Raw genomic sequence first — 55,463 nt, forward strand, 5'->3', positions numbered from 1 at the left:
GTCGAGGAGGGCCGGGGCCCGTCCTCGACGGCGGTGTACCGGTCGTCGCCGCTGCCGCCTACCGTCCGGTGCGCGCCGGACGGCGGGGCGTCACTTCAGGTGCCGGTCCAAGAAGCGGCACCCGTCCTCCAGTTCGAACCAGGGGGTGCCGGTGTGCCCGCCCAGGTTGGCGTGCAGCGTCTTCTCCTTGCTGCCGAAGGCGTCGAACAGGTCCAGCGCCCGCTGCCGGGGGTTCCCCTCGTCGTCCCACTGCAGCAGGAACAGCAGCGGGACGGTGACCTGCCGGGCCTCCTCGCGCTGGGCCCGGGGCACGTACCCCCCGGCGAAGAAGCCCGCGGCGACGATGCGCGGCTCGGTCACCGCAAGGCGGATGCCGAGGGCGGTCCACCCACCGGAGTACCCGACCGGGCCGCCGATCCCGGGCAGTTCGAGGAGGGCGTCCAGCGTGGCCCGCCATTCCGGGACCGCGTTCTCGACCAGCGGGCCGATGAAGGACTCGAAGATCTCGTCGACCGGCTCACCGGCCTGCATCGCCCGCCGGAGGTCGGCGCGGGCCCGCTCGTCGGCGGCGGAACGGGGGCGGTCACCGCAGCCGGCGGCGTCGATGGTGGCCACCGCGTAGCCGCGCGCCGCGGTGTGACGGGCCCGGGCCACCAGCCGGGGATCGGCCTTGGGCAGGCCGTTGTTGTGGGACATCAGGACCAGCGGTGCGGGTGCGGGTCCGGGCGTCCACAGGGTGCCGGGGGTCTCGCCGAGGAGGAATTCGCGCTCGAGGACGCCGTCGTCGAGGCGCTGTTCTGAAGTGAATCGCACGGTCGTGCCTTTCGGGAGGGCTGTTGAACGGCGCTCCCGGACGACCTATCGCCCGACCGTGACCCCGGAGGGGAGCACCCACGTCGACATGATGTTCACGGGTACCACCTCCTGGTTCTCTCGCACGGCCTCGGGGAGAGTAGCAACGCCCGGCCCGTCCCGCCAACGGGTTTTCGGGCCCGGCCCGACCCGTCAGCGGCACGCGTCCTCCGGGCGACGGCCGCGACCGGCTACGCGTCCCTGCGCCGGTCCCTGACCTCGGGGCGCGGCCGGAAGCCCGCCGCGGTGTAGGTCGCGACGGCGGCGGCATTCGAGCTCGGCGTGCAGACGATCGCGCTCGACGAGCCGAGCTCCCGCAGCGCGGCCGCGGCGGCGACACTGATCGCCGTGCCGTAGCCGTTCCCCCGGTGTTCCCGGTGGACGCCCATCGGCTCGAGCAGCCCGGGCCGCCCCGGGCCGGCCGACCACACCGTCACCGCCGCCACCGCGTCACCCCGGTGGTCGTGAGCGACCAGGCACCGGGCGCCGGCGTACGGCAGCCCGCCCGCCATCGCGTGCCAGCGCTCCTCCGTGAACGTCGACGCCTCGAACGCGGCCCGTTGTACGGCGGCCCGCACGCCGGCCCGCCCCGGCCCGGTCACCTCGATCCGCACGCCCGGGTCCTCCACCGGCTGCGTGAGCTCACGGCGCAACGGCGTCCACGGCTCGTCGGTGTCCCAGCCGGCCTCGGCGAGCAGATCCTGGACCAGCGCGCCCGCCGGCGCCTCGACGTACGCCTCGCCCGCCTTCAGCACGCCGCGTCCGGGGTCGGTCACGTCCGCGACGACCTGCCGTGCCAGCTCCTCGTCCCGCTGCAGGTCCGGCGCGAAGGTCAGCCGCAACAGGCCGACGCCGTCCAGCAGTCCGACGGCGAGGATCCGTCCGCCCCGGCTCCAGGTCCGTACCGCCGCGGCCGTCGCCTCCGCGCCGAACCGCCAGAACCAGCCCACGTCCCCCGGGTGCAGCTGCATCGGCGCCCCCTCGTACTGCCACTCCCCCAGCGCGCCCACGGCCGCGCCCAGCCCGTCGGCTCCCGGCCTGCCCACCACGATCGCCATGCCCCGATCCCACACCACCGCACCACCGTCCCGCACCCCGGTTTCGCGGGGCGCGGCCCCATCGGTCGCGGCGGGGCCCGGCCCCGGTGGACGGCGAACTCTGCGCTGCCCTGCGCTCCGTCACACGTCCTTCGGGCGCGCGATGAGGAGGGCCACGTCGTCACGGTCGGCGGGGTGGCGCAGGGCCGCGAGGAGGCGGTCGCAGGTCTCCTCGACCGGCTCGTCGGGGGCGTCGAGGAGGCGGAGCAGGTCGTCGAGGCGTTCGTCGATGGCGCGGTCGCGGGTCTCGACCAGGCCGTCGGTGTAGAGGACGAGGCGGTCGCCCGGGACGAGGTCGACGGTGGTGCTCTCGAAGGGCACGCCGCCGACCACCCCCAGCGGGGTGCCGGTGGGCAGGTCGAGCAGTTCGGGGCGCTTGCCCGCGCGGACGACGACCGGGGGCAGGTGGCCGGCGTTGGCGAGGTGGCAGACCCCGCGCGCGGGGTCGTGGACCGCGTAGACGCAGGTCGCGATGTAGGGGTCGAGCCCGTGGGTGATCCGGTCGAGGTGCCCGAGGACCTGGGCGGGGTCGAGGTCGAGGCCGGCGAGGGTGGAGGTGGCGGTGCGGAGCCGTCCCATGGTGGTCGCCGCGGGGACGCCGCTGCCCATGACGTCGCCGACGACGAGGGCGACCCGGCCGTCGTCGAAGGGGATGACGTCGTACCAGTCGCCCCCCACCTCGCTGCTGGCCTGGGCAGCGCAGTAGCGGGCGGCGAGTTCGAGGCGGGGGTGGGCGGGCGGGAGCTGCGGCAGGAGGCTGCGCTGCAGGGTCTCGGCGGTGCTGCGCAGTTGCTGGTGGAGGCGGGCGTTGTCGATGGACACCGCGGCGCGGGAGGCCAGTTCGCCGGCGAGGGTCTGGTCGTCCTCGTCGAAGGGCTGGGGGGTGCCGGCGCGGGCCAGGCCGAGGACGCCCAGGATCGCGCCCCGGGCGATGAGCGGGACCGCCATGGCCGTGTGGACGCCGGCGCGGGCCAGCAGCGATGCGGCGTCGGGGTCACGGGCGACGCGTACCAGGCTCCGCTCGTCGGCGTGGGTGATCAGGCCCGGGCGGCCGGTGTCCAGGCACCGCGCGGCGAGGTGGTCGGGGGCGTAGCTGACGAGCCGGCCGGCCCTGCCGAAGGCGCCCGCCGCGTCACCGGCGTCGACGCACTTGGAGGAGAGCGCGCGGAAGCGGGGGCGGTCGAGGCCGGGCTCGCCGCCGTCGTCGCGCAGCGCGGAGTCGAGGACGTCGACCGCGGCGAAGTCGGCCAGCTCGGGGACGACGACGTCGACGAGTTCGCGGGCGGTGTCCTCCACCTCCAGGGAGGTGCCGATGCGGGCGGAGCTGTCGGCGATCACGGCGAGCCGCCGCCGGGCCCGGTCGGCCTCCTGGGCGGTACGGTGCCGGTCGGTGACGTCCACCACGGAGGTCGCGATGCCCAGGACGTTCCCGTTGCGGTCCTCCAGCCGGAAGTAGGACACCGACCAGGCCCGGTCCGCGGTGGGGTCGGCGGACGTGCGGCCGACGACGTACCGGTCGACGATCGGGGTGCCGGTGCGCAGGACCTGCCGGAGCGCGTCCTCGGCCATCCGGAACCTGGGCCCGGGGAGCACCTCGCGGAAGCGGCGCCCGATGTGGTCGCCCTCCGTCATGCCGTGCATCCTCGCGAGGGCGGGGTTGACGGTCAGGTAGCGCAGGGAGGTGTCGAGCACCGCGAGCCCGATCGGGGACTGGGCGACCAGCTGGAGCGAGAGGGCGAGGCCGCGTTCCAGCCGTTGCAGCACGGGGCGGTCGGTGGCTATCCCCAGGGCGTAGACGCGGCCGCGGCTGTCCGTCAGGCGGACGTTGCGGAACTCCGCCAGCCGGGTCGAACCGTCCTTGTGGCGCACCGGAAACGCCCCCGACCAGCTGCGGCCGGTCTCGAGCACCTCGGTGAACAACTTCATGGCGTCGTCGCGGTGCTCGGGCCGGACGAGCAGCGGCGCCGCGTAGCGGCCGACCGCCTCACCCGCGGAGTAGCCGAACAGTTGCTCCGCCTGCGGGCTCCACATGTCGATGCGCCCGTCCGACTCGAGCAGGACCGCGGCCACTCCCAGCAGGTCCATGAGTCCGCTGGGGCCGAGTGCCCTGGCCTCGAGCTGATCGGCGCCGAGCGGCTGCCGCGCTTCGCTCATCGCAGGCTCCCTCTTCGCCCGCCCCTTCGCCGATCCCTTCCTCGCTTTCCGACCGTCCGCCTACCCCGGCTGCGGCGAGTGAGTCCTGCTCGTCGCCGGCCGGGCGGCCCGTGCGGCCACGTTTCCCCGGCCGACTCCCGGGCAGGTGCCCATTTCGTACGAGAAGCGCGCAGAATGTACAGAAGGTACGAAAGAGGGAAAATCCATGGCTGCAGAGTTTCCGGGCGGCCGCCGCGTCCTGGCGGTCGTCAGCAATTACGGGGTCGAGCAGGACGAACTGGTCGTCCCCGTCGAACACCTCCGCGAGAAGGGCGCCGACGTGACCGTCGCGGCGACGCGGCGGGACGTCGTGCAGACGCTGGTCGGCGACAAGGACCCGGGCAAGGTCGTGGAACCGGACACCACCCTCGACGAGGTGGACCCCGCCGGTTTCGACCTGCTGCTCATCCCGGGCGGCACGATCAACGCCGACAACCTGCGGCTGCAGGGCAGGGCGATGGACGTGGTGCGGGCGTTCGCCTCGTCGGGGCGTCCGATCGCGGCTATCTGCCACGGCCCGTGGGCGCTGGTCGAGGCGGGCGTGGCGCAGGGCAAGACGCTCACCTCGTACGCCTCGGTGCGGACGGACCTGCTCAACGCGGGCGCCGCTTCCTGGGTCGACGAGCCGGTGGTGAGCGACGCCTCCGCCGGGTACCCGCTGGTCACCTCGCGCACGCCGAAGGACCTGGACGCCTTCCTGGGTGAGGTCGACAAGGTCCTCGCCGGGGCGTGAGGCAGCCCGGCGGCCGGAGTCGGGGCGGGATCAGGGCTCGATGAGTCCGGCCCGGATCGCGTAGCGGGTGAGTTGGAGGCGGTCGCGCAGACCGAGCTTCTGCAGGAGGTTGGCGCGGTGCCGCTCGACCGTCTTGACGCTGATGAAGAGCAGGCCGGCGATCTCCTGGGACGTGTGGCCCTCGGCGACGAGCTTGAGGATCTCCTCCTCGCGTTCGGTGATGGCGCGGGCGGGCAGGGGCTCGCCCTGGCGGGCGCGTTCGAGGTAGCTGCGGATCAGGGTGGTGACGGCGCCCGGGTAGATGAACGGCTCGTCGCGCACGGCGGCCCGGCAGGCCTCGACGAGGTCGCGGTCGGCGACGGACTTCAGGACGTATCCGCTGGCCCCGGCCTTGAGGGCCTCGAAGAAGTACTGCTCGTTGTCGTACATCGTCAGGATGAGGATGCGCAGGCCGGGGCGGAGCCTGCTCAGTTCCCTGGCGGCCTGCAGGCCGGTCATGCGGGGCATGGCAATGTCCAGGACGGCCAGGTCGACGGGCTCCGCGCGGGCCTTGGCGACGGCTTCGGCGCCGTCGCCGGCCTCGGCGACGACGGTCAGGTCGGGTTCGCCGTCGAGGATCAGCCGGACCCCCCGCCGCACCAGCGCGTGGTCGTCGGCGAGGAGGATGCGGGTGGGGGGCGGGGCGGTCATCGGGGGCCGTCCGCCGGCGGCGCGGGTACGTCGAGACGGACGTCGGTGCCGCCGCCGGGGGCGGCGCCCACGGTCAGCGCGGCGCCGATGAGCAGGGCCCGTTCGCGCATGCCGCGCATCCCGGCACCTTCGGGGACCTGGCCGAGGCCCTTGCCGTTGTCCCGGACGAGCAGCTCGGCGCCGCCCCCCGGGACGGCGCCCAGGTGGATCTCCACCCGGTCCGCGCCCGAGTGCCGGGCCGCGTTGGTGACGGCCTCCTGGGCCACCCGGTAGAGCACCAGCTCGGTCTCGTGGTCGAGCGCCGGGAGGGCGGGCGCCGAATGGTCCACGTCGACGACCGTGAGCCCGGGGGTGGTGAACTCGCCGGCCAGGGCGCGCAGGGCGCTGCGCAGGCCGAGTTCCTCCAGGACGCCGGGGCGCAGCCGCCGCGCGATGCGGCGGATCTCGTCGAGCCCGGCGCGGGTGGTCTCCTGCACCTGCCGCAGGTCGTCGCCCAGAGGTCCGGGGGCCAGGTCCGCACTGCGTCCCAGCTGCAGGACGACGGCGGTGAGGGTCTGGCCGACCTCGTCGTGGAGTTCCCGGGCGATGCGCTGCCGTTCGGCCTCCTGCGCGGACAGCACGCGGGCGCTGGTGGTGGCGCGTTCGGTCTCCAGACGGTCGAGCATGGTGTTGAACGTCGTGATGAGCGCGGACACCTCCCCGGACCCGGTGACGGCGGGGCGGCCGCCGGGGCGGAGCAGGTCGGCGGAGTTCATCGCCCGGCTCAGCCGCTGCAGCGGCGCGAGGCCGACCCGCAGCAGCAGGGCGTTGGCGCCGAGCATCGCGGCCAGTCCCACGCCGATCACCAGCGCCTCGCCCAGCAGGACGGGGGTGGAGACCGTGACGGGCCCGAGCAGCAGGACCGTGGCGACGACCAGCACCGCGCCGTTCAGCAGGAAGATCCGCCAGTACAGCGACATGGTCCCGCCTTCCTCCGGGGCCCACCCCCACCGTCCGCCGGCACCGCGGTGACGCCCGGGCGGGGACGCCGCGCCCCTCCTGCCGCGGGTGGTGGGCACCCGGGTCCCGCTTCCAGCCTGCCCCGGCCCGGGGGGTGGCCGCCATCGGGGCCGGCACCCATTTCCGGACCGCGGGATTGGGTGCCGGACCCGATGGTTCCGCGGGCGGGCGCGGGCGACGGTGGACGTGACGGGGCCCACCGTCTCCGGGAGGAGGACACCATGCCGCACCCGCACAAGGCCATCGAGGACATCGCGGCCGAGACCAGGCGCACGGACCCCCGCTTCGCCGAGGGGTTGCGGACCGGCCGCCCCTGCGCGCCGCGTGAGTACCGGCGGCGGACGGGCTGGTTCCTGCTGACCGTCGCGCTCGCCTGGATCCTGATCGGCATCGTGCTGCCACAAGGGTTGCTGCTGGCGGCCGGGCTGGTCCTGGCCGGCGTCGGCGCGGCGGTGCTCGACCCGCGGCACGACGTCGTGGGACGGGGCCGCCGACGTCCCTGATCCGGGCGCCGGGCGGCGGGCCCGACGGCGGGACGGCGGGACGGACAGGCGCCGGGCCGGTCCGAAGGTTGTTCGCGGGGCCCGCGTGTGGCGCCGTTGCGCACGGCTCGGGCGGGCTATTGTGTCGCCGACCGTAAAATTGCGCAAATCGTCACATTTGGGAGCCCTACGTGATCGAAGGCATCGGCAGGCGCCGTTTTCTCGCCGCGGGGGCGGCCGTCGTAGGGGCGGGCGCGACGAGCAGGGCATGGGCGGGCACACCGCTTGCCGATGTACCACCGGGCGGGGTCCTGCGGAGCAAGGCCCGGCTCCCCCGCCCGTACCAGGTACCCCTGCCGATCCCGCCGGTCCTCCAGCCCACGCTGCGGACCCCGACGACCGACTACTACAACATGACCCAGCGCGTGGCGAAGCTGGAGATCCTCCCGGGACTGCGCACCAGCTGCTGGACGTACGACGGCTACTTCCCCGGGCCCACGATCCTCTCCCGCTCGGGGCGCACCACGGTCGTCACGCACCGCAACGAGCTGCCCCAGCCGACCGTCGTGCACCTGCACGGCGGCCACACGCCCGAGGAGAGCGACGGCTACCCGATCGACCTGACGATGCCGGTCGGCAGCCGCATGTCGTACGACGACGCGATGGCGGGCATGCCCGAGATGCACGGCTCGTCCGGCCGCATGAGCCACGGCCAGCGCAGCTACACCTACCCGATGCTGCAGCGCGCCGCGACGCTCTGGTACCACGACCACCGCATGGGCTACACGGGCCCGGCGGTGTACCGCGGCCTGGCCGGGTTCCACCTGCTGACGGACGACGAGGAGGACGCGCTCGACCTGCCGCGCGGCTCCCGCGACATCCCGCTGCTGCTCGCCGACCGGGCGTTCGGCGAGAACGGGTCGCTGCTCTACCCCGCGGTCGACTCGGGCATGCACAAGCCGGGCGTCGTGCACGCGCACCACTTCGGCATGATGGGCGACGTCATCCTGGTCAACGGCGCCCCGTGGCCGGTGCACCGGGTCAAGCGGCAGCGCTACCGGCTGCGGTTCCTCAACGGCTGCAACGTCCGGGACTTCCGCCTGGAGCTGGACCCCCCGCCGCCCGGCGGCAAGGGCCTGCTGCAGATCGGCAGCGACGGCGGACTGCTGGGCCGCCCGCTGGCGCACGACAGCCTGCGCATCGCCCCCGCCGAACGCTTCGACATCGTCGTGGACTTCGCCCGCTACCGGCCCGGCACCAAGGTGCGCCTGGTCAACCGCTACGGCAGCGGCAGCACCGCGCAGGTCATGCGCTTCGACGTCTCGCCGTCGTCCCGGAAGCCGCACGACGACAGCCACATCCCCAACCGGCTGTCGCGCCACCCGGCGACCGTGCTCGACCCCAGCAAGGCGGTGGCGCACCGCACCTTCGCCTTCCGGCACTCGCGTGACGGCTGGACGATCAACAACCTGCCGTACAAGCCGGGCCGTTCACTGGCCAACGTGAAGCTCGGCTCGGTCGAGATCTGGAAGTTCACCTCGGTGTTCTTCCACTCGGTGCACGTGCACCTCGACGCGTTCCGGGTGCTGTCCCGCAACGGCAAGAAGCCGGGGGCGTTCGACGCGGGGTGGAAGGACACGGTGGCGACGGGCCCGGGCGAGACCGTCGAGGTGGCAGTCCGTTTCACGGACTACACGGGCAAGTTCATGATCCACTGCCACAACCTCGAGCACGAGGACATGGCGATGATGGCGGACTTCACCACGTACTGAGACCGGGGCACCGGTCCCGGCCCCCGGCCCGGCACGCGTCAGCTGGACGCGGCCGGGCCGGACGGCTGTCCGGGGCCCGTACCGCCGGGCGGGGGACCCTCCCCTCCCGGAGGTGCGGGCGTTCCGGGCCCGGGGGTGCGCGGGGCGGGGCCCGTACCGGGCGGCGGGGACTGCGGGGCGGTCCCGCCCCGTTCCCCCGTCGGCGTGGCGGAGGCCGCCGCCGAACCCCCGGGGGAACCCGGCGGGCTGCCGGACGGCACGCTCTGCGGCGCCGTCGTCCGCTCGTCGCCGGTGGCCTTGCCGTCGCCGCTGTCCCGGGTGAACCACTGGCCGCCGGCGGGGTCGCGCACCACGAACTCCTTCACCGGCCGGGACGCCGGCGCCACCACCACCGTCCTGGACGGCTGGTAGCCGGGCCACGCCTGGCCGACGGTGTCGGCGCCGTCCTTCTGCTCGACCGGCCGGGTCAGCGGATTGCCGCAGGCGCAGCGCACCCGGGGCAGGCCCCGGTCGTCCACCAGGACCGCGGTCCCGGCCTGCAGCACCGACTGGAAGGCGGTGGGCCGGCCGCCGCGGTAGCCGTGGTTGGTCACCCGGGTGTCGGCGCGGAGCTGGAGCGGGGTCAGGTCCCGCAGGTAGGCCGGCACCTCGGACGGCGTGAGGCCCAGCACCCTGGCGAACGCCTTGTTCTTCGACGGGTCCGCGGACAGGGCGCTGACCTGCTTCTCCACGTCGCAGCTCGCGACGTCGCGCGTGCCGCCGTACAGGCCCGGCGTGTTGCCGCTGTAGACCTGCCGCACGGTGCCCCCCGTGGCCGACGAGGTCGGCACTGCCGGCGGCTCCGAAGGGGCGGCGGTCCCCTCGGCCGTCGACCGCGTGAACGGGTCGGGTCCCGCGCTGCCCGCGGTCTGCAGGAACAGCTCGCCGGGCTTGCCGCCCGACACCCCGCCGGGCCGGGTGTACACCACGGCGAGGGCCACCGCGGCCACCACGGCCGCGGTGAGCAGCGCCACCTTGGGCACCGAACGCCACCACGGACGTCCGGGACCACCGCCGTCGCCGTCGCCGCCACCGCCGCCTCCGCCGTCGTCCGGCGGTTCGCCCGGTGGCGGGGGCGGCTCCCCCACGACGACCGTCGGGGTCCGGCGCCGCCGCCCGGGCGGGTCCTGGCCGGGGGGCCTGCCCTCGTCCGTTCCGTCCGGGCCGGACAGCGGACCGGCGGGCGGGCCCTCGGGGCGGGCGAGCGAGGGCGGTAGAACGCTCACAGGGCTTTCCTCCACTGGTCCCGGACCGGCACGCAGGACGGACGGTGCCGCCGGCCGCGTCAGAAGCCCCACCTGCTGACCATTGTGTGCGTCTTCCTCGCGGTCCCCGCAAGCCGACGTGTGCCGTGACGGGGCGCGCCGCGGGCCCCGTGCCGGGCCGCCGCGAGGGGTGCGCCGCCGCGGTTGCGGGGGGACCATGGAATCCCACCGGCAAGGGCGGCGGGGGACGGCGGACCGACCGGCCGGAACGGCAGGCGGAAGAGGCCCCCACCATGGACGACGCGGATCGGCGCACGACCGGCCCGGAGGGGCAGGACGGGGTCTCCACGGGCCCGAGCGGACTGATGGACCTCCTGGGCGTGGCCGCGGTGCTCCTGCAGGGTGACGGCCGGGTCGACATGTGGAGCCCGCAGGCCGAGGAGCTGTTCGGCTACACGGCGCAGGAGGCGGTCGGCCGCCACGCCGCCCACCTGCTGGTGCACGACGCGCACCGCACCCTCGTCGACCGGCTGTTCTCCGAGATCATGAAGACCGGCGAGAGCTGGGCGGGGTCCTTCCCGGTGCGCCGCAAGGACGGCAGCCGGCGGCTGGTGGAGTTCCGCAACATGCGCCTGATGGACAGCCTGGGCGACCACTACATCCTCGGCCTCGCCACCGACCGCTCCACCATGCGCGAGGTGGAGCAGGAGGTCGCCCTGTCCACCCGACTGATCTCGCAGTCGCCGATCGGCATCGCGGTGCTGGACACCGGGTTGCGGTACCTCTCCCTGAACCCCGCGCTCGCGCGGTTCCACGGCATCCCGGTCCGGGACCACCTCGGCCGCACCTTCCGCGGCGTCCTGCCCGGGCCCGAGTTCCGGGCGGTGGAGGCCGAGATGCGGCAGGTGCTGGCGTCGGGCGTACCGATGGTCGACCGCTACATCGTCGGCCACGCGCCGTCGGGGCCGCGCGAGGAGCACGCGTGGGCGGTGTCGCTGTACCGGCTGGAGGACCACCGCGGGCACGTGCTGGGCGTCGCCGAGGTCGTCGTCGACATCACCGACCGGCACCGCGCTGCCGCGGAAGCCGACCGCGCCCGGCGCCGGCTGGCGATGATCGCCGAGGGTTCCGCCCGGATCGGCACCGCCCTGGAGGTGGAGCGGACGGTGCGGGAACTCGTCGAGGTCGTCGTGCCCGACCTGGCGGACCTCGCGGCGGTCGACATCCTCGACGCCGTCCTGGACCGGCGCGGCACCGCCCCGCACCGGGACCCGCCGGTGTTCCGCTCCCTCGCGGTCCGGAGCGCCTACCCGACGGACGCGACCCGGGCCGTCCCGGCCCCGGGCGAGGCCGTCACCTACCACGCCGACCACCTCTCGGCCGGTTGCGTGCGCACGCTGCGTCCGCACATGATCGCCCGTGCCGGCAGGCAGGACCTCGAACGCATCAGTCCCGACCCCGGGTCGGCACGGCTGCTCGCCGAGGCGGGTGTCCACTCGTGCATGGCGGTCCCGCTCATCGCCCGCGGCGAGGTGCTGGGCGTGCTGGGCCTGAGCCGCGCCCGTACGGACACCTCCTTCGACGAGGACGACCTGACCCTCGCCTGCGAACTCGCCGCGCGCGCGGCCGTCTGCATCGACAACGCGCGCTGGTACCAGCAGGTGCGCGACACCGCCGAGACCCTGCAGCGCAGCCTCCTCCCGCAGCCGCAACCCTTCCACCCCGGCCTGGAGGTCGCCGCCCGCTACCGCCCCGCGCAGGCCACGAGCAAGGTGGGCGGCGACTGGTACGACGTCATCCCGCTCGACGACGACCGGACCGCGCTCGTCGTCGGCGACGTCATGGGCAGCGGCATCGACGCCGCCACCACCATGGGGCGGCTGCGCACCGCCACCTCCACACTGGCCGAGCTGGACCTGGACCCCGCCAGGGTGCTGGGCCACCTCGACAAGATCACGCGCGGCCTCGACCCGTACATCGCGACCTGCGTGTACGCCCTGTACGACGCGCGCAGCGCCAAGTGCCGGCTGGCGACCGCCGGGCACCTGCCCCCGGTCCTGGTGCACGGCGACGGCTCACCGGAGCTGCTCGACCTGCCCACGGGGACGCCGCTGGGGGTCGGCGGCGTCCCGTTCGAGAGCACGGACGTCACGCTGGCGCCCGGCGACCGTCTGGTGCTGTACACCGACGGGCTGGTGGAGACCCGCGACGACCCGATCGACGAGCGCCTCGCCCTGCTCGTGGAGCTGCTCGGCACCGCGGACCCCTCGGTGGAGGAGACCTGCGACCGGCTGCTGCGCGAGCTGCGCGGCACGGACGACCACGACGACGTGGCCCTTCTGATCGCCCGCGCGGACCCGCGCCGCCGGCCCTGCGCACGTCCCTGAACAGGTGCCGCCGGGCGGGTGGTGACCCGCCCCGCCCGGTGGGCTCGGCACCGGCACGGTGGAATGCATGGGGTTCGGCCCCGGCGCACGCCCGGGCCGTACTGCCGCACCGAAAGGCGTGAGGGAATGGGACACGGCGGAAACGTGATCGCTGAGCTGCTGGCCGACCACCGCGAGGTCGAGGAGGTCTTCGACCGCATGCAGTCGATGTCGACCGGCGACCCGGCGCTGCGGGAGCTGGTGGACGAGGTGACCATCGAGCTGGTGCGGCACTCGGTGGCGGAGGAGCAGTACCTCTACCCGGCCGTCCGCGAGCACGTCGAGGGCGGGGACCGCATCGCGGACAAGGAGATCGCGGACCACGCCAGGATCGAGGAACTGCTGAAGGAACTGGAACAGCTGCCGCCGAACGACGGCCGGTTCCACCCCCTGCTGATGCGGCTGATGGACGAGGTGACCGCGCACGTCCAGGACGAGGAGGGCAGGCTGTTCCCCCTGCTCGGTGACGCGTGCACCCCCGAGGCGCTCGACGACCTCGGCGACAAGGTACGCCGCGCCAAGTCCCTCGCCCCCACCCGCCCGCACCCCGCCGCGCCGGACACCCCTCCCGCCAACAAGATCCTCGCCCCGGGTGCGGGCCTCGTCGACCGCGCCCGCGACTTCGTGAGCGGCCGCGGCCGGTCCTGACCTCCGGCCGCACACGTGCGGCGGCGCAGGGTTCCCGTCCCTTCCGGGACCCTGCGCCGGGTCCTCGCGGGTCGCGGGCGTGATGCGGCTCATGTCGCGAAAGCGAGGTTTTGCGTACGCTGGGCGCGCCGCGCACCGGACGGGCGCGGCATCCACGCGCACGGAGGACGGTCCGCCCGGCATGCACAGTGAGTTCTCGTCGGTCATCGCCGCGGCCACCCGGTGGCTGCTGTCCGCCCACCCGGCGACCGGCGGAGCGCTCAGCCGTGCGCTGGCCGAGGCCCAGGCCCGCCAGGCCGCCACGGTCGCCGCCGCCCTGCGCTACCCGACCGCACTGGACGCCGCCCTGCTCGGGCTGCTCGCGCCCGGCGGCGCCGACCGGCTGGACCGGGTCTCCGGCGCCGGCGGCGACCACGAGGCCGTGGGGGAGGCCGGCACCGGCTGGCGGACCTGGGTGGACGAGGTCGTCGTGAGCTGGGCGGCCTGCCTGCTGTCCGACCCGGCCCTGGCCGCCTCCGCCGTGGCGGCCGTGGCGGCCACCGAGCACGGCCCCTCCCTGGCGGGCGACGCCCTCCGGCTCACCTCCCCCGGCGCCCACGACCGCGCGGCGTCCGTCCTCCTCCGCCACCCGGACCTGGTGGCCCCGATAGCCGGCCTGCACCGCGCCGAACTCGCCGCGCTGCTGGCCGCGGAGCCGCTGGACACCTCCGCGGCGTAGCCACCGGCTCCGCGCACCGGGCGTGATGTTCACAGGTGTACGCGGTGTTTGTTCGGGAAAAGGCAGAAGATGCCTATACGTGATGCCGTGACCTGGTTGGCCGGCCGCAGCCGGGACCCGGTCGTCACCCTGACCGCGCGGGCGACCGTCGCCGCGACCATCTCGTACGTGATCGCCGTGCACGTCAGTAGCGAGTCTGCCCCGCTGACGGCGCCGCTCACCGCCCTGCTGGTCGTGCAGGTGACGCTCTACTCGACGCTCACCACGGGCATCCGCCGGGTGAACTCCGTGGTGGTCGGGGTGCTGATCGCCGTCGGGTTCAGCGCGCTGGTGGGGCTGACCTGGTGGAGCCTGGGGCTGATCATCCTCGCGGCGCTGGTCATCGGGCAGTTCGTGCGGGTCGACGAGTTCGTCAACGAGGTGGCGATCAGCGCCATGCTGGTGCTCGGGGTGAGCCAGTTGACGGTGCAGGCCTGGGACCGCGTGCTGGAGACCCTGATCGGGGCCGGGGTGGGACTTCTGCTCAACGTCCTGTTCGCGCCGCCGGTGTGGGTGGGGACCGCCGGGGCGTCCCTCGAGGACCTGGCCCGCCGCATGCGTCACCTCCTGCTGTGCTGCGCGGAGGAACTGGGCTCCCCCGCCACGGTGGAACGGGCCGCGGCACGGCTGCACGAGGCGCGCCGGCTCGACCAGGACGTGGCCGAGGTCGACACCGCGCTGCGCCGGGCCGAGGACAGCCTGCGGCTCAATCCCCGCGTCAAGGAGGGCCTGTTGTCGCGGGTGGTGCTGAGGACCGGTCTGGACACCCTGGAGATCTGCGTCGTCGTACTGCGGGTCATGGCGCGGTCGCTGACCGACCTCGCCAAGCGGCGCGGCGCCGGCGAGCCCTTGTTCGACCGCGACGTGGCGGTCGCCCTGGAGGAGCTCTTCGGGCATCTCGGAGGGGCGCTCGTCAGCTTCGCCGTCCTGGTCACGACGCAGGTCAGCAGCAACGCCGAGGAGGCCGAGGCCCGGCTGGCCGCGGAGCTGACGGCGGCCCGCGCGAGCCGGGAGAAGGTCGCCGACATGCTGCTCGACCGGGTGCGGGAGCACCCGGGGGCGTGGCAGCTGCACGGCTCGCTGCTCGCCGAGGTGGACCGCATCCTCGACGAGCTGGCGCTGGAGCACCGTTCGCACCGGCTGATGGAGGAGCTGGACGAGGCCGCCCGGGCGCAGCAGGAACGCTTCGCCGTACTGGCCAGGCTGCGCCTCGTGGCCCGCGGCGAGCGCGTACGGCGCCGCCGTCGCGGCCGCGGGGCGCCCGGCGGGGACACGCGTGCGGGACGGCCGCCGGTGCCCTCGGCCCGTGCGGACCGGCCGGGCCGCGCGCCGGGCGACCGGCGCCGCCCGGGGCGCGACCGGTCGCGCTCGGGGTGACGGCCGGTCGCGTACCGGGGTGACGGCCGGTCGCGCTCGGGGGGCGGCTGGTCCCGCCCGGAGCGACGGCCGACGTCAGACGGTGGTGACGACCTCGTCGTACGGCAGGCGCGGGCCGCGCTCGCGCCAGGCGTTCTCGCCCGGCTCGCCGATGTTGACCACGGCCAGCACGGAGTGGTCGCCGTCGGGGAAGAACTCCTTGTCGACCGCGTCCGCGTCGAAGCCGGTCATCGGGCCGGCGGCCAGTCCCGCCGCCCGCACGCCGAGGATGAAGTAGCCGACCTGCAACGCGGCGTTGAAGGCCGCCGACGCCTCGCGCACCGGGCGCTCGGCGAAGAGCACCTCCTTGGCCTGCGGGAAGGCCGGGAACTGGGCGGGCAGCTCCTCGTGGAACTCGTTGTCGGCGGCCAGGACCGCGACCAGCGGCGCCGCGGCGGTCTTCGCCCGGTTGCCCTCGTTCATGTGGCGCACCAGGCGCTCGCGGGCCTCGGGGGAACGCACCAGCACGATGCGCAGCGGCTGCTGGTTGTAGGCGGTGGGGGCGTACTTGACCAGGTCGTACACGGCCTGGACCTGTTCGTCGGTCACCGGCTCCCCGGTGAAGGCGTTGGCGGTGCGCGCCTCGCGGAAGAGGAGGTTCTGGGCGGCGGAGTCGAGCCGGAGGGTCATCGGGTACCTCTGGGACGGTCGGGGGCTGGGTCTACCGCGCCACCCGGACCCGGCCACGACGACGACGCCGGGGCGGGAGCCGGGGGGCGCTTCCGGTAGTTCATGACCGGATGACCCCCCGGTCGTGTGACACCGTGGCCCGGCCCCGCCCCACGGCTCCGTGCGCCGGGAGCGGGTACGCCGCCGGCTCAGCCGCCCGCGAACTCCAGCAGGTCGGCGTTGAAGCGCTCGGCGAACTTCGGCACCATCGCCAGCCCGTGCGGGGCCCCCTCGTACACCTTGTAGACCGCTCCCTTGACGATCTTCGAGCTCTTGGCGCCGGCGGCCACGATGGGCACGATCTGGTCGTCGTCACCGTGGATGATCAGTGTCGGGACGTCGATCTTCTTGAGGTCCTCGGTCGTGTCCGTCTCGGAGAACGCCTTGACGCAGTCGTAGGCGCCCTTGATGCCCACCGACATGCTCCACAGCCAGAACTCGTCGCGGGTCCCCTGGCTGACGGTCGAGCCGTCGCGGTTCGCGCCGTAGAACGGGGCGCTGAGGTCCCGGTAGTACTGGGACCTGTCGATGGCCACGCCCTCGCGGATCTCGTCGAAGACCTCCATCGGCAGGCCCTCGGGGTTGGCGTCCGTCTTCAGCATCAGCGGCGGGATCGCGCCCACCAGCACCGCCTTGGCGACCCGGCCGGTGCCGTGCCGCCCCATGTAGCGCGTGACCTCCCCGCCGCCGGTCGAGTGGCCGACGAGGATGATGTCGCGCAGGTCGAGTTCCTCGATCACGGCCGCCAGGTCGTCGGCGTAGGTGTCGAGGTCGTTGCCGTCCCACGGCTGGTCGGACCGCCCGCCGCCGCGGCGGTCGTGGGCGACGCCACGGAAACCGTGGTCCACCATCAACTGCATCTGCGGGTCCCAGGCGTCCGCGGTCAGCGGCCACCCGTGGGAGAACACGACGGGCCGGCCGGTCCCCCAGTCCTTGAAGAAGATCCGGGTCCCGTCCTTGGCTGTTGCGTAGGGCATGATCCTGAGGCCTCCTCGCTCCGGTGGGAACGCAGGGTTTCGGGCTTGCCCGCACTCGGGCCGGGCCGAGTACGCCGTTGCTCAAACCGTAACGTCGCGGCGAGGTCACGGCGCGCCGAGACCGGCCGCACGGCCTCCGGGGCCGTGCCGGAGGCGGCCCGGGTCAGGCGGGCGCGTCCAGCAGGTGCGGGCCGTTGTTCCGGACGCTGTTCACCGCCGTGCCGACGGGGCGGACGGCCAGGTGACCGTCGGCCGGCGCGGTCAGGAGCGCGCGCAGTTCCTCCGGGTCCTGGTGCTCGGGGTCGAGCCAGGCGTCGTAGTCGGCGGCCGCGATGGTCAGCGGCATCCGGGGGTGGACCCGGCCGGCGGCATCCGTGGCCTCGGTGGTGATGATCGTGCACGTGGCCAGCCAGGCGCCCGGGTCGTCGTCGCCGGCGACCTCCTTGTTCCGCCACCACTCGTACAACCCCGCGAAGGCCATCCCCTGGCCCTGCTGCTCGGGGCCGATGAAGTAGGGCTGCTTGTAGGCCTTGCGCTCGTCGGTGGCCGGGACGGGGACCCACTCGTAGAAGCCGTCGGCCGGCAGCAGGCAGCGGCGGCGGCTGAACGCCCGGCGGTAGGCCGGCTTCTCGTGGACCGTCTCCATCCGGGCGTTGATCATCCTGGACCCGACCGCGGGATCCTTGGCCCAGGACGGGACCAGCCCCCACCGCAGCGGCAGCAACCGCCGCTCCAGCGCGCCGGTCTCCCGGTCGACGCCTTCCAGGACCGACCAGACGCTGTCCGTCGGGGCGACGTTCCAGCTCGGCGCCACGAGGGCTTCCGGGTTCCATTCGGTGACCCGGAACTGCTGCACCAAGTCCTCGGGGCGTCGGGTGGAGACGTAACGGCCGCACATGCCCACCAGCCTCCCACGCCCCTCTGACAGCGGCCGGTGCCGCGCGCGGGCCGGGGCGGTGGGGTCGAGGAAGGCGGAGGGGGGTATTACGGTCGTAAACATGACAGAGTCACCCCAGACCCGGGCCCGTACCTGGCTGATCACCGGGGCGACGTCGGGGATCGGCCGCGAACTGGCCGCCCAGGCGCTCGACGCCGGGGAGAACGTCGCCGCGCTGGCCCGCAGTACCGCGTCGCTGGCCGAGCTGCGGGCGGCGCACCCGGACCGGTTGCTGCTGATCGACACCGACGTGCGCGACCAGGCGGCCGTGGCGGCGGCCGTCGCGCAGGCGGTGGACCGCTTCGGCGGCATCGACGTGGTCTCCAACAACGCGGGCTACGGCCTCTTCGGGGCGGTCGAGGAGGCCACCGACGAACAGGCCCGCGCCATCTTCGACACGAACGTCTTCGGCGTGCTCAACGTGCTCCGGGCGGCCCTGCCGGTGCTCCGCGCCCAGCGGTCCGGCCACGTCTTCCAGGGCTCCTCGCTCTACGGGCAGAGCGCGCACTCCGGCGTCGGGCTCCTGGCGGCGACCAAGTACGCCGTCGAGGGCCTCTCGGACGCCCTCGCCGACGAGCTGGCCCCGCTCGGCATCAAGGTCACCATGGTCCAGCCCGGGCCCACCGCCACCGGGTTCCTCGGCAACCTGGACGTCGCGGCCGCCATCCCCGACTACGACCCCACCGTCCGCGAGGTCCAGAAGGCCATCGGCGCGCAGCCCGCGTCGGCCTTCGCGTCACCGGCACGCATCGCGGCGGGCATCCGGACGGCCGCCGCGAGCGACAGCCCGCCGCTGCGGCTGGCCCTCGGCGTCGCCGGCGCGGACGCGATGCGCAACGCCCTCAGCGCGCGCCTGGCCGAACTGGACGCCTGGGCCGGGACCACCCGCGCGGTCGACGCCTGACGGCTGCCGCCACGCCACGGGCCGGCGGCCCGCCGGTTCAGCCGCGCGGTGCGACGGAGGCGTCCAGCAGCGGGCCGAGTTCGCGGGCGACGGCGGTGAGGGCGCGAACGTCACGTTCCGCCCTGGCGATGACGACGGCACCCTCGATGGCGCTGATCATCAGCGTCGCCAGCGACGGTGCCCGCGCGGCCGGCACGCCCATCCCCTCCAGCGCCCCGGCGACGGGCCCGGTCCAGGTCGCGAAGGCGGCGGCCGCCGCGGAACGAGTGGCGTCGGAGGTCCCGGCGCAGTCCACGGTGGCCGCGGCGACCGGGCAGCCGGCGTCGTAGCCGGAGCTCAGGAACTCGTCCGTCCACTGGCCGACCATGGCGGCGAACAGCCCGGCGGGGGTGGGCTCGGGCAGGGCGGCGAGGAAGCGGGCCACGCGGTTGCCGGCGTAGCGGCCGGCCCAGCCGACGGCCTCGTTGACCAACTGCTCCTTGCCGCCGGGGAAGTAGTACTGCAGCGAACCCCGGGGCGCCCCCGCGTGGGTGGCGACGTCGCGCATGCCGGTCGCCGTGACGCCGCCGCGACGGATGAGCTGCGCGGCGCTGAAGACCATGCGCTCGCGCGGACCCCGCTCCGAACCGGTCATTCGCCGACCTCCCGCCCTCTGCCCTTCCGTCCGCCCGCGCCCGGGGTGGCGGCCGTGCCCGGTGCGCGTCAGCCTAGCGACGCGCGTCGCGCAACGGGGGCCGGCGGCCGGCGCCACGGGTCTATTATGACCGCTGTCATAGCGCTTATGACAGCCGTCATAACGCGCGGGTCGATCGGCCGGACGGGCCGGGGACGGCGGTGGGCAGTGACGGACGTGGGTTTCATCGGCCTGGGGATCATGGGGCAGCCCATGGCGCTCCGGCTGGCCGGCTCGGGGACGCGGCTCGTGGTCTGGAACCGTACGGCCGCCCGGTGCGCCCCGCTGCGCGCGGCCGGGGCCGAGGTGGCCGACGGGCCCGGTGCGGTGTTCGACCGGGCCCGCGTGGTGGTCCTGATGCTCGCCGACGGCGCCGCCGTCGACGCCGTCCTGGGCCGCGGCACCCCGGACTTCGCGGCCCGGGTCGCCGGGCACGTCGTCGTGCACATGGGGACCACCTCGCCCGCGTACTCGCACGGCCTGGAGGCCGCCGTGCGCGCGGCGGGCGGCCGCTACGTCGAGGCTCCGGTCTCCGGCTCCCGCAAGCCCGCGGAGGCGGGGCAGCTCGTCACGATGCTCGCCGGTGACCCGGAGGCGGTGGAGGAGGTGCGGCCGCTGCTCGCCCCGGTGTGCCGGGAGTCGTTCGTCTGCGGTCCCGTGCCCGGGGCGCTGCTGATGAAGCTCTCGGTGAACCTCTTCCTGATCACGATGGTCACCGGGCTCACCGAGGCCTTCCACTTCGCGGAACGGCAGGGCCTGGACACCGGGCAGTTCCTCGACGTCCTGGACGCCGGGCCGATGGCCAGCGCGGTGTCGCGGATGAAGGCACCGAAACTGCGGGAGCGCGACTTCTCCGCGCAGGCCGCCGCGGCGGACGTGCTGCACAACAACCGCCTCATCGCCGAGGCGGCCCGGGCGTCCGGCCTGGCCTCGCCGCTGCTGGACGTCTGCCACGCCCTCTTCGGCGAGACCGTGGAACAGGGCGGCGGACGTGCGGACATGGTGGCCGTCCTGCGGGCGATCGAGGCCAGGACGGACCTCTCCGGCGACCTGGTCGCCGACGTGCCGCAGGGAGGTGGCCGGCGATGAGCGCGACCCTCACGCCGGCGGAGGCCGCCGCCACCGCCCGGCGCGTCTGGCGGCTCGCCGAACCGGTGCACGCCGTCACCTATTTCGCGCCCGAGGCGCGCGCCGCGTACGAGGAGGCGGGGCTGCGCGGCTACTGGCGCGGGTACTTCGCAGGTCGCGCGGCGCCCCTCGGCCCGGTCGGCCCGGAGCCCGTCGTGGCCGCCTTCTTCGGCTTCGCGCCCGGCATGGTGGCCCGCGCACTGCCCGGCGTCTGGGCTCTCGCGCCGCCCGAGCGCGCCCTGGAGGCGCGGCGGCGCGGGGCGGGCGCCGCGCTGCGGCGGCTGCTGGCGGGGCGGGAGGCCGCGGTGGCGGAGGCGGTGGAGCTGCTGCGTCCGGTGACCGGCGGACTCGACATCGCGGGCCGCGTGCTCGCCGCCGCGAACCTGGCGCTCCCCTCCCCCGGCGACCCGGTCGACGCCCTGTGGCACCAGGCCACCCTGCTGCGCGAGCACCGCGGCGACGGCCATGTCGCGGCGCTCGTCGCCGCGGGCCTGGACGGGTGCGAGGCGCTGGTGCTGCGCACGGGCATCGACCTGCCGCGTACGGAACTGCAGCCGCACCGCGGGTGGACCGACGGGGAGTGGGACGCCGCGGCGGCCCGCCTCGCCGCCCGCGGCCTGCTCGGCGCGGACGGGTCCGCGACGGTCGCGGGGCGGGAGGCGCACCGGGAACTGGAGGAGGCCACCGACCGCGCCGCCGGGCGGCCGTGGGAGGCGTCGGCCCCGGAGGCCGTCGAACGGCTCGCCACGGTGCTGTCCGCCGTGGCGCGGGCCTGCGCGGTGGCGCTGCCGTACCCGAACCCGATGGGCGTGCCCGCGCCCTGAGGGGTGGCCGAGGCGGCAGAGGCGGCTCAGGCCGACAGCAGCCCGGCGATGCAGGCGTCCCAGTCGATGCGGGTGCCCTCGGTGCCCAGCGGGACGAGTCGTGCGGTCGCGGCCAGGAAACCGGCGAGCTCGCCCGTGGCGACCTGCAGGACGGCCGTGCCGCCGGGGCCGGCGAGGGTGATCAGGGTGTGGGCGTGGTCGCCGGGTTCGACGTGGACGTCGCCGTCCCCGGCGGAGGCCGCGAGCCCGGCCAGCAGCAGGTCACGGGAGAGCACCCACTCCGCCTCGTCGGCACCGCCCCGGCCGAAGCGCATCCGGACGGTGTAGGGGTCGTCGGCCCGGTACTCGCAGTCCGCCGACAGATCGAGGAACCGCCGGGTCCCGGTGATCAGCCGCAGGGACAGGTGCTCGGTGAGTGCTCGCATGGACGCCCCCTCGTGGGCCCGGTTCGGCCGCGTCGCCGTCCGGCCCTGTTGCCGTTCAGCAGCATGTCGTTGCCCTGCGCTTGCCCCGGGACGGGCGGTCCGGGCCGGGGTGACGGGGAAGATTTCGTGAAGGCTCGGCGAGGTCGCCGCCCGGCGGGGTGAAGCAGGCCGTGATCGTCTTGCCGTTCGTCCGGGTCCGGGCGTGGAAGTGGTCCGCGACGGCGTTCACCAGCGCCAGTCCGCGCCCACCGGTGGCGGTCCACTCGGGGAACCGCACGACGGGCACCTGGTGGTCGGCGTCGTGGACGCTCACGTGCAGGCGGCTGCCGTCCCAGGTGAGGACGAGGTCGGCGGCGCTGTGCGCGTGGACGTGGGCGTTGGTCACCAGTTCCGACACCGTGAGCAGCACGTCGTCGACCGTGCCGGGGGCGTGCGCCGTCCAGTCGAGGGTGGCCAGGTGCTCACGTGTCCAGTGCCGGCCGGCGCGCGCCCCGCCCGCCGCCGGGAAGGACCTCGCCCAGCCGACCGCCTTCATGGAACCGCCGGTCATCGGAGTCTCCCTCCGCCACGGGTTGCGGCGACGCCGTCCCGGTCGGGGCTCCTGCCCCAGGGGCGGGGTGGGCGAAACGGCGGTTCACCCGGGTGCCCGCTCAGGAGTGCCGGTCCGGCGCCATGGCGTCGGCCGCGCCGGGGAGTTCACCGCCGATCGCGGGCACCGGGGGCGGGGCTCCGTCCGTCGCGCGCTGCGGCAGCGGCACCCCGGCGACGGCCGCCGCGCGTTCGGTGCTGTCCGGGGAGCACCCCAGCCATGCGCAGAACAGCACCGTCGCGTCGTCCTGGAACTCGCCCACCTGGTGGTCCGACACCCGGCGCATCAGCCGGCACAGGGTCTCGGGCAGCGGCAGCCGGTCGGCGTGGTGGCGGATGAGGAAGTCGAGGAACCCGGTGAGGCCGAACTCCCCGCCGGTGACGGTACGCGCCTCCGGGATGCCGTCGGTGTACATCACCAGGCGGTCGCCCGGCTCCAGTTGCTCACGGCACACCTGCGGTGCCACGCCCAGTCCCAGCCCCATGGGGTCGCCGGGCGAGCAGGCGAGTTCGGCGACCCAGCGGCCGCCGCGGATGAGGATCGGCGGGTGGTGGCCGCGGTTGACCCATTCGAAGAGGCCGGTCCCCGTGTCGAGGCGGGCGACGACGCCGGTGGCGTAGCGCGTCCCCTCGAACTGCTCGACCACCGCCCGCTCGATCTCCTCGGTGATCTCGACCAGGTCCGCCTTGCGGCGGCGCGCGTTGCGGCTGGCGCCCATGGCGAGGCTCGCGGTCAGTCCGGCCGCGGTGTCGTGCCCCATCGCGTCGAAGATCGACAGGTGGACCACCGGCCCGTCGAGCGCGTAGTCGAAGGCGTCGCCCCCGACCCGGTAGGCGGGTTCCAGCGCCGCGGAGATGACCACCCGGCCGTCCGAGTACGAGCGCGGCGGCAGCAGGCGCCACTGCATCTCGGCGGCCACGTTCATCGCCTCGGTGCGCACCGTGCGGGCGTACACGTCGCTGTAGTCGCGCTTGGCGGTGACGATGAGGGCCACCGCGTCGGCCAGCGACTGCACGTTCTCGCGGGTACGCAGGTCGTCGCCCTCGGTCGTCACGCGAAGCAGGCCCAGCCGTTCCGAACCGCCCAGCAGCGGCGCCCACCAGCGGCACTTGCCGGGGCAGGAGGAGACGGCGGGGAGCAGCCTGCCGTACTGGAAGGCGCGGCCGGGCACCGTGCCCTCGATCCTCAGCTCGGCGCTGTGGTTGCGCCGGCACTCGTCCGCGCCGTCCTCGGCGAGATTGCGCAGTACACGGCGCTGGAGGTCGGCGAGGTAGATCGTCACGTGGTCGAGGCCGGCCGGCAGCGCGTGCTCGGCCACCTTGGCCGGCAGCTGCTCCAGGGGCATCAGGTGGCTGTCGGCCAGCAGGCCCGCCAGCATCCGGTGACCGAGCCGATCCCTGTCCTGAACCGTCACCCTGTGCTCCTCGCCGCCCGCCCGCGGAGCCGGTGTTCCGGCGACCGCGCCCGGGCCGGGTGGCCCCCGTCCTGAACCCCTCCCATCGTACGCACACCGGGCACAGGGGATGTAACCGGCAGATCCCTGCGGCCAGGGCCCATGGCGGGGCGCGAAGCGTGCGCCGATGACGTACGGCGGTACGGATGGCGGGGCGCCCCGCGGAGCGCCGTTACGTAGCTTGACGGACGCCTTTCGGCGGGTTTCGCCCTAGTTTTTGCTGTGTCCGCGGCCGGGGACCGGGCGACCGCGGACGCGTCGACACGGAGGTCTGCGATGACGGCTTACGACTACATCGTCGTCGGTGGCGGGAGCGCGGGGTGCGTGCTCGCCGCGCGTCTCTCGGAGGACGGACGGTTCCGGGTGCTGCTGCTGGAGGCGGGGCCGGCCCGGGCCGCGGCGGGCTCGTCCGCGTGGTGGACGCGCTCGGTCGGCAGCGGCATGGACTGGGGCGACCGGACGGTGGCGCAGCGCGGGGCGGGCCGTGCCGTGCTGCCGTACCCGCGCGGGAAGGCGCTCGGCGGATCGAGCACCATCAACGCCATGGTCCACCTGCGGGGGCACCGGACCGGCTACGACGCGTGGGAGCGGGCGGGCGCGACCGGCTGGAACTTCGACACCCTGCTGCCCTATCTGCGGCGCAGCGAGCGGGCGGCGGGCCGTGACCCGGCGTTCCGCGGCACCGAGGGGCCCATGCGGGTGGCGCCTCCGCACCGGGTCCACCCGCTGTCCCCGGCGTGCCTGAGCGCCGTCCAGGCGGCGGGGCACCCCATCAGCACCGACCTCAACGGCCGTCACCAGCAGGGCGGCGGCTGGGTGGACCTGAACATCGTCGACGGGGCCCTGCAGAGCGCCGCCGACGCCTATCTGCGGCCGGTGCTGCACCGGCCGGGCCTGACCGTGGTCACCGGGGCGCAGGTGCACCGGCTGCTGGTGCACCACGGGCAGTGCACGGGCGTGGAGTACCGCCGCGACGGCGTCGTCGAACGGGCGGGGGCGGAGCGCGAGGTCGTCCTCGCCGCCGGTGCGGTCGGTTCACCGCACCTGCTCATGCTGTCGGGGATCGGCCCCGCCGACGAACTGCGGACGCACGGCATCGGCGTCGAGGCGGACCTCCGCGAGGTCGGCGGCAATCTGCACGACCATCCGGTCACCGTCGTCAACTTCTCCGCCTCCCGCGAGGTACCCGCCCCGACGGGGCCCGCGTTCGACGCCGCCGCCGCGCTGTGCAGCACGCACGCGGACACCGCCCCCGACATCCAGCTGCTGTTCCTGTGCGCGCCCTATGTGCCGCCGACGCTGGGGGGCGCGGAGAACGGCTACAGCTTCGTGGTGGGCCTGATGACGCCGCGCAGCCGCGGCTCGGTCCGCCTGGCCGGGGCGGACCCCCGCAGCGCGCCGCTGGTCGACCCGAACTTCCTCTCCTCGCGTTCCGACGTCGAGCGCCTGATCAGGGGGGTGCGCATGGCCCAGGAGATCGGCAGCGAGCAGGTGCTGAACGTGTGGCGCAAGGAGGAGGTCCTGCCGGGGCCGACCGCCTTCAGCCACGGGCTCCTGGAGGACTACGTGCGGCGCAGCGTCGGCAGCTTCTTCCACCCGGGCGGCACCTGCCGCATGGGGTCCGACGACCACGCCGTCGTCGATCCGGAGCTCCGGGTGAACGGTGTGTCGGGGCTGCGGGTCGCTGACGCCTCCGTGATGCCGTCCCCGGTGTCGGCGCACCCGAACGCGACCGTGCTGGCCGTCGCAGAACGGGCGGCCGACCTCATCAGGGGCGAGACGGAGGACGGTGCCGGCGGCGCGGCGGAACGTGCCGCCGCGTGATCCGTGCGGCCGCCGGGTTCGGCCCCGGTGGCTCGGAGTCCCCGGCGCTCAGGACCCCGGCGCTCAGGACCCCGGGGGGAAGAAGCGGGCCAGCTGGCTGCGTGAGGTGACGCCGAGCTTGGGGAAGATCCGCGACATGTGGGTGCTGACGGTGCGGTGGGAGACGTAGAGCCGCGCGCCGATCTCCTTGTTGGACAGCCCTTCGGCGGCCAGCATCGCGATCTGCAGTTCCTGCGGGGTGAGCCGGTCGGCGGCGCGGGGCGAGCGCTGCCGGGTGGTCTCGCCGGTGGCCTCCAGCTCCTGCCGCGCCCGCCGGCTCCACGCCGCCGCGCCCAGGTCGTCGAAGGCGTCCCGGGCGGCCCTCAGCGGGGCCCGGGACTCCAGCACGCGGCGCTGCCTGCGCAGCCACTCGCCGTACGCGAGCCGCAGACGCGCCCGTTCCAGGGACCAGCCCGCGAGGTCGGCGTCCAGGGCGGAGGCGAAGGCGGCCTCGCCCTCGTCCCCGTGGGCCAGCACCGCCCGGGCGTGACGGGCGGCCAGCCGCACGCGGGCCGCGGGCGTCCGGCCGGCCAGCGGTGCGAGACGTTCCAGCACCGCTCGCGCTTCGTCCTTCTCGCCGCAGTGGGCGGCGGCCTCGGCGAGGTCGCCCACCGTCCACAGGGCCGTCATCACATGGTGCCCGGCGTCGGCGGGGTCGGCCAGCCACCGCAACTGGGCGTAGGCCTCGGCGTGTTCACCACTACAGGACAGCGCCGTGCCGCGGGCCATGCGCACCGTCGCGTGCAGGAGGGGCGAGTTCAGGCGGACGGCGATCGTCCGGGCCTGCCCGATCAGCCGGTGGGCGGTCGCCGCGTCGTCGCGCAGGGCGGCGACGCAGCCGAGCACGGTGAGCGCGGTGGCCTCCCATTCGGGCTGGCCGGTCTCCCGGGCGAGCCTGCGCGCCTCGTCCGCGTCCAGGCGTGCCGGATCGCAGCGGCCCGTGGCCGCGCGTCCCGAGGCGCGCAGGGCCAGCGCCTCCGCGAGCGACGCCAGCCGCCCCTGGTGGCGGAGGCGTTCGACGGCGGCGGTGAGGAAGGGGTCCGCGCGTTCCGGCGCCCCGACGCACCACAGCGCGCGGGCCGTGGTGTGCAGCGCCGCGGAGTCGTCCGTCCGGTCGGCAACGGCACGGGCGGCGTCCAGCACCGCGGCGGCGCGCTCGACGGGCGCGGCGTGCGCGGCTATCAGCAGCATGGCGGCGCACGCCGTGTCGCAGCGGCCGTCCCGTTCCGCGGCCAGCCGGTCGGCGGCGCGCAGGACCTCCTCGTGCAGCGCGGACTCCTCGTTGCCGCGGTAGAGGTGGACGGCGGCGGCACCCGTGAGCCGGACCGACAGGGCCGTCTCGCCGTCGGCGCGCATGCGTTCGGCGGTGCGGAGCAGCGTGCGCACGGCGACCGGCTCCCGTCCTCCGCAGATGATCAGGGACTCCGAGATCCACAGCAGGCGGGCGGTGTCCTTGGGCGTCAGCTCCAGCCGCTCGGTGATGCTCACCAGGCGGTGGACGAGGTCGCGGCGGCCGAGGCCGACGGCCAACTCCGCGCTGCGCAGCACGAGGTCGGCCTGACGGCCGGCGTCGGCGAAGGCGGCGGCGTGCTCGAAGGCGTGCACGGCCGCGACGACGGCGCCCCGCCGCAGCGCCCGTTCCCCGCACCGTTCCAGGCCCTCGGCGACGGCCCCGTCCGGGGGAACGGTGGACGCGGCCAGGTGCCACACGGCGCGGTCGGGCCGGGCGGCGTGGACCGTGGCGAGCGCGGCGTGCACGGCGTTGCGCTGCGTGACGGAGGCGGCCTGGTGGATCGCGGAGCGTACCAGGGGATGCCGGAAGCGCACGGTGTCCCGGTCGGCGCGGACGAGCCCGGCGTCCGCGGCCGGTTCGAGGCCGTCGACGGTGACGGGGCCGCCGGTCACGGTGGCGGCGGCGGCCAGGACGTCACCGGTGGCCCCCTCGGTGTCGAGGGCGGCGGCCAGCAGCAGGGTGCGGGTCGTCTCCGGCAGGTCCAGGATGCGGGACTCGAAGGCGCGTTGCAGATTGACGGTCAGCGGCAGCCAGCGCGGGATGACCGCGACGGACTCCAGCCCCCCGGCGGCCAGGGGGAGTTCGACCAGGGCCAGCGGGTTGCCGTCGGCCTCCTCCAGCAGCCGTGCGCGGACGAAGGGGGCGAGCGCCGGAGCGCCGGCGTCCAGCAGCCGCGCGGCGTGGTCGGCGTCGAGCCGGCTCACCGTCAGTTCCCCGACCCCTTCCCACAGCGGCGGCTCCGTCTCCCCCTGGGTGGCGGCGGCCAGCAGCACGACGGGGTCCGAGGACAGCCGGCGGGCGACGAAGGCGAGCAGGTCGCTGGTGGACCGGTCGAGCCACTGGACGTCGTCGACGAGCAGGAGCAGCGGCCGGTCGGCGGCGCACTCCGCGAGGAGGTCGAGCACGGCGAGGGCGATGCGGAAGGGCTCGGGGCTGCCGCCGTCGCGCAGGCCGACCGCGGCCAGCAGCGTCTCGCGCTGCTGCCCGGGGAGGCGGCCGGTGTCCTGGAGCACCGGGCGCAGCAGTTGGTGGAGCCCCGCGAACGGCAGGTGGGACTCGGCCTGCACACCGGCCAGGGCGAGCACCCGCCGTCCCTGCTCGGCCGCCCGGACCTGGGCGAGGGCCAGCAGCGTGGTCTTGCCGATCCCGACCTCGCCCCGCAGCACCAATGCGCCGCCGTGGCCGTCCACGGGGCGCAGTAGGGCCTCGATCGCCTCGGTCTCGGCCTGCCGGCCGACCAGGGAGGGGATCCGTGTCGCCATGGTCCGCCCTCGCGGCTTCCCGGTACTCGTACCCTCACCACCGTACAAGGGGATGAAAGGGTTCATTCCCACCGGGCCGCCGGGGTGGGGGGTGCGGTCAGACCTCGGCCGGTGCCGGCGCGGGCGCGTCCGCGTCCTTCAGACGTCCGGCGACCGCGGTCAGGATCTCGTCGGAGAACCCGGGGTCGGCGACCGCGCGCGAGATCAGCATCGCGCCGACGAGGGCGCTGAGGGTGACCATGGCGTCGGCCCGGGCGGCTTCGGGGTCGTCGCCCTGCGCCGCCTCGCCGATGAGTTCGAGGTAGTTGCGGACCTGCTGCTCGTAGGCCTGCTTCAGCGCCTCGTCGCCGCGACCGGCGGCGGCGCCCAGGGTCACCAGGGCGCAGCCGGTACCGGGGGCGTCCCGGTGGCGGGCGCTGAGGTAGGCGTCGATGAGGCCCGAACGGGGCGCCTCGGGGTCCCTCCGGGCGGCCGCGGCCATCTTGTCCTCGCCGTCGGCCAGGGCCAGCGCGGCGGCCTGGCCGATCAGGTCGTCGCGCGACGTGAAGTGCTTGTAGAAGCCGCCGTGGGTGAGCCCGGCCTCCTGCATGAGGTCCGCGACTCCGGGGCGCGCCATGCCCTCCTCGCGGATCCGGCGGGCGGCGATCCGCAGGACCTTCTCACGCGACTCGGCCTTCGCTGCCTGCGAGTGACCCATCGCCTGACCTCCCGGGTGTACGTCGGACCGGGCCGACCCATGTGGATGACGGACATCATACACCGCCCCACCGGGACACCCCGGAGGCCACACCCGGGGCCTCGCGCGGACCTTTGACATGCAGGATGACACGCATCATCCTGTTTGTGAGGATGACGTCAATCATCCGGGAGCGCATCCGGCGCGGGCCTCCACCGGAGCAGGCCCCGCCACCGCTCCCCTCCCGCCCGCGAACCCTCCGCGAGGACCCATGACCACCGCAGCAACCCGGCCGGACGTCAAGCGGGGAACCCTCCCCGTCTTCGCCACGGCGACGGCGATCACGGTCGCCAACATCTACTTCACCCAGCCCCTCCTGGACCAGATCGCCCGGGGCTTCGGCATCTCCGCCTCCGCCGCGGGCCTCGTGGCCACGGCGGGGCAGATCGGCTACGCGCTGGGCATCGTGGCCGTCGTCCCGCTCGCCGACCGGGCCCGGCTGCGCCGGCTGTCCCGGGTCCTGCTGGCGGTGACCGCCCTCGCGCTCCTCGCCGGTGCCGCGGCGCCGTCCGTCGCCCTGCTGGGCATGGCGACCCTCGTCCTGTCGGCGAGCACGGTGCTCCCGCAGGTGATCATGCCGACCGTCGCGTCCATGGCCGCCCCGGGCCAGGCCGGACGGGTCCTCGGGGCGGTCGGCACGGGGCTGACGATGGGCGCGCTGCTCTCGCGCACCGCCTCCGGGCTCATCGCGGAGGCCGCGGGCACCTGGCGGGCCGGCTTCCTGGTCGCGGCGGCGGCCACGGCCGCACTGCTGCTGGTCCTCCCCCGCTACATGCCGGCCGGGCGGCCCGACGGGGCCGCGGCCTCCGGCGGCTACGGGCGGCTGCTGGCCTCGCTCCCCCGGTTGCTCGTGGACCACGCCCCCTTGCGCCTGTCGGCCGCGCTGGGCGCGACGCTCTTCGCCTCCTTCTCCGCCTTCTGGTCCACGCTCGCCTTCCACCTCACCGCACCGCCGATCGGGCTGGGCCCGGCCGTGGTCGGCCTCTTCGGCCTGTGCAGCGTTCCGGGCGCACTCGCCGCCCGCTACTCGGGACGCCTCACCGACCACTGGGGCCCGCTCGCGGTCAACACCCTCTCCGTCGTCTCGGGGGTGGCGGCCTTCGTCCTCTTCGGGGCCGCGGGACGGTCGCTCGTCGTCCTCGCCGTCGGCTGCAACCTCCTCGGCTACGGGGTGACCAGCGGCCAGATAGCCAACCAGGCCCGCATCTTCACCGCGGCACCGGCGATCCGGGGACGGCTCAACACGGTGTACATGTTCGCGGTCTTCGCCGGCGGCGCCGTCGGTTCGGCCGTCGCCGGCGTGCTCTTCTCAGCCCGCGGCTGGCACGGCGTGGTGGCGGGCGGTCTGGGCTTCCTGCTCCTCGCGGGCCTGACGCTCGCCCGGTACGGCCTGCGCGCCCGCCGTACCGGCACCCGCCGGGGTGACGACGCCCGGCCCGGCGGGACGGACGCGGACAGCGCCGCGGCTCCCGCCGTACGCACGTAGTCGCCTCCCGCACGCGGACGGGGTCGCGCGCCGGGGACGGCCGCTACCGTCCCGCGCGCTCCCAGGTCAGGACGCCCGTGCGGATCGCGCCCCAGATCCTGCCGGGGCCGGGCAGGCTCAGCCGCAGCCGGCGTCCGGCGAGGTCCGCGATCCGCTTCTGGGAGCCCCCCACCCAGTTGGGGAACAGGCTCATCTCGACGTGGTGCACGACCGTGTCCGCCGCCGGGACCTCGAAGGTGCCGGCGTACGCGAGGTAGCCCGCGGCCGCCGCGGCCAGTTCCCCGGGCAGCCCCTCCTCCAGCCGCCCGTGGCGGAACTCCGGGCGCCCGGCCCGCATGATCTGGGCCGCCATGCACCCGTCCGGCCCGTAGGTGAGCAGGCCCCGGGGCCGCGGCCCGAAGGGCTCGACGACCTCTCCGGTCACGACGTCGGTGGCCTCGTAGGACACCAGGCGCCAGCCGCCGGTCAGGGATGCGCGCAGTTCGTCAGGGGCCATCTCGGTACCTCGCCGTCGTTCCTTGACTTCCAGGATGACGAGAGTAATCCTGAATGAGGATGATGCAAATAATCCAGTTTGGAAGGGACCCGTCATGACCGACACCTACGACCCCACGCGCACGGCGATCCTGCTGGTCGACCCCTACAACGACTTCCTGTCCGAGGGCGGCAAGGTCTGGCCCGTGCTGGAGCCCGTCGCCACCGAGGTCGGCCTGCTCGGCAACCTCCGCGCCGTCGTCGGCGCGGGGCGCGCCGCGGGCCACAGGGTCTTCTTCGTCCCCCACCGCCGCTGGCAGGAGGGCGACTACGAGGACTGGCGGCACCCCAACCCCACGCACCGCCTCATCCAGGAGCGGCACACCTTCGCCCTGGGCACCTGGGGCGGCGAGTTCCACCCCGACTTCCGGCCCGCAGAGGGGGACGTGGTCGTCCAGGAGCACTGGTCGCAGAGCGGGTTCGCCAACACCGACCTGGACTTCCGGCTCAAGCAGCAGGGCATCACGCACGTGGTCGTCGTCGGGCTGCTCGCCAACACCTGCATCGAGTCCACCGGCCGCTACGCCATGGAGCTCGGCTACCACGTCACGCTCGTCCGCGACGCCACCGCGGCCTACCGCCCCGAGATGATGCACGCCGCCCACGAGCTCAACGGCCCCACCTACGCCCACTCCATCACCACCACCGCCGACCTGCTGAAGACCCTGGGGAACGGAGACCACTGACATGCGACGACTGACCGGAGAGATGCTCATAGGCGCGTCGTCCGTCCCCGCGTCCGAGGGCACGATGAAGGCGCTCGACCCGGCGACCGGCGAACCGCTCGGACCGGAGTTCGCCCTCGGCGGGGCGGCCGAGGTCGACCGCGCGGCGCGACTGGCCGACGAGGCATACGACAGCTACAACCGCACCGGCCTCGCGGAGCGCGCCGCGTTCCTCGAACTCATCGCGGACCGGCTGGAGGGGATCAAGGGCGAACTGGCCGAGCGGGCGGCCCTGGAGACGGGCCTGCCGGCCGCACAGCTGGAGGCGGAGGCCGTCAAGTCCGCCGGACAGTTCCGGCAGTTCGCCGACGTGGTCCGGCAGGGCCGCTTCCGGCAGGCCGCCGTCGACCCGGCCCAGCCGGAACGCCGGCCGAGGCCGCGCACGGACCACCGCATGCAGAGGATCGCGATCGGTCCGGTGGCGGTCTTCGGCGCCAGCAACTTCCCGATCTCGTACTCGGTCGCGGGCGGCGACACCGCCGCCGCACTCGCCGCGGGCTGCCCGGTGATCCTCAAGGCCCACAACGCCCACCCCGGCGCCTCGGAGCTGCAGGGGCGCGTCATCCAGGGCGCCGTCGCCGACTCCGGGCTGCACGAGGGCGTGTTCTCGATGGTCCGCGGAGCCGGCAACGCGATCGGCGAGGCCCTGGTGGACCACCCGCTGGTCAAGGCGGTCACCTTCACCGGCTCCGAGGGCGGCGGCATGGCCCTGTACCGGCGGGCGCAACTGCGTCCCGACCCGATCCCGGTCTTCGCCGAGATGACCAGCGTCAACCCGACCTTCGTCCTCCCCGCGGCCCTGGCGGCGCGCGGCGGCGAGATCGGCGACGGCTTCGCCGAGCGCATGCTCGTGAACGTCGGCCAGGCCTGCCTGAAGCCGGCCGTGCTGCTGGCCGTCGACGGCCCGGGGTACGCGGAGATGCGCGAGGCGGCCGCGGCACGGGTGAGCGCCATGGGCGCGCGGACGATGCTCACCCCCGGCATCCACGACGCGTACGGCCGCGGGGCGCAGCGCCTGCGCGACTCGGGTGCCGCGACCGTGGCGGTGGGCCCGGAGCCGGAAGGCGCCTACGAGGGCCACGCGCAGCTGCTCGAGGTCGACGGGGACCGGTTCCTGGCCGAACCCGCGCTGGCCGAGGAGGTCTTCGGGCCGGCCGCGCTCCTCGTCCGGCTGAGCGGCACGGAGCAGATGACCGAGGTGGCCCGGAGCTTCCGCGGCCAGCTGTCGGCGACGATGCACCTCGAGGAGGAGGACCATCCGCAGGCCGCCCGCCTGCTGCCGGTCCTCGAGCGCCGTACCGGCCGGATCGTGGTGAACGCCTTCGCCCACCCGCAGGAGGTCGGCCACGCCACCGTCCACGGCGGCCCGTTCCCGGCGACCACCGACAGCCGGTTCACCTCCGTCGGCATGAGCGCGATCGAGCGCTTCCTGCGGCCCGTCACCTACCAGGGCTTCCCGGACGCCCTGCTCCCCGAGGCGCTGGCCCCGGACAACCCGCTCGGGCTGTGGCGGCTGGTGGACGGGCGCGTCACCCGCGACTGACCGTGCGCCGGGCGCGCGGCGCGGTCACGGGAAGCGGGCCAGCTCCTCCCGGGTCCTGGCGATCCAGGGGTGCTCGTCGCCGAGGTGACGCACGCGGTCCTGGAGGACCTGGCGCAGCAGCCGGGCGGCGCGCGCGGCGTCGCCCGACGCGCCCACCGAACAGGCGTGGGCGTTGCGGCTGTTGAGGGTGGAGGGATGGTCGTCGCCGAGGACGCGGGTGCGGTCCTGGACGAGGATCTCCAGCAGCGCCGCCGCCTCCCCGTGGCGGCCGGCGGCGGCCAGGCAGCGGGCGTGGCCGCCGCGGGCGGTGAGCGTCTGCGGGTGGTCCTCGCCCAGCCGCTCGCGGCAGTCGTCGACGAGCCGCTCGCAGCGGTCGGCGGCCTCGGCCGTGCGGCCCGCCCGCAGGACGCAGCGGGCGTGCGCGGCGCGGACCGCGAACAGCTGCGGGTGACCGGCGTCGAGGATCTGACCGCTCTCGGTCAGCAGCGCCTCCAGGAGCCGTACGGCCTCCTCCGCCGCCCCGGCCTCGCTGAGGAAGACCGCCTGGTAACGCCGCCAGAGCAGCGGGATGGGGCTGTCCGGGCCGTGGGCGCCGGCTCCGCGGCCGTCCTGGATCAGGGCGTCGAGCAGGGCCGCCGCGCGGCCGGGGTCGCCTGCCTCGCCCAGGAACCGGGCCCGGCCGTGGCGGACGGCGAGGGTGTCCGGGTGGAGCGGGTCGAGGACCTTCAGGCAGTCCTGCAGGAGTTCCTCGAAGAGCCCCGCGGCCCGCGCGGCGTGCCCAGCCTCGCCGAGGAAGTGGGCGTGATGGCGGCGGTTGTTGAGGGTGTAGGGGTGGTACGGACCCTGCGTCCGGGTCCGGTCGGCGACCAGGCTGTCGAAGAGCCGGGCGGCCTGTCCCGGGCGGCCGGCGTCGCCGAGCAGGTAGGCGTAGCCGTAGCGGCTGCTGAGGGTGTGCGGATGGTCCGCGCCCAGCAGACGGGTCCGGTCGGCGAGCACGGACTGGAACTCGGCGACCGCCTCGTCGAGCCGTCCCGTCTCGCCGAGGAACAGCGCGAGGTTGTTGCGGCTGTTGAGGGTGTGGGAGTGGTCGCGGCCGAGCATACGCGTACGGTCCGCGATGACACCGCGCAGCAGGCCGACGGCCTCCGCGGGGTGGCCGGCCATGCCCCGGTATCGTGCGTGGGAGTTGCGGTTCTCCAGCGTCTCCTTGGCGTCGGGGCCGCCGCGTCCTTCGGCCTCCTCGACCAGTTCGCGGTAGAGGTCCGCGGCGCGCCGCGGGTCGCCCGCCTCCCCCACGCAGGTGGCGTACCACTGACGCGGCAGCTGACCGGGGTCGGCGCCGGCCTTGTCGAAGGCGGCCATGGCGTGGTGCAGGTCGCCGCGCTGGTAGGCGGTCGCGCCGATGTCCAGGGCGCGTACCGGGTCCGCGTGGTCGATGAGGATCTCCCACACCTCGTCCGGGATGCGCGGCGGGGGCACCTGCTCGTCCAGCGTCTGGTGCAGGTAGTCGAAGGCGAGGTAGGCGCCGTCGTCGCGGGGCAGCAGGAGGCTGGAGGTGGCGTGCAGGGGGTCGGTGGCCCAGCTCAGCGCCTCCTCCCAGGACTCCGGCCGGAGGCTGCTGCCGCCGTGCAGTTCGAGGTGGATCTCGTGGAGGCGGCGCAGGACGTCCTCCGGCAGCGGCCGGTGGTGCCCGGCGCGCCGCGCGTCCACGGCACCGGCCACCAGGGCGGCGGCCCGCGGGCGGGCCCCGGCCGCCCAGGCGTTGCGGAAGTCGTCGAGCAACTGGGGCGCCGCGGCGAGGTACTCGGCCACCCCGCGGCTGCCGGTCCGGGCGCCGTTGACGGCGGCCCTGATCCTCGGGTCGTCGGTGTGGTGCTGGGCCCGGGCCAGCTCCGCCTCGCTCCAGGTGCGGTCGACCCGGACGACGGAGGCCAGCCGCAGCACCTCGCGGCCCGAGCGCAGGACGTCGCCGCCGGGCTCGTCGTCGGCGGCGGAGCGGGCGCCGAAGCGGATGTGCTGGCGGGCGCTCATGGTCGCCACCACGGCCACCCGGCCCGATCCGGCGTCGAGCAGCCGCTGCACATGACCTGCCGTCAGCCCGCCCGCGCCGAGGTAGTTCTCCAGGTCGTCCAGCCACACCACGGCCCGGTGCCACCGGGACACCGGGTCGACGAGCGCGACCATCGCCTCGCGGCTGTCCGGGACGACCAGCCGGTGGCGCGGGAAGTGCTTGCGCACCACCTCGTACGCCAGGCGGGTCTTGCCCGCCGTGGAGTCCCCCACCAGCAGCAGGAAGCCCCGGCCGCCGCTCAGCACCGCCTCCGCCTGCGGCATCGCGTCACGGCCGACGAACACCGGGACGCGGCCGAAGCCCGCCGTCCCGCCGCCGCCCGGCGCGGCCGGGTGGACGCCGAGGCCGATGGGGTCGGCCACGTCCGCGACCAGCGGGGCCGTGCCGCGCCGGGAGATCCGCAGCAGGCCGGGCAGTGCGCGCCGGCGGCCGGCCGTCTGCTCCAGCGCCCGGCCTCCCGAGGCGGCCGCGGTCTCGGTCGCCGCCCCGGCCACCGCGCCCGGCGGGCCGAGCAGCACGGTCAGCGCGGGCCGGGCCAGCCCCGCGAGCATCCTGAGCAGCCAGCCCGCCGCGCCCGCGGTGCGGCCCCTCCCGGCAGCCATCGCGTACTCCCCCCGTTCCCCCGGTACTTCCCTGCCGTGGTGCATTCCCGGTGGCGCCGCGGGCTATCCCCCCGGGGCGCGGTAACGGTCGGAGGCGTACGAGAAGTCGAGGAAACCGCGGGCCCAGGCGTGGACGCCGTCCGCGTACTGGCAGACCGCCGCGAGTTGGGCCGGGCTGAGGTCGCCCGCGAGGGCGGTGGCGTACAGGTCGCGCGTCGCGGTGCGCAGCGCGGCGACGCTGCGGGCGTGCCACAGCCGCGTCTCCTCGACGGCCTCGTCCAGCGTCAGGCCGTGGTGCCGGCGCAGGACGAGGACCAGGTTGGTGCTCTCCCCCGAGCGCAGCTCCTTCTCCACCGAGAACAGGTCGTTGGTCCAGCCGATGACGTCGGCGGCGGCCTCGCGCAGCGCGCGGCAGGCCGGCGAGTACCAGACCGCCGCGGGCAGTTCCGACTCCTGGGCGTACTCGATGAGGTCGAAGCACCAGCCGGTCGCACCGGAGACCCGCCGCCAGGCGACGTACGCCTCGGGGGTGGGCACCTCGTGGCCGGCCCGGATCCGGATCGAGTCCTGGTTGGTACGGATCCAGGCGGCCAGGTGGCGGCGGAAGCGGTCGCCCCAGGCGGGCCCCATGACGGCGGTCACGCGCGGCACCACCTCCGCGAGGACGCGGACGGCCGGCGGCGCCGACGCTGGTACGGCGCGCGCCCAGCCGCCGACGGCACGTGCCATGGCGTCGAGTCGGCCGCCGGTCCCCGTGACCGGGCCGGTGTCGCTGTCGTCGTCGACGGCGAACATCCACAGCGTCAGCCGGGCCAGCTCCGTCAGCCGGGCCGGGGCCGCCCACGGCCACACGTGCCCGGCCATGGCGACCTGCCGTTCCCGGCCGGCCTGACCCGAGGTCGGCGCCGAGAGCAGGCCGGCGCTCCGGGCCCACGCCATGACCTGCGGCTCCACCTGCCCCAGGGCGGGATTGAGCCGTGACGGGCCCGGTACGTGGACGGGCCCCCCGGCCCGCTCCCGTACCGTCCCACGGCTGTGCGCGGCCCGTCCTCCCGGACCGTCGACACGGACGAACACAGACGTCTTGCCCACCGAGACCCCCCTTCCCGGGCCGTCGGCGACCCGGGCGAGGACGACGAGTTCCAGCCATCCCCGTCCCGGTTCCTACCCCGCGTCCGGACATCGGACGCCACGAACGGGCACGCGGCGTCAGAACACCGTCACAGTCGGGCGAATGAGGCGGGAACCCTTTCCGTCCCCGTCGCGTCATGATCCGGGCGGACACCGGACGTCCGTCGCTCCTTCACGTCGAATCCACGTCCACATCACCGTTCACCTCCATGTCCACCGTCACCTTCATCGAGGAGAGAAGTGCACAGACAACGCCGCCCGTACTCCGCCGCCGTGGCCGCCGCGCTCCTGGCCGCCCTGCTGGGCGCCTGCGGAAGCCCGGACTCGGCCGCCGTGGCCGGATCCAGGCCGTCGGCCGCCGCTTCCGCCGGGACGCCCACCGCGGTCGCGAAGGCGGACCCGCCCGTGACGGGGAGGCTGGACGACCACCGGCACGTGGCGCGCAGGACGACCACCGGGCGGCGCCCGCACATGGTGCAGCGGTGCACCGACCGGACCCGGCAGGTGCGGCACACGTCCTCGAGCGGTTCCGGCAAGCGCAAGTCGACCCGGACCTGGTACACCACCGAGCACTACAAGGACTGCCGGAAGGTCCAGCAGGGCACCGAGTCCTACAGCCGCGTGGTGTCGGCGGAGCGCTGGTGCGTGGAGCTGGACGACGTCGGCGGCGACCGCACCCGCGACGACGTCTGGTACGAGGTCGACTCCGCCACCTATCGCACGGCCGCCGGCTCCGAGGAGGGCACCCCGATGTCCTTCACCCCTCTGGCGAGCGGCTGCTGACGCCCCGGGGCGACACGGGACGGCGGGCGCGGGCGTAATACGGGTGCGCCGCGTCGGGTGCGTCTGCCATCCTCGCGCCCATGTCCACGTTCCGTGATCTCCTCGCAGAGGGGGAGGCCGTCCCGACCGAGGGCTGGGACTTCTCCTGGTTCACCGGCCGCGCCACCGAGCAGCGCCCGTCCTGGGGCTACGCCCGGCTGCTCGCCGAGCGGGCCGCGCGGGCCGGGGCCGTGCTCGACATCCAGACCGGCGGCGGCGAGGTCCTGTCGACCGTGCCCACCGCCCCGCCGGTGGTCGCGGCCACGGAGTCGTGGCCGCCCAACCTGGAGATCGCCCGCCGCAACCTGGCGCCCTTCGGTGCCACCGTCGTGGAGGCCGGGGACTCGGCCGACCTCCCCTTCCCCGACGGCCGCTTCGACCTCGTCGTGAGCCGCCACCCGGTGGTGACCCGCTGGGACGAGGTGCGCCGGGTGCTGCGCCCCGGAGGCACCTACCTGTCCCAGCAGGTCGGCGCCGGCTCGGTGCGCGAGCTGACGGACTACCTGATGGGGCCGCGGCCGGTCGCCGCGCACGCGACCCCTGACCCCTTCACGACCACCGCCGGCTCCAGCCCGGTGGAGGCCGCCGCCCGCGCCGAGGCCGCGGGCCTGGAGGTCGTGGACCTGCGCCAGGAGGCACTGCGCATGGAGTTCCACGACATCGCCGCCGTGGTCCACTTCCTGCGCAAGGTCATCTGGATCGTGCCGGGCTTCACGGTGGACGCCTACCGCGAGCGGCTCGCCGAGCTGCACGGCTTCATGGAACGGCACGGACCCTTCGTGGCGTACTCGCAGCGCTATCTGATCGAGGCCCGCAAGGGCTGACCACGGGAAGCAGACACCGGTGAACGCACCGACGACCAGGCCGTTCGCGGCGTCCGACCTCGACGCCGCGGCCGGCCTCCTCGCCGCCCGCCACCGTCGCGACCTCGCCCGCGAAGCGGCACTCGGCCCCGGTTCCGCCGAACCGGCCGCCTGCGCGGCCCTGCTGCGGGACGCCTGGGAACGGGGCGCCCGCGGCGCGGTCGCGGAGACGGCGGACGGCACGCCCGCCGGGTACCTCCTCGCCGTGCCCGGCGACGACGTCCGCGGACGGCACGTGTGGACGGGTCCCGGACACTACGCCGCACGCGACGAGGGCGTCCTGCGCGGGCTGTACGCGGGCCTGTCCGGCCCGTGGCTGCGCGAGGGGCGGCTGCACCACTACGCCGTCGCGGCCCCCGACGACCTGCCGGCCTGGCTCTCGCAGTGCTTCGCCTACGAGCAGGTCCACGCCGTGACGGACCTGGCGGCCGGGGCGGGCCGCTTCCACGAGGACGTACGGGCCGCCGGGCCGAAGGACCTCGCCGCGCTGGAACCGCTGTTCGGCCTGATCGCCGACGCACACACGGGCCCGCCGGTCTTCGCCTTCGTCGAGCCGTCCTTCTACGAGGGCCTGCGCCCGGGCCACGCGGAGCTGCTGGCGGACCCGGCCGTGGCGTACTGGCTCGCCGAAGGGCCGGAGGGGGTAAGGGGCTTCTGCGTCATGCGGCCCGTGCCCGACGACGAGGTGTCGCTGACGGCACCGCGCGGTTCCGTCGAACTGCTCCTCGCCGCGACCGTTCCCGAGTGCCGGGGCAGCGGGGTCGGGCGCCGGCTCACCGAGCACGCCTTCGCGGACGCGGCCCGGCGCGGGTTCCGCGTGTGCGTGACGGACTGGCGGGCGGCGAACCCGCTCTCGTCGGCGTTCTGGCCGCGCCGCGGCTTCCGTCCCGTCGCCCACCGGCTGCACCGCCTCCTCGACCCGCGGCTCGCGGCGGGCTGAGCCGGGCTGAGCCGGGCCCTCTCCCGCGCATCGCGTGCCGGGCGCCCGACGGCGCGCGCCGGCCCGCGACACGGCGGGGGACGTCCTAGTCCACCAGGCCGAAGTCCTCGGGGAAGTCCTCCAGGAACGCGCGGCGCCGGGGGTCGGCCTCGGCCGCCGTCATCTCGCCCAGCAGGTCGAGGAACGCGGCCCGCTGGGCCTCCGGCATGCGGTCGAAGACGGCGGCCACGCCCTCCAGGGCCTTCAGGGCGTCGTCCTGGTCCATGACCTCGTCGTCCGTGTCCTCGACGAACCAGGCGAGGTCCACCAAGGCGTCCGCCAGGGCATGGGTGAGCGAAGGGTACGGAGGCATCGGCGTGTTCTCCCCGGGGACGTCTGCGGTGGTGTTCCCCGGCATCCCATCATGCGCCGCCGACAGCTCCGCCCCCAGGTCGGTCCGGAAGGTGTTCGAGGGTGACCTCGGGGAGGGCGTACGGGCCGCCCTGGGGCGCCGCGGGGTCCGGTGCGGCGTCGCCGGGGGCGGTCAGGCGGGGGGCGTGCCGCTCGGCGTCGTCGACGGGGGTGTAGGCGAGCACCGAGGGATCGGGGAGCTCCCAGAAGCGGCGGGTGTTGGCGGAGACGGCGTAGGCCGTGGCGAAGCGGACGCCGGGGGGCGCGAAGAGGGCGGCCCTGATCCAGCCGAGGGCGTCGCGGTGGCTGAGCCAGGTCGCCAGGTGCCGTGACTCGCCGGGCTCCGCCTCGAAGCTGCCGATGCGCAGGCAGACGACGGAGAGCCCGAACTTGTCGGCGTAGAGCCGTCCCAGCGCCTCGACGGCCGCCTTGCTGACCCCGTACAGGCCGTCGGGGCGCACCGGCTCCTCCGGGGCGGTGAGGTGCCCGGCGGGGTAGAAGCCGGTGACGCGGTTGCTGCCGGCCAGCACCACGCGCCGCGCACCGCCCCGGCGGGCGGCCTCCAGCACGTGGTGGGTGCCCAGGACGTTGACGTCGAGCAGGTCGGCGAGCGGGGCCTCGTCGGGGATGCCGGCCAGGTGCAGGATCAGGTCGACACCCTCGAGGGCGGCCCGGACGGCGCCGGCGTCCCGCAGGTCGACCGTGTGGACCTCCTCGCCCGGGGCTTCGACGGCCAGCGGGACCCGGTCGAGCAGCACCAGCCTTGCCGTCTCCCCGCGCAGCGCCGCGCGCGCCACGGACCCGATGGTGCCCGCCGCGCCCGTGATCGCCAGCGTCCTCGCCGTCATGCCCAACTCCCCTTTTTCGGTTGGCCGTTCCACGGCTCCGGCATCATTCCACGGGGCCCGCCGCATTGCCCTGATGGGCCGTCATTCATTTCCCGTTGGCCTGCCGTTCCCACCGGGTTCCGCAAGGTGGGCACGCCGGGGGCGGATTGGCGCGGGTACCTGGGTGACCGTTTATGCTCTGCACCGTCATTGGGATAGTTGTGAACTCAACCACGTTTGGCCGTCGAGGGGACAGCGCGCCATGAACCGTCCGGGGATGTCCATCAATCAACTGCGGATAGCGGTGGCACTGCTCAGCCTCGCGCTGTTCGCGCAGACGGCGTCCTGGCTGCTCTACGACATCGTTGTCCGCGGTCTGCCGGGTGCGTGGTCGCTGTGGACCACCGGGTGGGTGCCGGGTCTGTCGGCGACCTCCTCGCTCGACCTCGGCCTCGCCGCGCTGCAGCTCTGCGCCGGTCTTGCCGCCCTGTTCCGCACCCGCGGCGCCGGCGGCCTGCTGATGACCTCCTGCGCCGTGACCCTCGGCTTCCGCCTCCCCGCCGTCTGGTACCTGCTGCTCGACTCGCCCTCCGACCCGTGGTTCGGCACCCTGAAGGGCGCCTCGCTGAACGCGGTCGGCAGCACGGCCGTCCTCGCCGTGGTGCTCGCCCTCGTCCTGGGTGGGCTCCTGCTGCTGGCCCGGCACAGGGAGTACGAGGCCGCCGCCTCGGACGCGGTGACGGGCGGCGTCCGCCCGGTGAAGGTGACGGCCACCGCCTCCGGCCTGCTGCTCGCCGTGCTCAACGTCTTCTACATCGGCCGCAACGCCGTGACGGCCGTTCAGGTCGGCCCCGGGGTGCTCACCGACCTGATCGTCGGCAAGGGCAGCGGCCGGGCGATCCTCGCGGTTCCCTCGCCGTACCAGTGGGTGTGCCTGACCGTGCTGTGCGGCGCCGGCATGCTGCTCGCGGCCCGGCGGCGGCCCACCGCCCCGGGCTTCTCGGTGGGCCTGTCGCTCTTCATGATGCCGTCGGCGTTCACGGACCTGTGGGGTTACGCGTTCGGCACGATGCCCGTGACGGCCGTGGACACCTCGCAGAGCCTGCTGGAGTTCGTCGGTTCGGCCGCGGTGGTCGCCCTCATCGTCGGCGACGTCCGCCGCGACCGCCGGCCCGCCCAGCTCGACGTCATGGCGCCCGCCGTGCCCCTGGCGGCGCCCGCCGGGTCGTCCGCCGCGTCGTCCGCCGCTCCGGCGGCAGCGGCGCGTCCGGCGACTGCGGCCGGCGTGGACGACGACGCGGCGGAGGCGGCCGGCGAGGCCGTGGCGGCTCCCGTCCCCACCCGGCGTGACGCGGACACCGCCACCGCAGCCGACGCGGACGGCGGTACGGACTCCGCCTCGGACGCCGACGCCGACCGACCGGCGAACGAGACCGCCGACGCCTGACACGGGCGCCCGACACGGGCGCCGTCCCCGGCCGGACCGGCCCCGCGCGAAAAGCATTTGCGCGGGGCCGGTGTCGGTACCGAGAGTTGCGGCATGCCCATCACCGTGCGGCGGGCCACCCCCGCGGACGCGACCGTCATCTGCGAGCTGCTCAACGCCGTCGACGTCGCGGAGCTCGGGCGGCCCGAGACCGACCTGGGGACGGTCGAGACGTCCCTGGTCCACCCCGAGGCGGACCTGGAACGCAACTCCTGGCTGCTCCACGAGGACGGCACACCCGTCGCGTTCGGGCTGCTGTGGGACGACTCCGGCGCCGAACGCATCGACGTCGACCACTACGTCCTCCCCGCCCGCCAGGAGGCGGGTGAGCGGCTGCTGGACCTCCTCCAGGAGCGGGCGGCCGAACGCGCCGCGGAGAACGGCGCGGAGCGGGCCGTCGTCCACCTCTCCCTCAACACCGAGCCCACGGTGGACACCGCCCTCCTGACGCGGCGCGGCTGGCGGACCGTCCGGCGTTACCACGTGCTGACCCGGCCGCTGTCCGCCGCCGTGGACACCGTCCCGGAGCTCCCGCCCGGACTGACGCTGCGCGACTGCGTGGACGAGGCGGACCGCCGGCGCGTCCACGCACTCCTGGAGGAGACCTTCTCGGAGCACTTCGACCACCAGCGGCGCACCTACCGGCAGTGGCTCGACGACCTCGGCTCGGGCATGGACTGGTCCCTGGTCTGGATCGCCTCGCTGGAGGGCGCCGGCGACGTCGGCGCGGCCCTGACCCGTGACGACCGGGCGGCCATGGCGTGGATCCGCAACGTGGGAGTGCGCAAGGAGGCGCGGGGCCGGGGCGTCGCCGGCCATCTGCTGCGTCACGCCTTCGGGGTCTACGCCGCCCGCGGCCGCGACACCCTGGGCCTCGGGGTCGACACCGACAACACCACGGGGGCGCCGCGGCTCTACGCCGCACACGGCATGGGCCTCCACTTCGCCGTGGACACCTGGGAAGTGACGCTGCCCGCGGCCGCCCCGGCGTGACCGCGGCGGCCGTCGATCCGGCAACGCCGGCCCGCGAGCAACGAAGGGGCCGGACGCCGGGAACGAGAGCACGAGCCCTGACCGGGTGTTCGTCGACGTGCTGACCCACCGCCACGCGGGTGCCCAACGGCGGGCCCTGACCTGGGAGTCGATCGCCGCCCATGTGGAGCTGAACCGCCTCCTGGGGCGCACCAAGGGGAGGCCGGCACAGACGGCGTCCGAGGCTGGGCCCGGAGACGACGCGGGCGTTCCAAGGCGGCCGCCGACGGGCTCCGGGCCGCGCTCGACGTCCTCAGGCGGGAGTCCCGCCTGCTCGGCTGTGAGAGCGGGGTGCGCCAGCGGTGGAACCCGCGCCGGGTCGGCCGGGCTCGATGTTGAGCGGTCTCGCGTCGGCAGCCGTGACGGCGAGGAAGGGTGACGGGATCACGCCCGGGCGACGTGCCGGCGCCGCGCGGCCGCTGCCGGACCCGGCAATGGCCCCGTCACGTCCGGCTTCGACGCCCGGCACTCGACGCGCCACCTGGCGCCGGACACTCAACGGTCGTAGTGCTCACCGTCGTCGCCCTGCACCTTTGCCCCCAAGTGCCCGGCGAGATCGCACATCTTGGCGATCAGCACGTCGCTCGGGTGCTTGGCGCTGGCCAGACCCTCGTCCCAGTGCAGCATCTCGGTCGCGTCCTCCCGTTCCGGTCGCGTCGTCATCGAGGCCGAACTGAAGGCGTCGGCCGCCCAGCCGTCGGGGACGGGCTGCATGACCAGATCGGGATCCGCGGCGACAGCGGCCTCCCACTCCTGCCGACCGATCTCCGGTCCCTCGTCGTCCCACCAGTCGTCGCGCCGCGTGATGTGCAGGTCATACCCCATGCACAACACGGTACGAGCGAGCACCGACAGAGCCGCCGGGCGCAACGCCGCACGGAAGCCGGGCCGGTCGCCGCGGATCAGGCGGCCCGGGGGCGCCGCTCGAACCTGGTGGTGCCGGAACAGCCGGCGCCGGGCGGTGAGTGTGCCGGCGTCGTCCGGGGAGGCGGGGCACGCGGGTCGCGTGGGGGGACCGGACCGTTGTCCGCTCACCGGTTCATTCGTGGTTCATGTTCCGGCCACCCCCACGAGAAGACGCCTCTTTACCGTCCCATGGGATTCCCTATACCGGACCATAGACTTGGAGGCACTGTGCGGCCGCACAGACTTCTTCCGCTGCTCCCCCGCCACGACGGTGGCAGGTCCGCCCTCACCTGCCGTTTCAAGTGCGGTGACGCCTGCGCCCACGAGGCGCCGAACACCAGCGGCAACGCGTACCTCGGCGACGTCGTCGCCGAAGCGCTCTCCCGCCGCACCATGCTGCGCACCGGCGCCGTGGTCACCCTGGCCGCCGCCGCGGGCGGAGTAGCCGTCGGGTCCGGCACCGATGTGGCCGCCGCGGCACCCGAGGCGCGGCACGGAGGCCACGGCGGTCACGGCACCGTCGACCCCGACGCCGCCAAGGGCCTGCGCTTCAGGCCCTTGGCGCCGAACACCGTGGACGGCGTCGTCGTCCCCGAGGGCTACGCCCAGAGCGTCGTGATCCGCTGGGGCGACCCCATCCTCCGCGGCGCCCCCGCGTTCGACCAGGCGCGGCAGTCCGCCGCGGCGCAGGCCGCCCAGTTCGGCTACAACAACGACTTCCTGCACCTGTTCGACCTGCCCGGTGAGCGCGGCCGTCAGGTACTCGTCGCCAACCACGAGTACACCGACGAGATCCTCATGTTCCCGGGCTACGACGCGGCGAACCCCACCCGCGCGCAGGTCGAGATCGCCTGGGCCGCGCACGGCCTCAGCGTCGTCGTGGTCGAGGAGGACCGGCACTCCGGCCGCCTGTACCCGGTGAACCGGCACGGCCTGAACCGGCGGATCCACACCAGGACCGCCTTCCGGCTGACCGGCCCCGCCGCGGGCAGCCCCCTGCTGCGCACCAAGGCCGACCCCACCGGCACGAAGGTCCTCGGCACCCTCAACAACTGCGCCGGCGGCACCACCCCGTGGGGCACGGTGCTCTCCGGGGAGGAGAACTTCAACCAGTACTTCGGCAACGCGGCCTCGGTGACCGATCCGGTGACCGCGGAGCGGCTGAAGCGCTACGGCATCGCCGGCGCGGCCAGCGAGCGCAAGTGGGAGCGGTTCGACGACCGCTTCGACCTGGCCAAGGAGCCCAACGAGGTCAACCGCTTCGGCTGGATCGTGGAGCTCGACCCCTTCGACCCGGACTCCACGCCGCGCAAGCACACCGCGCTCGGCCGTTTCAAGCACGAGGCCGCGCAGCCCCGCCTCACCGAGGACGGCCGTCCCGTCGTCTACATGGGCGACGACGAGCGCTTCGACTACATGTACAAGTTCGTGGCGAGCAGGGCGATGCGGCACGGCACCGGGCGGGCCGTCCGCGAGCACAACCTGTCGCTGCTGGACGAGGGCACGCTCTACGTCGCCAGGCTCACCGGCGACAGCCCGGCCGGCCAGTTCGACGGCAGCGGGAAGCTGCCCTCGGACGGCGAGTTCGACGGCTCCGGCGAGTGGATCAAGCTCGCCAGCGGCACCACGTCCTTCGTGGCGGGCATGACCGCCGAGGAGGTCTACCTCTTCACCCGCATGGCCGCCGACAAGGCCGGCGCCACCAAGATGGACCGCCCCGAGGACGTCGAGCCGAGCCCGCGCACCGGTCGCGTCTACGTGGCGCTGACCAACAACACCAACCGCGGCAAGGCCGGTTCCCCCGCTGCCGACGAGGCCAACCCGCGGAACGAGAACAAGCACGGGCACGTGCTGGAACTGGCGGAGTTCTTCGACGACCCGGCCGCCGACCGCTTCGCGTGGCGGCTGTTCCTGGTCGCCGGCGACCCCTCCGACCCGTCCACCTACTTCGCGGGCTTCCCGAAGGACGACGTCAGCCCGATCTCCTGCCCGGACAACGTGGCCTTCGACCCGCACGGCAACCTGTGGATCTCCACCGACGGCACGCCGGGCACCCTCGGCACCCACGACGCGCTCTTCGGCGTCGCGGTCAAGGGCGAGAAGCGCGGTCAGGTCCGGCAGTTCCTGAGCGTGCCCAAGGGCGCCGAGACCTGCGGCCCGATCATCCAGGACCAGCGCGTGCTGGTCGCCGTGCAGCACCCCGGTGAGACGGACGGCTCCACGTACGAGAACCCGTCCTCGCGCTGGCCCGACGGCGGCAAGCGGATCCCCCGCCCCTCCGTCGTCGTGGTGTGGCGCAAGGACGGCCGCGACATCGGAGTCTGACGTTACGTCACATCCGCGAGTGCCGGGTGCTGTTGGCGTACCCGGCCCTGCGTGACGCCGGCCTGTGCGACCCCTTCGGGGTCCGCGGGCCGGCGTCGTGCTCCCGTTGCCCGCCGCGGCCGCCGTGGATCAGGGATCGGGGGTGTCGTACGCGGCACGGGACCGGCTGATCTCCTCGGCATGGGCGTCGGCCCAGCCGGCCAGGTCGCGTACGACGTGGAGGAGCGAGCGGCCGCGCTCGGTGAGCGCGTAGTCGACCTGCGGCGGGACGGTGTGGTGCACGGTACGGGCGACCAGGCCGTCCCGCTCCAGGGCGCGCAGCGTGACGCTGAGCATCCGCTGGGTGATGGGCCGGGTCAGCCGCCGCAACTCGTTGAACCGGTAGGTCGACTCGCCCAGCTGGCAGACGACGACCACGCTCCACTTGTCGCCGATCCGCTCCAGCACGCTGCGGATCAGCGGACGGGACTCCTCCCGGCATCCGGGGGCCCCGGGGGCCGCTTGGGACCGGAGTTCTCCTGCAGTTGCCGCGGCCACGGTTCCCTCCGGGATACCTGGGCACTTCGAAGTGCTCTCTTGTCGCCGTCCGCCCGCCGCACCACGCTCGACCGTGAGCAGTCGGCGGTGCCCGAGCGCGATGCGCGTGTCCCCCCACTGTAAGAGCCGCGCGGCGGTGACCGCAGATCCGCGGCGGACGGCAGGCCATGCACGAGGAGAACCCCCATGAAGACGATCGGCGTAGGCATCATCGGCGGCAGCACCACGGGCTGGGCCTCGGTCTCGCACGTACCCGCCCTCGCGGCGTCCCCGGCGTTCGAGCTGCGCGCCGTCAGCACCTCCCGGCGCAGCTCGGCGGAGGCCGCGGCGGCGACGTACGGCGTGGCCGCCTACGACGACCACCGCGAGCTCCTGGCCCACCCGGGCGTCGACCTGGTCGTGGTGGCGGTCAAGGTCAGCGAGCACCTGGACCTGCTCACGGCCGCCATCGAGGCGGGCAAGGACGTCTACAGCGAGTGGCCGCTGGGCAACGGCCTCGCCGAGGCCCGGCACCTCACGGAGCTCGCGGAGAAGGCCGGGGTGCGCAGCGTGATCGGCACCCAGGGCCGCTACGCGCCGCAGGTGCGGTACGCCCACGACCTGATCAAGGACGGGTACGTCGGCCGTGTGATCGGCACCACCATGGTCGGCTCGGGCATGGTCTGGGGTCCGGAGGCCGCCACCCGGCAGGCGGCCTACTTCTACGACAACGCCAACGGCGCGACCCCGCTGACCTCGCCCTTCTCACACGCCGTCGACCCGCTCAACCACGTGCTCGGTGACTTCACGACGCTGAGCGCCAACCTCGTGGTCGGTCGTACGCGAGCGCGGATCACCGAGGACGGAGGCACGGTCCCCGTCACCGCTCCCGACCAGGTGGCCGTGATCGGCACGCTCGCCGGCGGCGCGGCCGCCTCGGTGTTCTACCGCGGCGGCACCTCCCGGGGCGACAACTTCCGCTGGGAGATCAACGGGACCGAGGGCGATCTGGTCATCACCGCGGACTGGGGCAACATGCAGGTCGCCGACCTCTCCCTGGCCGGAGGCCGTGGCGCCGACCCCACCGCCGCGCCCCTGGAGGTCCCCGCACCGTACTTCGGCGACGGCCTGACCGCCGGACTCTCCCGTTCCGTGGCCGGCAACGTCGCCCGTCTGTACGGCCGGCTCGCCCGCGACCTGGCCGAGGGCGTCCGCACCGTCCCCGACTTCCGCCACGCCCTGGACCGGCACCGTCTCATCGACGCCGTCGAGCGGGCCTCCGCCACCGGCACGGCGCAGACCCTCGCGGCCCCCTCCCCCGCCGAACGGTGACCGTCCGCCGCGCACGGCGGCCGGCCCTTCCGTGGGGCGGAACGGGACCGGCACCGCCGCGCGCCGGCTCGAGCGGCGCGGGGCGGTGCCGGACCACCGACGGTAGGTCAGTTCACCGTGACGGGCAGCTCGTAGAGGTCGTTCTGGGTGACGACGGGCTTGTTCCGCAGCTCCGTCGCCGGGACCGCCAGGTCGAGCTCGGGGAAGCGCTCGAAGAGGGCGGGCAGCGCGACCGAGGCCTCCAGCCGGGACAGCGCGGCGCCCGGGCACACGTGCGGGCCGTGGCCGAAGGCGATGTGCCGGATGGGGTGCTCGCGGGTGATGTCGAAGACGCCGGCGCTGGGGCCGTGCTGCTTCTCGTCGCCGCCGAGCGCCGCGTAGGAGACGATCAGCGCCTCGCCCTTGGCGATGACCGCGTCGCCGACCGGGACGTCCTCGGTGGCGAAGCGGATCAGCACGTGCGAGGTGGGCGTGGAGTGCCGCAGGGTCTCCTCCACCACCGACTCCCAGCTCGCCTTGCCCTCCCGCACCAGCGCGAGCTGGTCGGGGTGGGTGAGCAGGTTCACGACCGCGTTCACGATGAGGGAGATCGTGGTCTCGTGACCCGCGGCGATCATCAGCTGCAGGGTGCTCTGGATCTCCTCGTCGGTGAGGTGGTCACCGTCCTCGGAGGCCGCGATGAGCGCGCTGGTGAGGTCGTCACCGGGCTCCGCGCGCCGGTCGGCGACGGTCTTCGCCATCAGGCCCGCCAGCTCGCCGAGGGTGGCGATGACCTCCTCGGGCGGGGTCTGCGTGGAGAAGAACTTCTCGAAGAGCACCTTCAGCCGCGGCAGGTGGGCCTCGTCGATGCCCATCAGCTCCTGCACGACGTACATCGGCAACGGGTAGGCGAAGGTGGCCTTGAGGTCCAGCACCCCGCCCTCGCGCGCGGCCTCCTCGACGCGGTCCAGGAGACCGGCCGTCAGCTCCTCGATCCGGGCGCGCATCTGCTCCACGCGGCGCGGGGTGAGCGCCTGGGCGACCAGGGTGCGCATCCTGCGGTGGTCCGCGCCGTCCACGGTGAGCATGGAGCGGCCGGGGTTGGCCAAACCGATCAGCGCCCAGTCGGCGGGTATCTCACCGCGGGTGAAGGCGTCCCAGTGGGCGATGTCCTTCACCAGGCGCGGGTCGGTCAGCAGCGCGCGGGCCTCGGCGTGGTGCGTCACCGCCCACACCGGCACCCCGCCGGGGAGTACGACCGCGGCCAGCGGGCCCGCCTCGCGCAGCGCGGTGCTCTCGGCGACCAGGTCGCCCACCAGCGGGTCCAGCACGATCGGGGAGGCCGCGTGGTGGCCGGTGACCGGGCATTCCATCAGAGTTCTCCTAGCACGGGGGTGGGTGTGAAACGCACGGGGAGGTTGGTCATGCCCCGCAGCCACGGAGACGGACGGCGCACCAGACCGGCGGGGTCGACCGCCGGTTCGAGGTCGGGCAGCCGGTCCAGCAGCACCTCGATGCCGGTGCGGGCGATGGCCTCGGCGATCTCCTGCGCCGGGAACGGGCAGCGGTGCTCGCCGTGGCCGAAGGAGAACCAGGCGTTGTTGCCGTTGGTGGAGGCCCCTGCCTCCAGGTGCACCTGGGGGTCGGCGTTGGCCGCGGCGAAGCCGAGGATGAGCAGGTCCCCGGAGGCGATCTGGCGGCCGCCGAGCCGGGTGTCACGGCTGGCCCACCTGCCGGCGATGTTCTGGGTGGGGGTGTCCTCCCACAGGACCTCGTTCATGGCCTGGCCCACGCTGTGCCGGCCGCCGGTGAAGGAGGCGGCGAAGCGGTCGTCGGTGAGCATCAGCCGCAGCGAGTTGCCGATCCAGTCCGCGGTGGGCTGGTGCCCCGCCACGGTCATCACCATCATGTCCTGCACGATCTCCTCGTCGGAGAAGTCGTACCGGTCGGCGAGCATCCGCGAGACCACGTCCGCGCCCGGCTGCTCCTTCTTCGCCTGGAGCAGTTCGGTCATCGCGGTGTAGACGTAGCCCTGGCCGGCGATGGCGTCGGGACCGCCGTCGACCAGGTCCTTGACCGCCTTCACCAGGAGCGGACCCTGCTCCTCGGGGAAGCCGTACAGCCGCGCGAGCACGCGGACCGGGAGCAGCATCGCGAACTCCTCGAGGAGGTCCGCCTTGCCGGCGGCGCAGAAGGCGTCGACGAGCCCGTCGGCGTAGCCCTCGGCGTGGCGGCGCAGTTCGACCGCGTCGATGGCCTCCATGGCGTGGCCCATCATGGCGGCGCGCTGCCGGTGGCGTTCGCCCACGGTGTAGAGGATCGACGGCTGCTTGCGGCCGATCATCGGGAGCAGCGGCCAGTCGTCGGGGATGCGGTCCCACTGGTTCCACAGGTCGGAGTCGCGGCTGAAGAGCACCGGGTCGCCGGTGACGTGCAGCAGCTCCCGGTAGCCCAGCACGAGCCAGGCCGGTATGCCGCCGTCGAGCTCCACGGGCGCCAGGGCACCGTGGTCGCGGCGCAACTCGCGGTAGAGGGCGGCGGGTTCGACGTGGAAGCGCGGACCGCTGAACGGCACCGCCCCGGCGAAGGGGTCGGTGCCGGCGGCCGCGGAGGGCTGACTGGTCACGGGGTGGTCGTCTCCCGGGCGCGCGGGTGGGCGGCGGACAGGGTCTGCAGGTGCTGGACGAGGGTGATGAGGACGTCCTTGGAGGACTGCCGGGACCGCGCGTCGCAGTCCACCAGCGGCACCCCGTCCGCCAGCGACAGGGCGTCGCGGACCTGTTCCTCGGAGTGCTTGGGCCCGCCGAAGTCGTTGCGGGCCACCACGAACGGGGTGCCGTGGTGCTCCAGGCGGTCGATGGCGTACCAGGAGTCGTCCAGGCGCCGGGTGTCGACCAGCACCACCGCGCCCAGCGTGCCGGAGAACAGCCGGTCCCACAGGAACCAGAACCGCTCCTGACCGGGCGCGCCGAACAGGTAGAGCACGGTCCGCGCGTTGACGCTGATCCGGCCGAAGTCGAAGGCCACGGTGGTGGAGGTCTTGGTCCCCACACCGGCGAGGTCGTCGACGTCGGCGCCGGCCTGCGTCATCGTCTCCTCGGTGTTCAGCGGACGGATCTCGCTGACCGAGCGGACCATGGTCGTCTTCCCGACGCCGAACCCGCCGGTGATGACGATCTTCAGCCCGTTGTCGGCGCGGGGGTCGAGCGGCGCCCGCGGCCCCGGAGGGCCGGGAACCAGGCCGGGGTCAGAGGTTGCGTAGTCCAACGAGCACCTGCTCCAGGATCTCGGGGTCCGGCAGTCGAGCCGCCGTCCGGGCGGTACGGGGGTGCCGGGCGCTGATCCGGCCGGTGTCCAGCAGGTCGCACAGGAGCACCTGCGTGATGCCGACCGGCAGCCCCAGGTCGGCGGCGAGCTCCACGACCGCGGTGGGCCGGCGGCAGATCCGCAGGATCGCCGCGTGCTCGGACTGCATCCCCGGGACCGGGTCGCACTCGGCGACCACCAGGGTCACCAGGTCGAACGCATCGGACGCGGGCCGGCTGCGACCCGACGTGAGGGTGTACAGCCGGTCCGGATCCTCGTCCCGGCCCGGACGGGGTGTCATGCGCCGTCGCCGTCCTCAGCGGGCACCTCGCGCGGGGGCGCGCTCAGGTGCTCGCCGAGCTGCTCGACCAGCTCGTGCATGTTGTGGCCGATCAGGCCGACCTCGGCGTCGTCGGAGGCGACGACCGCGAGGTGGGCGCCGTCACCGGCCTCGACGATGAACAGGATGCCGCCGTAGAACTCGGCCATGGCCTGCCGCACGCCGCCGCTGCCGTCGCCGAACTCGATGGACGCACCCTGCGACAGGCTCTGGATGCCGGCGGAGATCGCCGCGAGCTGGTCGGCCTGGTCCACCGAGAGCTCGGGGGTGCGGCACAGCTTGAGCCCGTCCCGGGACAGGACCAGGGCGTGGCGGGCGCCGGGGGTGCGCTCCAGCAGGTTCTCCAGCAGCCAGTTGAGCCGCTCGTCCGTACTGGTGTGGCCGGTGGCCGGTGCGGTCATCGCGCGTCGCTTTCTGGGGATGGGGCCGTCGCGTCGTGCTCGTCGCGGTCCGCGCCGGGCGCTGACGCGGGGGGCTCGTGGTCGGGGGCGGGTGCGGCCGCGGCAGGGGGGTTGCCGTGCACCGCGCTGCGGAAGGTGCTGAGGCGCGCGGCCCGTTCGGCCGCCGTCCCGTGGCCGGCGGAGCCGGAACCCGGGCGGTCGGCGGGCCGCTCGTGGCCGGGCCGGTCATGGCCGGCGGCGGACAGCGTCTGGCCGCGGCGGCGCTTGGGCAGGCCGCCCTCGCCCAGCTCCGGTGCCGTACGCCGGACCTCCTCGTCCCGCTGCGGCGTCCCCGCGGGCGCCGGGGCGGGCGGGCCCGGGACGGGGGCGGGGGCCTCCGGGGGCAGGAGGGGCTCGACGTCGGGGCCGGCCTCCGCGCCGGGGCGCGGGACGGTCAGCAGTTCCTGCGGGATCATCATGACCGCGCCGGTGCCGCCGCGGGCCGAGGGCCGGAAGGAGACCGTCAGGCCGTGCTTGCGGGCCAGCCGGCCGACGACGGTGAGGCCGAGCCGGGTCCCGGACAGACCGGTGAGGTCCCCCGAGCCGGCGGCGACGGCGCTCTGCGCACGGCGCAGCGCGACCTCGCCCATCACCAGGCCGCTGTCCTCGACCGTGACGACCGTGCCCGCGGGCACCTCCTCCACGTACACGTGGACCTCGGCGGTGGGCGGGGAGAAGTTGGCGGCGTTGTCCATGAGTTCGGCCAGCGCGTGCATGACGCCCTCGGCGGCGTGGCCGACGACGGCGACCTCGCTCGTGGAGTGGAGCCGCACCCGCTGGTAGCCGGCGATGCGGCCCATCGCGCCGCGCAGGATCGACTCCATCCGGATCGGCTTGGCCCACCGGCGTCCGGAACGGGCCCCGGTCAGCACGGCGATGCTGTCGGCGAGGCGGCCGGCCTGGGCGGTGCGGTGGTCCAGGTGCAGCAGGTCGTGCAGCACGGCCGGGTCGGTGTGGCGGTGCTCCATCTGCCGCAGGTCGGCCAGCATGCCGGTGGCCAGCGCCTGCATGCGTCCGGCGGCGTTGGCGCCGACGGCCATCGACGCGGCACGCCGGGACTCGCTCGTGCCCACCCGGTCGGCGATCAGGGCGAGCATGCGGCGCTGCGGGCCGGTCAGCGGCTCCCGTACGCCGGTGAGGACGCGGTCCACCGTCTCACCGCTGGTGATCCGGCCGACGGCGGCGGGCAGCAGTTCGTCGGCGAAACGTTCCGCCTCGGCCCGCAGGGCGTCGAGCTGCCCGGCCAGCCGCTTCGCGCGCCAGCGCTCCTGCGCCGCCACGCACACGGCGCACGTGAGCGCCACGATTCCGGCGCCCGCGCCCACCACGGCGGGCGTGCGCACCGCCTCGGGCGCGGCACCCGTCAGCCACACGGCCACCGGCACGGTGACCACCAGGGGCGCCGCAAGGGCCCGCGCCAGGTACGCGAACGGAGCACGCTGCTCACGCGGCCGTGCCGGGATGCGCAGGCGCCCGGTCCGCGGGCGCGGGAGCGCGGTCTGCGTCGTCATCGTTTCGGACCTCGGGACCGTCTGGACGGATGGGATGAGAAAGCGGAATCCAACAAAAACGGGCACCACCACGGGCACGAATCCCGGGCGGGCTCCGTGTTCGCGGGGAACTCGCGGCCACTATATGCGAGTTGCCGAGGAGTGTTGATCAACGAGTAGATGACATGTGTTGGCTGGTGAGGATATGTGGGGTTGCCACAACGTGCGGCGCTCACCGGCCCGCTGAACCACCGGTTCCGCCCCGCCGGTGGCGCCACCGGAGCCGTACGTTCCGAAGCCGCTTCCCGGCAGCGCCACTGACCACGTCTTTTGCCGCGCCGTCAGGACCGGGCGGGCTCCCGGGAGGACGGCGCCGGGCGCCCCGCCGACCGGCGGCCCGCACGGCGTCCCGGCGGCGTGGCCACTCTGCGACATGTCGCAACCCCGCCACGCCGCAGGCGCCTCACCCCCGGGCGGACGCCCCGCGGGCGCCGGACTCCCGGCGCGCGGCCCGGCCGGCCGCCTCCCCACGGCCCCGGACGAACCTCGCGGCCGCGTCGACGGCCAGGGCCAGCGCGAGCGCGGCGGCGCCGACGGCGAACAGCACGCGGTGGTCCTGCCCGGTGCGGGCGAAGACGTAGGAGTAGAGGTACGCGGAGAGGGCCAGCGAGGCCGCCCCGGCGACGGTCGCCCTGCCCCACGCCGCCGCCTGCGCCTCGGGGCCCCGCGGTACGAGTTCGTGGACGCGGCCCAGGACGAGCGGCACGACGCCGGGCGGGAAGGAGCCGATGACGACGCTCAGCACCGCGACCTCGGCCAGACCGTGCGCCACGGCGAGCGCGGCGAGCGCCCCCGTCTGCACCACGGTGATCAGCGGCAGGGCCCGGGCGAAGCCGAGCCGGTCGCCGAGGAAGCCGTAGAGGGTGGGGCCGGCCAGCGCGCCGAGGCCGTACAGGATCCAGACCATCGAGCCGCTCCCCGACCCGCGGCCCAGGCCCCGGCTGACGAAGTCGGCGAGGAACGCCATGGCCGGGGTGAGCCCCGTCGAGATCAGGGCGTACTCCACGAACAGCAGCCGCAGCCGCGGGCGGGGGGACCGCGCGGCGTCCGGCACC

General features: G+C 74.6%; 50 protein-coding genes (1 of these 50 running past the window's edge). 21 read left to right on the forward strand and 29 right to left on the reverse strand.

The window, feature by feature from the left end; all coding sequences use genetic code 11:
- Nucleotides 1-90: 90 nt before the first annotated feature.
- The 3 genes from ABZ479_RS35715 to ABZ479_RS35725 form a co-directional block, all read right to left on the reverse strand.
- A complete protein-coding gene (locus ABZ479_RS35715; RefSeq protein ID WP_500465431.1) occupies nt 91-813 on the reverse strand; it encodes a dienelactone hydrolase family protein in 723 nt (240 codons plus the stop codon).
- A gap of 230 nt (nt 814-1,043) precedes the next feature.
- Entirely contained in the window at nt 1,044-1,910 is an 867-nt protein-coding gene (locus tag ABZ479_RS35720) for a GNAT family N-acetyltransferase (RefSeq protein WP_500465432.1), read from the reverse strand.
- A 120-nt stretch (nt 1,911-2,030) separates the two neighbouring features.
- Nucleotides 2,031-4,103: a SpoIIE family protein phosphatase gene (locus ABZ479_RS35725; protein WP_500465433.1), complete on the reverse strand. Its 2,073-nt coding sequence runs from the start codon at nt 4,101-4,103 to the stop codon at nt 2,031-2,033.
- A 205-nt stretch (nt 4,104-4,308) separates the two neighbouring features.
- On the opposite strand from ABZ479_RS35725, the gene ABZ479_RS35730 reads away from it, so the two are divergent.
- On the forward strand, nt 4,309-4,875 hold the full coding sequence (locus ABZ479_RS35730; RefSeq protein ID WP_500465434.1) for a type 1 glutamine amidotransferase domain-containing protein: 567 nt from the start codon (nt 4,309-4,311) through the stop codon (nt 4,873-4,875).
- 30 nt (nt 4,876-4,905) lie between these two features.
- Here the strand turns inward: ABZ479_RS35730 and ABZ479_RS35735 are convergent, their stop codons facing one another.
- Nucleotides 4,906-5,565, reverse strand: a complete 660-nt coding sequence (locus ABZ479_RS35735; protein ID WP_499609489.1) for a response regulator transcription factor — start codon at nt 5,563-5,565, stop codon at nt 4,906-4,908.
- Nucleotides 5,562-6,524, reverse strand: a complete 963-nt coding sequence (locus ABZ479_RS35740; RefSeq protein WP_499609492.1) for a HAMP domain-containing sensor histidine kinase — start codon at nt 6,522-6,524, stop codon at nt 5,562-5,564. Before ABZ479_RS35740 ends, ABZ479_RS35735 begins: the two co-directional genes overlap by 4 nt.
- 261 nt (nt 6,525-6,785) lie before the next feature.
- On the opposite strand from ABZ479_RS35740, the gene ABZ479_RS35745 reads away from it, so the two are divergent.
- On the forward strand, nt 6,786-7,067 hold the full coding sequence (locus tag ABZ479_RS35745) for a DUF3040 domain-containing protein (protein WP_500465435.1): 282 nt from the start codon (nt 6,786-6,788) through the stop codon (nt 7,065-7,067).
- Nucleotides 7,068-7,237: 170 nt separating this feature from the next.
- Complete coding sequence (locus ABZ479_RS35750; protein WP_500465436.1) at nt 7,238-8,818, forward strand: multicopper oxidase family protein; 1,581 nt, start codon at nt 7,238-7,240, stop codon at nt 8,816-8,818.
- A 38-nt stretch (nt 8,819-8,856) separates the two neighbouring features.
- On the opposite strand, the gene ABZ479_RS35755 is transcribed toward ABZ479_RS35750, so the two are convergent.
- Nucleotides 8,857-10,083: a DUF6777 domain-containing protein gene (locus ABZ479_RS35755; protein ID WP_500465437.1), complete on the reverse strand. Its 1,227-nt coding sequence runs from the start codon at nt 10,081-10,083 to the stop codon at nt 8,857-8,859.
- 272 nt (nt 10,084-10,355) lie between these two features.
- Here ABZ479_RS35755 and ABZ479_RS35760 point away from each other — a divergent pair, with 272 nt between their 5' ends.
- The 4 genes from ABZ479_RS35760 to ABZ479_RS35775 all read left to right on the forward strand — a co-directional run bounded on the left by ABZ479_RS35760 (nt 10,356) and on the right by ABZ479_RS35775 (nt 15,270).
- Nucleotides 10,356-12,449, forward strand: coding sequence for a SpoIIE family protein phosphatase (locus tag ABZ479_RS35760; protein WP_500465438.1), 2,094 nt, complete (start codon nt 10,356-10,358; stop codon nt 12,447-12,449).
- Nucleotides 12,450-12,575: 126 nt separating this feature from the next.
- Nucleotides 12,576-13,136 carry a hemerythrin domain-containing protein gene (locus ABZ479_RS35765; protein WP_499609505.1) on the forward strand — a complete coding sequence of 187 codons (561 nt, stop codon included), beginning with the start codon at nt 12,576-12,578 and terminating at the stop codon, nt 13,134-13,136.
- Between the two features lie 181 nt (nt 13,137-13,317).
- On the forward strand, nt 13,318-13,854 hold the full coding sequence (locus ABZ479_RS35770; protein ID WP_500465439.1) for a hypothetical protein: 537 nt from the start codon (nt 13,318-13,320) through the stop codon (nt 13,852-13,854).
- Between the two features lie 69 nt (nt 13,855-13,923).
- Entirely contained in the window at nt 13,924-15,270 is a 1,347-nt protein-coding gene (locus tag ABZ479_RS35775; RefSeq protein ID WP_500465440.1) for an FUSC family protein, read from the forward strand.
- Between the two features lie 75 nt (nt 15,271-15,345).
- On the opposite strand, the gene ABZ479_RS35780 is transcribed toward ABZ479_RS35775, so the two are convergent.
- The 3 genes from ABZ479_RS35780 to ABZ479_RS35790 form a co-directional block, all read right to left on the reverse strand.
- A complete protein-coding gene (locus ABZ479_RS35780; protein ID WP_499609514.1) occupies nt 15,346-15,939 on the reverse strand; it encodes a malonic semialdehyde reductase in 594 nt (197 codons plus the stop codon).
- Nucleotides 15,940-16,127: 188 nt separating this feature from the next.
- A complete protein-coding gene (locus tag ABZ479_RS35785) occupies nt 16,128-16,955 on the reverse strand; it encodes an alpha/beta fold hydrolase (protein WP_500465441.1) in 828 nt (275 codons plus the stop codon).
- A 163-nt stretch (nt 16,956-17,118) separates the two neighbouring features.
- Nucleotides 17,119-17,853 (reverse strand): SOS response-associated peptidase, encoded by a 735-nt coding sequence (locus ABZ479_RS35790; protein WP_500465478.1) that lies wholly within the window; start codon nt 17,851-17,853, stop codon nt 17,119-17,121.
- Between the two features lie 100 nt (nt 17,854-17,953).
- Between ABZ479_RS35790 and ABZ479_RS35795 the strand changes: the two genes are divergently transcribed.
- Nucleotides 17,954-18,796, forward strand: coding sequence for an SDR family NAD(P)-dependent oxidoreductase (locus ABZ479_RS35795; RefSeq protein ID WP_500465443.1), 843 nt, complete (start codon nt 17,954-17,956; stop codon nt 18,794-18,796).
- Nucleotides 18,797-18,833: 37 nt separating this feature from the next.
- Here ABZ479_RS35795 and ABZ479_RS35800 read toward each other — a convergent pair whose 3' ends face one another.
- Nucleotides 18,834-19,430, reverse strand: coding sequence for a TetR/AcrR family transcriptional regulator (locus tag ABZ479_RS35800; RefSeq protein WP_500465445.1), 597 nt, complete (start codon nt 19,428-19,430; stop codon nt 18,834-18,836).
- Between the two features lie 207 nt (nt 19,431-19,637).
- Here ABZ479_RS35800 and ABZ479_RS35805 point away from each other — a divergent pair, with 207 nt between their 5' ends.
- Both ABZ479_RS35805 and ABZ479_RS35810 read left to right on the forward strand, forming a co-directional pair.
- Entirely contained in the window at nt 19,638-20,558 is a 921-nt protein-coding gene (locus tag ABZ479_RS35805) for an NAD(P)-dependent oxidoreductase (RefSeq protein WP_499609526.1), read from the forward strand.
- Entirely contained in the window at nt 20,555-21,421 is an 867-nt protein-coding gene (locus ABZ479_RS35810; RefSeq protein WP_500465447.1) for an SCO6745 family protein, read from the forward strand. The genes ABZ479_RS35805 and ABZ479_RS35810 overlap by 4 nt, the downstream gene beginning before the upstream one ends.
- Before the next feature lie 26 nt (nt 21,422-21,447).
- On the opposite strand, the gene ABZ479_RS35815 is transcribed toward ABZ479_RS35810, so the two are convergent.
- From ABZ479_RS35815 to ABZ479_RS35825, 3 genes are all read right to left on the reverse strand, one after another.
- Complete coding sequence (locus tag ABZ479_RS35815) at nt 21,448-21,846, reverse strand: SsgA family sporulation/cell division regulator (RefSeq protein WP_500465448.1); 399 nt, start codon at nt 21,844-21,846, stop codon at nt 21,448-21,450.
- Between the two features lie 55 nt (nt 21,847-21,901).
- Nucleotides 21,902-22,396, reverse strand: a complete 495-nt coding sequence (locus tag ABZ479_RS35820) for an ATP-binding protein (RefSeq protein WP_500465449.1) — start codon at nt 22,394-22,396, stop codon at nt 21,902-21,904.
- 100 nt (nt 22,397-22,496) lie between these two features.
- The gene (locus ABZ479_RS35825) at nt 22,497-23,849 is read right to left on the reverse strand and encodes a PP2C family protein-serine/threonine phosphatase (RefSeq protein WP_500465450.1); all 1,353 of its coding nucleotides are present in this window, start codon (nt 23,847-23,849) and stop codon (nt 22,497-22,499) included.
- Between the two features lie 315 nt (nt 23,850-24,164).
- On the opposite strand from ABZ479_RS35825, the gene ABZ479_RS35830 reads away from it, so the two are divergent.
- A complete protein-coding gene (locus ABZ479_RS35830; protein ID WP_500465451.1) occupies nt 24,165-25,712 on the forward strand; it encodes a GMC family oxidoreductase in 1,548 nt (515 codons plus the stop codon).
- A 63-nt stretch (nt 25,713-25,775) separates the two neighbouring features.
- On the opposite strand, the gene ABZ479_RS35835 is transcribed toward ABZ479_RS35830, so the two are convergent.
- Entirely contained in the window at nt 25,776-28,526 is a 2,751-nt protein-coding gene (locus ABZ479_RS35835) for an ATP-binding protein (protein ID WP_500465452.1), read from the reverse strand.
- A gap of 97 nt (nt 28,527-28,623) precedes the next feature.
- Nucleotides 28,624-29,223, reverse strand: coding sequence for a TetR/AcrR family transcriptional regulator (locus ABZ479_RS35840; protein WP_500465453.1), 600 nt, complete (start codon nt 29,221-29,223; stop codon nt 28,624-28,626).
- Nucleotides 29,224-29,473: 250 nt separating this feature from the next.
- On the opposite strand from ABZ479_RS35840, the gene ABZ479_RS35845 reads away from it, so the two are divergent.
- On the forward strand, nt 29,474-30,748 hold the full coding sequence (locus tag ABZ479_RS35845; RefSeq protein WP_500465454.1) for an MFS transporter: 1,275 nt from the start codon (nt 29,474-29,476) through the stop codon (nt 30,746-30,748).
- A gap of 43 nt (nt 30,749-30,791) precedes the next feature.
- Here the strand turns inward: ABZ479_RS35845 and ABZ479_RS35850 are convergent, their stop codons facing one another.
- Nucleotides 30,792-31,244 carry a lipocalin-like domain-containing protein gene (locus ABZ479_RS35850; RefSeq protein ID WP_500465455.1) on the reverse strand — a complete coding sequence of 151 codons (453 nt, stop codon included), beginning with the start codon at nt 31,242-31,244 and terminating at the stop codon, nt 30,792-30,794.
- 94 nt (nt 31,245-31,338) lie between these two features.
- Here ABZ479_RS35850 and ABZ479_RS35855 point away from each other — a divergent pair, with 94 nt between their 5' ends.
- Together ABZ479_RS35855 and ABZ479_RS35860 are read left to right on the forward strand one after the other, a co-directional pair.
- The gene (locus tag ABZ479_RS35855) at nt 31,339-31,968 is read left to right on the forward strand and encodes a cysteine hydrolase family protein (protein ID WP_500465456.1); all 630 of its coding nucleotides are present in this window, start codon (nt 31,339-31,341) and stop codon (nt 31,966-31,968) included.
- Between the two features lies 1 nt (nt 31,969).
- On the forward strand, nt 31,970-33,550 hold the full coding sequence (locus ABZ479_RS35860) for an aldehyde dehydrogenase (NADP(+)) (RefSeq protein ID WP_500465457.1): 1,581 nt from the start codon (nt 31,970-31,972) through the stop codon (nt 33,548-33,550).
- A 24-nt stretch (nt 33,551-33,574) separates the two neighbouring features.
- On the opposite strand, the gene ABZ479_RS35865 is transcribed toward ABZ479_RS35860, so the two are convergent.
- A complete protein-coding gene (locus tag ABZ479_RS35865; RefSeq protein ID WP_500465458.1) occupies nt 33,575-36,223 on the reverse strand; it encodes a tetratricopeptide repeat protein in 2,649 nt (882 codons plus the stop codon).
- Between the two features lie 63 nt (nt 36,224-36,286).
- Nucleotides 36,287-37,162: a terpene synthase family protein gene (locus ABZ479_RS35870; protein ID WP_500465459.1), complete on the reverse strand. Its 876-nt coding sequence runs from the start codon at nt 37,160-37,162 to the stop codon at nt 36,287-36,289.
- A gap of 432 nt (nt 37,163-37,594) precedes the next feature.
- On the opposite strand from ABZ479_RS35870, the gene ABZ479_RS35875 reads away from it, so the two are divergent.
- The 3 genes from ABZ479_RS35875 to ABZ479_RS35885 all read left to right on the forward strand — a co-directional run bounded on the left by ABZ479_RS35875 (nt 37,595) and on the right by ABZ479_RS35885 (nt 39,979).
- A complete protein-coding gene (locus ABZ479_RS35875; protein WP_500465460.1) occupies nt 37,595-38,137 on the forward strand; it encodes a hypothetical protein in 543 nt (180 codons plus the stop codon).
- An 80-nt stretch (nt 38,138-38,217) separates the two neighbouring features.
- A complete protein-coding gene (locus tag ABZ479_RS35880; protein ID WP_500465461.1) occupies nt 38,218-39,000 on the forward strand; it encodes a class I SAM-dependent methyltransferase in 783 nt (260 codons plus the stop codon).
- Between the two features lie 19 nt (nt 39,001-39,019).
- Complete coding sequence (locus ABZ479_RS35885; protein ID WP_500465462.1) at nt 39,020-39,979, forward strand: GNAT family N-acetyltransferase; 960 nt, start codon at nt 39,020-39,022, stop codon at nt 39,977-39,979.
- 85 nt (nt 39,980-40,064) lie between these two features.
- Here the strand turns inward: ABZ479_RS35885 and ABZ479_RS35890 are convergent, their stop codons facing one another.
- Complete coding sequence (locus ABZ479_RS35890) at nt 40,065-40,331, reverse strand: hypothetical protein (RefSeq protein WP_500465463.1); 267 nt, start codon at nt 40,329-40,331, stop codon at nt 40,065-40,067.
- A 49-nt stretch (nt 40,332-40,380) separates the two neighbouring features.
- The gene (locus tag ABZ479_RS35895) at nt 40,381-41,217 is read right to left on the reverse strand and encodes an NAD-dependent epimerase/dehydratase family protein (RefSeq protein WP_500465464.1); all 837 of its coding nucleotides are present in this window, start codon (nt 41,215-41,217) and stop codon (nt 40,381-40,383) included.
- A gap of 256 nt (nt 41,218-41,473) precedes the next feature.
- On the opposite strand from ABZ479_RS35895, the gene ABZ479_RS35900 reads away from it, so the two are divergent.
- Both ABZ479_RS35900 and ABZ479_RS35905 read left to right on the forward strand, forming a co-directional pair.
- The gene (locus tag ABZ479_RS35900; RefSeq protein ID WP_500465465.1) at nt 41,474-42,643 is read left to right on the forward strand and encodes a hypothetical protein; all 1,170 of its coding nucleotides are present in this window, start codon (nt 41,474-41,476) and stop codon (nt 42,641-42,643) included.
- 93 nt (nt 42,644-42,736) lie between these two features.
- A complete protein-coding gene (locus ABZ479_RS35905; protein WP_500465466.1) occupies nt 42,737-43,675 on the forward strand; it encodes a GNAT family N-acetyltransferase in 939 nt (312 codons plus the stop codon).
- A 534-nt stretch (nt 43,676-44,209) separates the two neighbouring features.
- Here ABZ479_RS35905 and ABZ479_RS35910 read toward each other — a convergent pair.
- On the reverse strand, nt 44,210-44,539 hold the full coding sequence (locus tag ABZ479_RS35910; RefSeq protein WP_500465467.1) for a hypothetical protein: 330 nt from the start codon (nt 44,537-44,539) through the stop codon (nt 44,210-44,212).
- 309 nt (nt 44,540-44,848) lie between these two features.
- Here ABZ479_RS35910 and ABZ479_RS35915 point away from each other — a divergent pair, with 309 nt between their 5' ends.
- On the forward strand, nt 44,849-46,945 hold the full coding sequence (locus ABZ479_RS35915; protein ID WP_500465468.1) for a PhoX family protein: 2,097 nt from the start codon (nt 44,849-44,851) through the stop codon (nt 46,943-46,945).
- A 129-nt stretch (nt 46,946-47,074) separates the two neighbouring features.
- On the opposite strand, the gene ABZ479_RS35920 is transcribed toward ABZ479_RS35915, so the two are convergent.
- Entirely contained in the window at nt 47,075-47,482 is a 408-nt protein-coding gene (locus tag ABZ479_RS35920) for a winged helix-turn-helix transcriptional regulator (protein ID WP_500465469.1), read from the reverse strand.
- Between the two features lie 186 nt (nt 47,483-47,668).
- Between ABZ479_RS35920 and ABZ479_RS35925 the strand changes: the two genes are divergently transcribed.
- Complete coding sequence (locus ABZ479_RS35925; RefSeq protein ID WP_500465470.1) at nt 47,669-48,793, forward strand: Gfo/Idh/MocA family protein; 1,125 nt, start codon at nt 47,669-47,671, stop codon at nt 48,791-48,793.
- A gap of 107 nt (nt 48,794-48,900) precedes the next feature.
- Here ABZ479_RS35925 and ABZ479_RS35930 read toward each other — a convergent pair whose 3' ends face one another.
- The 7 genes from ABZ479_RS35930 to ABZ479_RS35960 form a co-directional block, all read right to left on the reverse strand.
- A complete protein-coding gene (locus tag ABZ479_RS35930; protein WP_500465471.1) occupies nt 48,901-50,145 on the reverse strand; it encodes a cytochrome P450 family protein in 1,245 nt (414 codons plus the stop codon).
- Nucleotides 50,145-51,398: a cytochrome P450 gene (locus ABZ479_RS35935; RefSeq protein ID WP_500465472.1), complete on the reverse strand. Its 1,254-nt coding sequence runs from the start codon at nt 51,396-51,398 to the stop codon at nt 50,145-50,147. The genes ABZ479_RS35930 and ABZ479_RS35935 overlap by 1 nt, the downstream gene beginning before the upstream one ends.
- Nucleotides 51,395-52,039, reverse strand: a complete 645-nt coding sequence (locus ABZ479_RS35940; RefSeq protein WP_500465473.1) for a GTP-binding protein — start codon at nt 52,037-52,039, stop codon at nt 51,395-51,397. The genes ABZ479_RS35935 and ABZ479_RS35940 overlap by 4 nt, the downstream gene beginning before the upstream one ends.
- On the reverse strand, nt 52,020-52,379 hold the full coding sequence (locus tag ABZ479_RS35945) for a DUF742 domain-containing protein (RefSeq protein ID WP_499611712.1): 360 nt from the start codon (nt 52,377-52,379) through the stop codon (nt 52,020-52,022). The genes ABZ479_RS35940 and ABZ479_RS35945 overlap by 20 nt, the downstream gene beginning before the upstream one ends.
- The gene (locus ABZ479_RS35950) at nt 52,376-52,819 is read right to left on the reverse strand and encodes a roadblock/LC7 domain-containing protein (RefSeq protein ID WP_499611710.1); all 444 of its coding nucleotides are present in this window, start codon (nt 52,817-52,819) and stop codon (nt 52,376-52,378) included. The genes ABZ479_RS35945 and ABZ479_RS35950 overlap by 4 nt, the downstream gene beginning before the upstream one ends.
- On the reverse strand, nt 52,816-54,369 hold the full coding sequence (locus tag ABZ479_RS35955; RefSeq protein WP_500465474.1) for a sensor histidine kinase: 1,554 nt from the start codon (nt 54,367-54,369) through the stop codon (nt 52,816-52,818). The genes ABZ479_RS35950 and ABZ479_RS35955 overlap by 4 nt, the downstream gene beginning before the upstream one ends.
- Nucleotides 54,370-54,811: 442 nt before the next feature.
- Nucleotides 54,812-55,463, reverse strand: partial view of a YbfB/YjiJ family MFS transporter gene (locus ABZ479_RS35960; RefSeq protein ID WP_500465475.1) — the 3' portion only. It continues 596 nt past the right edge of the window; only the last 652 of its 1,248 coding nucleotides appear in the window; the start codon falls outside the window, past its right edge; it ends in the stop codon at nt 54,812-54,814.

Origin of the sequence: Streptomyces sp. NPDC005722, assembly GCF_040630935.1 — a bacterium.
Lineage (GTDB): Bacteria > Actinomycetota > Actinomycetes > Streptomycetales > Streptomycetaceae > Actinacidiphila.

What these genes read in the sequence shown, in the direction of transcription:
- ABZ479_RS35720 (WP_500465432.1), bottom strand. Translation starts at nt 1,910, where the DNA reads ATGGCGATCGTGGTGGGCAGGCCGGGAGCCGACGGGCTGGGCGCGGCC.
- ABZ479_RS35725 (WP_500465433.1), bottom strand. Translation starts at nt 4,103, where the DNA reads ATGAGCGAAGCGCGGCAGCCGCTCGGCGCCGATCAGCTCGAGGCCAGG.
- ABZ479_RS35730 (WP_500465434.1), top strand. Translation starts at nt 4,309, where the DNA reads ATGGCTGCAGAGTTTCCGGGCGGCCGCCGCGTCCTGGCGGTCGTCAGC.
- ABZ479_RS35735 (WP_499609489.1), bottom strand. Translation starts at nt 5,565, where the DNA reads ATGACCGCCCCGCCCCCCACCCGCATCCTCCTCGCCGACGACCACGCG.
- ABZ479_RS35740 (WP_499609492.1), bottom strand. Translation starts at nt 6,524, where the DNA reads ATGTCGCTGTACTGGCGGATCTTCCTGCTGAACGGCGCGGTGCTGGTC.
- ABZ479_RS35745 (WP_500465435.1), top strand. Translation starts at nt 6,786, where the DNA reads ATGCCGCACCCGCACAAGGCCATCGAGGACATCGCGGCCGAGACCAGG.
- ABZ479_RS35760 (WP_500465438.1), top strand. Translation starts at nt 10,356, where the DNA reads ATGGACGACGCGGATCGGCGCACGACCGGCCCGGAGGGGCAGGACGGG.
- ABZ479_RS35765 (WP_499609505.1), top strand. Translation starts at nt 12,576, where the DNA reads ATGGGACACGGCGGAAACGTGATCGCTGAGCTGCTGGCCGACCACCGC.
- ABZ479_RS35770 (WP_500465439.1), top strand. Translation starts at nt 13,318, where the DNA reads ATGCACAGTGAGTTCTCGTCGGTCATCGCCGCGGCCACCCGGTGGCTG.
- ABZ479_RS35775 (WP_500465440.1), top strand. Translation starts at nt 13,924, where the DNA reads ATGCCTATACGTGATGCCGTGACCTGGTTGGCCGGCCGCAGCCGGGAC.
- ABZ479_RS35780 (WP_499609514.1), bottom strand. Translation starts at nt 15,939, where the DNA reads ATGACCCTCCGGCTCGACTCCGCCGCCCAGAACCTCCTCTTCCGCGAG.
- ABZ479_RS35785 (WP_500465441.1), bottom strand. Translation starts at nt 16,955, where the DNA reads ATGCCCTACGCAACAGCCAAGGACGGGACCCGGATCTTCTTCAAGGAC.
- ABZ479_RS35790 (WP_500465478.1), bottom strand. Translation starts at nt 17,853, where the DNA reads ATGTGCGGCCGTTACGTCTCCACCCGACGCCCCGAGGACTTGGTGCAG.
- ABZ479_RS35795 (WP_500465443.1), top strand. Translation starts at nt 17,954, where the DNA reads ATGACAGAGTCACCCCAGACCCGGGCCCGTACCTGGCTGATCACCGGG.
- ABZ479_RS35800 (WP_500465445.1), bottom strand. Translation starts at nt 19,430, where the DNA reads ATGACCGGTTCGGAGCGGGGTCCGCGCGAGCGCATGGTCTTCAGCGCC.
- ABZ479_RS35810 (WP_500465447.1), top strand. Translation starts at nt 20,555, where the DNA reads ATGAGCGCGACCCTCACGCCGGCGGAGGCCGCCGCCACCGCCCGGCGC.
- ABZ479_RS35815 (WP_500465448.1), bottom strand. Translation starts at nt 21,846, where the DNA reads ATGCGAGCACTCACCGAGCACCTGTCCCTGCGGCTGATCACCGGGACC.
- ABZ479_RS35820 (WP_500465449.1), bottom strand. Translation starts at nt 22,396, where the DNA reads ATGACCGGCGGTTCCATGAAGGCGGTCGGCTGGGCGAGGTCCTTCCCG.
- ABZ479_RS35830 (WP_500465451.1), top strand. Translation starts at nt 24,165, where the DNA reads ATGACGGCTTACGACTACATCGTCGTCGGTGGCGGGAGCGCGGGGTGC.
- ABZ479_RS35835 (WP_500465452.1), bottom strand. Translation starts at nt 28,526, where the DNA reads ATGGCGACACGGATCCCCTCCCTGGTCGGCCGGCAGGCCGAGACCGAG.
- ABZ479_RS35840 (WP_500465453.1), bottom strand. Translation starts at nt 29,223, where the DNA reads ATGGGTCACTCGCAGGCAGCGAAGGCCGAGTCGCGTGAGAAGGTCCTG.
- ABZ479_RS35845 (WP_500465454.1), top strand. Translation starts at nt 29,474, where the DNA reads ATGACCACCGCAGCAACCCGGCCGGACGTCAAGCGGGGAACCCTCCCC.
- ABZ479_RS35850 (WP_500465455.1), bottom strand. Translation starts at nt 31,244, where the DNA reads ATGGCCCCTGACGAACTGCGCGCATCCCTGACCGGCGGCTGGCGCCTG.
- ABZ479_RS35855 (WP_500465456.1), top strand. Translation starts at nt 31,339, where the DNA reads ATGACCGACACCTACGACCCCACGCGCACGGCGATCCTGCTGGTCGAC.
- ABZ479_RS35860 (WP_500465457.1), top strand. Translation starts at nt 31,970, where the DNA reads ATGCGACGACTGACCGGAGAGATGCTCATAGGCGCGTCGTCCGTCCCC.
- ABZ479_RS35865 (WP_500465458.1), bottom strand. Translation starts at nt 36,223, where the DNA reads ATGGCTGCCGGGAGGGGCCGCACCGCGGGCGCGGCGGGCTGGCTGCTC.
- ABZ479_RS35870 (WP_500465459.1), bottom strand. Translation starts at nt 37,162, where the DNA reads ATGGCGTGGGCCCGGAGCGCCGGCCTGCTCTCGGCGCCGACCTCGGGT.
- ABZ479_RS35880 (WP_500465461.1), top strand. Translation starts at nt 38,218, where the DNA reads ATGTCCACGTTCCGTGATCTCCTCGCAGAGGGGGAGGCCGTCCCGACC.
- ABZ479_RS35890 (WP_500465463.1), bottom strand. Translation starts at nt 40,331, where the DNA reads ATGCCTCCGTACCCTTCGCTCACCCATGCCCTGGCGGACGCCTTGGTG.
- ABZ479_RS35895 (WP_500465464.1), bottom strand. Translation starts at nt 41,217, where the DNA reads ATGACGGCGAGGACGCTGGCGATCACGGGCGCGGCGGGCACCATCGGG.
- ABZ479_RS35900 (WP_500465465.1), top strand. Translation starts at nt 41,474, where the DNA reads ATGTCCATCAATCAACTGCGGATAGCGGTGGCACTGCTCAGCCTCGCG.
- ABZ479_RS35905 (WP_500465466.1), top strand. Translation starts at nt 42,737, where the DNA reads ATGCCCATCACCGTGCGGCGGGCCACCCCCGCGGACGCGACCGTCATC.
- ABZ479_RS35910 (WP_500465467.1), bottom strand. Translation starts at nt 44,539, where the DNA reads ATGGGGTATGACCTGCACATCACGCGGCGCGACGACTGGTGGGACGAC.
- ABZ479_RS35925 (WP_500465470.1), top strand. Translation starts at nt 47,669, where the DNA reads ATGAAGACGATCGGCGTAGGCATCATCGGCGGCAGCACCACGGGCTGG.
- ABZ479_RS35930 (WP_500465471.1), bottom strand. Translation starts at nt 50,145, where the DNA reads ATGGAATGCCCGGTCACCGGCCACCACGCGGCCTCCCCGATCGTGCTG.
- ABZ479_RS35945 (WP_499611712.1), bottom strand. Translation starts at nt 52,379, where the DNA reads ATGACACCCCGTCCGGGCCGGGACGAGGATCCGGACCGGCTGTACACC.
- ABZ479_RS35950 (WP_499611710.1), bottom strand. Translation starts at nt 52,819, where the DNA reads ATGACCGCACCGGCCACCGGCCACACCAGTACGGACGAGCGGCTCAAC.
- ABZ479_RS35955 (WP_500465474.1), bottom strand. Translation starts at nt 54,369, where the DNA reads ATGACGACGCAGACCGCGCTCCCGCGCCCGCGGACCGGGCGCCTGCGC.